The 55,394-nt window shown below is 66.2% G+C and carries 52 protein-coding genes and 1 pseudogene (2 of these 53 only partly in view); 27 read left to right on the forward strand and 26 right to left on the reverse strand.

Features of this window, described 5'->3' with window-relative positions; translation table 11 throughout:
• The 6 genes from AC1RP5_RS19075 to AC1RP5_RS19100 all read right to left on the reverse strand — a co-directional run.
• Window positions 1-424, reverse strand: partial view of a sugar phosphate isomerase/epimerase family protein gene (locus AC1RP5_RS19075; RefSeq protein WP_493113128.1) — the 5' portion only. The gene continues 404 nt to the left of window position 1, outside the view; the window shows 424 of its 828 coding nt (coding positions 1-424); its start codon is at window positions 422-424; its stop codon lies off the left edge, out of view.
• A gap of 68 nt (window positions 425-492) precedes the next feature.
• Window positions 493-1,428 carry an HlyD family secretion protein gene (locus AC1RP5_RS19080; protein WP_493113130.1) on the reverse strand — a complete coding sequence of 312 codons (936 nt, stop codon included), beginning with the start codon at window positions 1,426-1,428 and terminating at the stop codon, window positions 493-495.
• On the reverse strand, window positions 1,425-1,655 hold the full coding sequence (locus tag AC1RP5_RS19085) for a DUF3302 domain-containing protein (RefSeq protein ID WP_493113132.1): 231 nt from the start codon (window positions 1,653-1,655) through the stop codon (window positions 1,425-1,427). Before AC1RP5_RS19085 ends, AC1RP5_RS19080 begins: the two co-directional genes overlap by 4 nt.
• A gap of 41 nt (window positions 1,656-1,696) precedes the next feature.
• Window positions 1,697-2,506, reverse strand: a complete 810-nt coding sequence (gene cysE, locus AC1RP5_RS19090) for a serine O-acetyltransferase (RefSeq protein ID WP_493113133.1) — start codon at window positions 2,504-2,506, stop codon at window positions 1,697-1,699.
• 104 nt (window positions 2,507-2,610) lie between these two features.
• A complete protein-coding gene (locus AC1RP5_RS19095) occupies window positions 2,611-3,201 on the reverse strand; it encodes an MlaC/ttg2D family ABC transporter substrate-binding protein (protein WP_493113394.1) in 591 nt (196 codons plus the stop codon).
• A gap of 87 nt (window positions 3,202-3,288) precedes the next feature.
• A complete protein-coding gene (locus AC1RP5_RS19100) occupies window positions 3,289-4,092 on the reverse strand; it encodes an MlaA family lipoprotein (protein ID WP_493113135.1) in 804 nt (267 codons plus the stop codon).
• A 218-nt stretch (window positions 4,093-4,310) separates the two neighbouring features.
• Here AC1RP5_RS19100 and AC1RP5_RS19105 point away from each other — a divergent pair, with 218 nt between their 5' ends.
• From AC1RP5_RS19105 to metH, 3 genes and pseudogenes are all read left to right on the forward strand, one after another.
• Window positions 4,311-5,294 carry an ArsR/SmtB family transcription factor gene (locus AC1RP5_RS19105; protein ID WP_493113136.1) on the forward strand — a complete coding sequence of 328 codons (984 nt, stop codon included), beginning with the start codon at window positions 4,311-4,313 and terminating at the stop codon, window positions 5,292-5,294.
• Between the two features lie 29 nt (window positions 5,295-5,323).
• Window positions 5,324-6,211 (forward strand): methylenetetrahydrofolate reductase [NAD(P)H], encoded by an 888-nt coding sequence (metF, locus tag AC1RP5_RS19110; RefSeq protein WP_493113396.1) that lies wholly within the window; start codon window positions 5,324-5,326, stop codon window positions 6,209-6,211.
• Window positions 6,208-9,918: pseudogene (gene metH, locus AC1RP5_RS19115) on the forward strand (methionine synthase). Before metF ends, metH begins: the two are co-directional and overlap by 4 nt.
• A gap of 66 nt (window positions 9,919-9,984) precedes the next feature.
• Here metH and AC1RP5_RS19120 read toward each other — a convergent pair.
• Window positions 9,985-12,486 carry a glycogen/starch/alpha-glucan phosphorylase gene (locus AC1RP5_RS19120; RefSeq protein ID WP_493113138.1) on the reverse strand — a complete coding sequence of 834 codons (2,502 nt, stop codon included), beginning with the start codon at window positions 12,484-12,486 and terminating at the stop codon, window positions 9,985-9,987.
• Between the two features lie 262 nt (window positions 12,487-12,748).
• On the opposite strand from AC1RP5_RS19120, the gene AC1RP5_RS19125 reads away from it, so the two are divergent.
• From AC1RP5_RS19125 to AC1RP5_RS19140, 4 genes are all read left to right on the forward strand, one after another.
• A complete protein-coding gene (locus AC1RP5_RS19125; RefSeq protein WP_493113398.1) occupies window positions 12,749-13,471 on the forward strand; it encodes a sulfite exporter TauE/SafE family protein in 723 nt (240 codons plus the stop codon).
• A 54-nt stretch (window positions 13,472-13,525) separates the two neighbouring features.
• Entirely contained in the window at window positions 13,526-14,047 is a 522-nt protein-coding gene (locus tag AC1RP5_RS19130) for a hypothetical protein (protein ID WP_493113139.1), read from the forward strand.
• Window positions 14,048-14,157: 110 nt separating this feature from the next.
• A complete protein-coding gene (locus tag AC1RP5_RS19135; RefSeq protein WP_493113141.1) occupies window positions 14,158-15,018 on the forward strand; it encodes a phytanoyl-CoA dioxygenase family protein in 861 nt (286 codons plus the stop codon).
• A gap of 158 nt (window positions 15,019-15,176) precedes the next feature.
• Window positions 15,177-15,695: a DUF992 domain-containing protein gene (locus AC1RP5_RS19140; protein ID WP_493113142.1), complete on the forward strand. Its 519-nt coding sequence runs from the start codon at window positions 15,177-15,179 to the stop codon at window positions 15,693-15,695.
• A 7-nt stretch (window positions 15,696-15,702) separates the two neighbouring features.
• Here the strand turns inward: AC1RP5_RS19140 and AC1RP5_RS19145 are convergent, their stop codons facing one another.
• The 6 genes from AC1RP5_RS19145 to AC1RP5_RS19170 form a co-directional block, all read right to left on the reverse strand.
• Window positions 15,703-16,557 (reverse strand): TauD/TfdA dioxygenase family protein, encoded by an 855-nt coding sequence (locus AC1RP5_RS19145; protein ID WP_493113144.1) that lies wholly within the window; start codon window positions 16,555-16,557, stop codon window positions 15,703-15,705.
• Between the two features lie 23 nt (window positions 16,558-16,580).
• On the reverse strand, window positions 16,581-17,537 hold the full coding sequence (locus tag AC1RP5_RS19150) for an AEC family transporter (protein ID WP_493113146.1): 957 nt from the start codon (window positions 17,535-17,537) through the stop codon (window positions 16,581-16,583).
• 136 nt (window positions 17,538-17,673) lie between these two features.
• Complete coding sequence (locus AC1RP5_RS19155; protein ID WP_493113148.1) at window positions 17,674-18,816, reverse strand: acyl-CoA dehydrogenase family protein; 1,143 nt, start codon at window positions 18,814-18,816, stop codon at window positions 17,674-17,676.
• A gap of 40 nt (window positions 18,817-18,856) precedes the next feature.
• On the reverse strand, window positions 18,857-20,053 hold the full coding sequence (locus AC1RP5_RS19160; protein WP_493113150.1) for an acyl-CoA dehydrogenase family protein: 1,197 nt from the start codon (window positions 20,051-20,053) through the stop codon (window positions 18,857-18,859).
• A 16-nt stretch (window positions 20,054-20,069) separates the two neighbouring features.
• On the reverse strand, window positions 20,070-21,266 hold the full coding sequence (locus AC1RP5_RS19165) for an acyl-CoA dehydrogenase family protein (RefSeq protein WP_493113151.1): 1,197 nt from the start codon (window positions 21,264-21,266) through the stop codon (window positions 20,070-20,072).
• Window positions 21,267-21,400: 134 nt separating this feature from the next.
• On the reverse strand, window positions 21,401-22,615 hold the full coding sequence (locus AC1RP5_RS19170; protein WP_493113152.1) for a CaiB/BaiF CoA transferase family protein: 1,215 nt from the start codon (window positions 22,613-22,615) through the stop codon (window positions 21,401-21,403).
• A 147-nt stretch (window positions 22,616-22,762) separates the two neighbouring features.
• Here AC1RP5_RS19170 and AC1RP5_RS19175 point away from each other — a divergent pair, with 147 nt between their 5' ends.
• Together AC1RP5_RS19175 and AC1RP5_RS19180 are read left to right on the forward strand one after the other, a co-directional pair.
• Window positions 22,763-23,890, forward strand: coding sequence for a CaiB/BaiF CoA transferase family protein (locus AC1RP5_RS19175; protein WP_493113153.1), 1,128 nt, complete (start codon window positions 22,763-22,765; stop codon window positions 23,888-23,890).
• Window positions 23,890-25,083, forward strand: a complete 1,194-nt coding sequence (locus tag AC1RP5_RS19180; protein WP_493113155.1) for an MFS transporter — start codon at window positions 23,890-23,892, stop codon at window positions 25,081-25,083. The genes AC1RP5_RS19175 and AC1RP5_RS19180 overlap by 1 nt, the downstream gene beginning before the upstream one ends.
• 19 nt (window positions 25,084-25,102) lie before the next feature.
• On the opposite strand, the gene AC1RP5_RS19185 is transcribed toward AC1RP5_RS19180, so the two are convergent.
• The 4 genes from AC1RP5_RS19185 to AC1RP5_RS19200 form a co-directional block, all read right to left on the reverse strand.
• Complete coding sequence (locus tag AC1RP5_RS19185) at window positions 25,103-26,251, reverse strand: DSD1 family PLP-dependent enzyme (protein WP_493113157.1); 1,149 nt, start codon at window positions 26,249-26,251, stop codon at window positions 25,103-25,105.
• Window positions 26,248-27,126 carry an SDR family NAD(P)-dependent oxidoreductase gene (locus tag AC1RP5_RS19190; protein WP_493113159.1) on the reverse strand — a complete coding sequence of 293 codons (879 nt, stop codon included), beginning with the start codon at window positions 27,124-27,126 and terminating at the stop codon, window positions 26,248-26,250. Before AC1RP5_RS19190 ends, AC1RP5_RS19185 begins: the two co-directional genes overlap by 4 nt.
• Window positions 27,127-27,189: 63 nt before the next feature.
• Window positions 27,190-29,964 (reverse strand): phosphoenolpyruvate carboxylase, encoded by a 2,775-nt coding sequence (gene ppc / locus AC1RP5_RS19195; RefSeq protein WP_493113161.1) that lies wholly within the window; start codon window positions 29,962-29,964, stop codon window positions 27,190-27,192.
• A gap of 40 nt (window positions 29,965-30,004) precedes the next feature.
• Window positions 30,005-31,855: an AMP-binding protein gene (locus AC1RP5_RS19200; RefSeq protein ID WP_493113162.1), complete on the reverse strand. Its 1,851-nt coding sequence runs from the start codon at window positions 31,853-31,855 to the stop codon at window positions 30,005-30,007.
• Window positions 31,856-31,946: 91 nt separating this feature from the next.
• Between AC1RP5_RS19200 and oxlT the strand changes: the two genes are divergently transcribed.
• A complete protein-coding gene (oxlT, locus tag AC1RP5_RS19205) occupies window positions 31,947-33,215 on the forward strand; it encodes an oxalate/formate MFS antiporter (protein ID WP_493113164.1) in 1,269 nt (422 codons plus the stop codon).
• On the opposite strand, the gene AC1RP5_RS19210 is transcribed toward oxlT, so the two are convergent.
• The gene (locus AC1RP5_RS19210) at window positions 33,212-34,309 is read right to left on the reverse strand and encodes a mandelate racemase/muconate lactonizing enzyme family protein (protein WP_493113166.1); all 1,098 of its coding nucleotides are present in this window, start codon (window positions 34,307-34,309) and stop codon (window positions 33,212-33,214) included. The two genes, oxlT and AC1RP5_RS19210, sit on opposite strands and share 4 nt — an antisense overlap.
• 111 nt (window positions 34,310-34,420) lie before the next feature.
• On the opposite strand from AC1RP5_RS19210, the gene AC1RP5_RS19215 reads away from it, so the two are divergent.
• Both AC1RP5_RS19215 and AC1RP5_RS19220 read left to right on the forward strand, forming a co-directional pair.
• A complete protein-coding gene (locus tag AC1RP5_RS19215) occupies window positions 34,421-35,644 on the forward strand; it encodes an acyl-CoA dehydrogenase family protein (protein ID WP_493113168.1) in 1,224 nt (407 codons plus the stop codon).
• 75 nt (window positions 35,645-35,719) lie between these two features.
• Complete coding sequence (locus tag AC1RP5_RS19220) at window positions 35,720-36,088, forward strand: YidH family protein (RefSeq protein WP_493113169.1); 369 nt, start codon at window positions 35,720-35,722, stop codon at window positions 36,086-36,088.
• 65 nt (window positions 36,089-36,153) lie between these two features.
• Here the strand turns inward: AC1RP5_RS19220 and AC1RP5_RS19225 are convergent, their stop codons facing one another.
• Window positions 36,154-36,762: a VOC family protein gene (locus tag AC1RP5_RS19225; protein WP_493113171.1), complete on the reverse strand. Its 609-nt coding sequence runs from the start codon at window positions 36,760-36,762 to the stop codon at window positions 36,154-36,156.
• A gap of 87 nt (window positions 36,763-36,849) precedes the next feature.
• Here AC1RP5_RS19225 and AC1RP5_RS19230 point away from each other — a divergent pair, with 87 nt between their 5' ends.
• From AC1RP5_RS19230 to AC1RP5_RS19275, 10 genes are all read left to right on the forward strand, one after another.
• Window positions 36,850-37,485, forward strand: coding sequence for a TetR/AcrR family transcriptional regulator (locus AC1RP5_RS19230; RefSeq protein WP_493113173.1), 636 nt, complete (start codon window positions 36,850-36,852; stop codon window positions 37,483-37,485).
• Window positions 37,482-38,483 (forward strand): HlyD family secretion protein, encoded by a 1,002-nt coding sequence (locus AC1RP5_RS19235; RefSeq protein ID WP_493113175.1) that lies wholly within the window; start codon window positions 37,482-37,484, stop codon window positions 38,481-38,483. Before AC1RP5_RS19230 ends, AC1RP5_RS19235 begins: the two co-directional genes overlap by 4 nt.
• Before the next feature lie 10 nt (window positions 38,484-38,493).
• Window positions 38,494-39,420 carry an ABC transporter ATP-binding protein gene (locus AC1RP5_RS19240; RefSeq protein ID WP_493113176.1) on the forward strand — a complete coding sequence of 309 codons (927 nt, stop codon included), beginning with the start codon at window positions 38,494-38,496 and terminating at the stop codon, window positions 39,418-39,420.
• Between the two features lie 2 nt (window positions 39,421-39,422).
• The gene (locus tag AC1RP5_RS19245) at window positions 39,423-40,571 is read left to right on the forward strand and encodes an ABC transporter permease (RefSeq protein WP_493113178.1); all 1,149 of its coding nucleotides are present in this window, start codon (window positions 39,423-39,425) and stop codon (window positions 40,569-40,571) included.
• A 92-nt stretch (window positions 40,572-40,663) separates the two neighbouring features.
• Window positions 40,664-41,590 carry a DMT family transporter gene (locus tag AC1RP5_RS19250; RefSeq protein WP_493113180.1) on the forward strand — a complete coding sequence of 309 codons (927 nt, stop codon included), beginning with the start codon at window positions 40,664-40,666 and terminating at the stop codon, window positions 41,588-41,590.
• The gene (locus AC1RP5_RS19255; protein ID WP_493113182.1) at window positions 41,587-42,357 is read left to right on the forward strand and encodes a glucose 1-dehydrogenase; all 771 of its coding nucleotides are present in this window, start codon (window positions 41,587-41,589) and stop codon (window positions 42,355-42,357) included. Before AC1RP5_RS19250 ends, AC1RP5_RS19255 begins: the two co-directional genes overlap by 4 nt.
• 2 nt (window positions 42,358-42,359) lie before the next feature.
• Window positions 42,360-42,620 carry a hypothetical protein gene (locus tag AC1RP5_RS19260; protein WP_493113183.1) on the forward strand — a complete coding sequence of 87 codons (261 nt, stop codon included), beginning with the start codon at window positions 42,360-42,362 and terminating at the stop codon, window positions 42,618-42,620.
• A 5-nt stretch (window positions 42,621-42,625) separates the two neighbouring features.
• Window positions 42,626-43,420, forward strand: a complete 795-nt coding sequence (locus tag AC1RP5_RS19265; protein ID WP_493113185.1) for an alpha/beta fold hydrolase — start codon at window positions 42,626-42,628, stop codon at window positions 43,418-43,420.
• A 10-nt stretch (window positions 43,421-43,430) separates the two neighbouring features.
• Window positions 43,431-44,597, forward strand: a complete 1,167-nt coding sequence (locus AC1RP5_RS19270; protein ID WP_493113187.1) for an acyl-CoA dehydrogenase family protein — start codon at window positions 43,431-43,433, stop codon at window positions 44,595-44,597.
• Window positions 44,598-44,731: 134 nt separating this feature from the next.
• Entirely contained in the window at window positions 44,732-45,115 is a 384-nt protein-coding gene (locus AC1RP5_RS19275; protein WP_493113189.1) for a hypothetical protein, read from the forward strand.
• A 13-nt stretch (window positions 45,116-45,128) separates the two neighbouring features.
• On the opposite strand, the gene AC1RP5_RS19280 is transcribed toward AC1RP5_RS19275, so the two are convergent.
• From AC1RP5_RS19280 to AC1RP5_RS19290, 3 genes are all read right to left on the reverse strand, one after another.
• Window positions 45,129-45,671 carry an SRPBCC family protein gene (locus tag AC1RP5_RS19280; protein ID WP_493113191.1) on the reverse strand — a complete coding sequence of 181 codons (543 nt, stop codon included), beginning with the start codon at window positions 45,669-45,671 and terminating at the stop codon, window positions 45,129-45,131.
• Window positions 45,668-46,018, reverse strand: a complete 351-nt coding sequence (locus tag AC1RP5_RS19285) for an ArsR/SmtB family transcription factor (RefSeq protein ID WP_493113400.1) — start codon at window positions 46,016-46,018, stop codon at window positions 45,668-45,670. The genes AC1RP5_RS19280 and AC1RP5_RS19285 overlap by 4 nt, the downstream gene beginning before the upstream one ends.
• A gap of 306 nt (window positions 46,019-46,324) precedes the next feature.
• Window positions 46,325-46,747 carry a VOC family protein gene (locus tag AC1RP5_RS19290; protein WP_493113192.1) on the reverse strand — a complete coding sequence of 141 codons (423 nt, stop codon included), beginning with the start codon at window positions 46,745-46,747 and terminating at the stop codon, window positions 46,325-46,327.
• Window positions 46,748-46,839: 92 nt separating this feature from the next.
• Here AC1RP5_RS19290 and AC1RP5_RS19295 point away from each other — a divergent pair, with 92 nt between their 5' ends.
• From AC1RP5_RS19295 to AC1RP5_RS19310, 4 genes are read left to right on the forward strand one after another with little or no spacing between them, the layout of a single operon-like run.
• Window positions 46,840-47,982, forward strand: a complete 1,143-nt coding sequence (locus AC1RP5_RS19295; protein WP_493113194.1) for an alpha/beta fold hydrolase — start codon at window positions 46,840-46,842, stop codon at window positions 47,980-47,982.
• A complete protein-coding gene (locus tag AC1RP5_RS19300) occupies window positions 47,979-48,470 on the forward strand; it encodes a GNAT family N-acetyltransferase (protein WP_493113402.1) in 492 nt (163 codons plus the stop codon). Before AC1RP5_RS19295 ends, AC1RP5_RS19300 begins: the two co-directional genes overlap by 4 nt.
• A 17-nt stretch (window positions 48,471-48,487) precedes the next feature.
• Window positions 48,488-49,534, forward strand: coding sequence for an MBL fold metallo-hydrolase (locus AC1RP5_RS19305; RefSeq protein ID WP_493113196.1), 1,047 nt, complete (start codon window positions 48,488-48,490; stop codon window positions 49,532-49,534).
• The gene (locus tag AC1RP5_RS19310; RefSeq protein ID WP_493113198.1) at window positions 49,531-51,060 is read left to right on the forward strand and encodes an MFS transporter; all 1,530 of its coding nucleotides are present in this window, start codon (window positions 49,531-49,533) and stop codon (window positions 51,058-51,060) included. The genes AC1RP5_RS19305 and AC1RP5_RS19310 overlap by 4 nt, the downstream gene beginning before the upstream one ends.
• On the opposite strand, the gene wrbA is transcribed toward AC1RP5_RS19310, so the two are convergent.
• Complete coding sequence (gene wrbA, locus AC1RP5_RS19315) at window positions 51,061-51,660, reverse strand: NAD(P)H:quinone oxidoreductase (RefSeq protein WP_493113200.1); 600 nt, start codon at window positions 51,658-51,660, stop codon at window positions 51,061-51,063. It abuts the gene before it with no gap.
• A 50-nt stretch (window positions 51,661-51,710) separates the two neighbouring features.
• Window positions 51,711-52,580 carry a pirin family protein gene (locus tag AC1RP5_RS19320; RefSeq protein ID WP_493113202.1) on the reverse strand — a complete coding sequence of 290 codons (870 nt, stop codon included), beginning with the start codon at window positions 52,578-52,580 and terminating at the stop codon, window positions 51,711-51,713.
• Window positions 52,581-52,671: 91 nt separating this feature from the next.
• On the opposite strand from AC1RP5_RS19320, the gene AC1RP5_RS19325 reads away from it, so the two are divergent.
• Window positions 52,672-53,568 (forward strand): LysR family transcriptional regulator, encoded by an 897-nt coding sequence (locus AC1RP5_RS19325; protein ID WP_493113203.1) that lies wholly within the window; start codon window positions 52,672-52,674, stop codon window positions 53,566-53,568.
• Between the two features lie 128 nt (window positions 53,569-53,696).
• Here AC1RP5_RS19325 and AC1RP5_RS19330 read toward each other — a convergent pair whose 3' ends face one another.
• Window positions 53,697-54,962 carry a M28 family peptidase gene (locus AC1RP5_RS19330; RefSeq protein WP_493113205.1) on the reverse strand — a complete coding sequence of 422 codons (1,266 nt, stop codon included), beginning with the start codon at window positions 54,960-54,962 and terminating at the stop codon, window positions 53,697-53,699.
• Window positions 54,963-54,965: 3 nt separating this feature from the next.
• A protein-coding gene (locus AC1RP5_RS19335) for a LysR family transcriptional regulator (RefSeq protein WP_493113207.1) crosses the window boundary here: on the reverse strand, window positions 54,966-55,394 show its 3' portion. It continues 450 nt past the right edge of the window; the window shows 429 of its 879 coding nt (coding positions 451-879); its start codon lies beyond the right edge, outside the window; its stop codon occupies window positions 54,966-54,968.

A 55,394-nucleotide genomic window follows, 5' to 3' on the forward strand; every position in this document is an offset into this window, starting at 1 on the left:
GGTATTCCAGCGCGAGCCTCAGCCCATGACGCGCGACGATCTCGCCGGCATGCCGGATGTTCGCCACACCTTCGTCGAGCGACGCGGCGCCCGGACCGATGCCGCTCATCACCGTCGCGCAATCGAGCGTCACCGCCTTCTCGCAGGCCTCCTCGAGCGAGGCGAACAACCGCTCGCGGTCTTCCTTCGCCGCAAACGTCCAGCCGTACTCGCAGCCGACGGCGCTGACGGGCAATCCATTTGTGCGCACACGGCCCAGCACTTCGGTGGTCGACAGGCCGTGCTCCTCGGCGCGCTTGAAATCGACGCGGCGCAGCTCGACCGCGTCGAAGCCGCCCTCCTTTGCCGCCGCGATTGCTTCTACGAGCGGCGTCGTGTCGACCGTCCAGAGATGCAGCGCGATCCCGCGGAACTTGTGACGCATCGAACTTCCCCCAAATCGTTCATCGCCAGCCACGAGAGGCAGCGCGGCGAACCATCGATCATCCCGCGCTAGAACGGAAGGACGTAGTTCAGGATCGCGATCTGGCGGAGCAATACCTTGCGGATGACGTGGGCGACCTTCACCTCCTCGGTGAAGATCGCAGCGTCGCCGACGCTGCCGGCCGGCAGGGTTGCCGCGACGGCGGCATCGTCGAGGGCGACGCGGACGACGAAGGGCACCGAGGGCGCACCGCCCGGCGTAATGGCGAAGCCCGAGGCCTGCGTCTGGCCCGACGACACGGCCTGCAACACGGCCTCGACCTTGCCGGTGACGATGCGGCCCGGGAAATACTTGAATGCCATCTCGACCGGCTGGCCCGGCGCCACGTAGCGCGCGTCGATCTGCTGGATCTCGATGCCGACGATCGCCTGTGACGTGTCGATGAAGGCCATCACCGGCGTCAGGGTGGAAGCGCGCGCGCCCTTCTGCAGGCCGACGTTCGTGACATAACCGTCGGCCGGCGCACGCACCGTGGTCTTGTCGAGATCCCACTTTGCCCGTTCAAGCTCGGCTCTCAGCCGCTTCACCTCGGCATCGCGCTGCTGGACGTCGAAGGCGCGGCCAGCCTGCGTGCGCTCCAGCTCGGTCATTTGCTCCAGACGCAATTCGGCGAAGGAGAGCTGCGCTTCGAGCGCCTTCACCTGCGCGGCATAGGGGACCGGATCGATCCTGAAGAGAACCGCGCCCGCCTTGAGCGGCGTGTTGGGTGCAACCGGTACGTCGATCACCTCGCCCGCCACGTCGGGCGTGATCGACACGGCGTGCCGGCCGAGCAGCACCGGGCCGGCCGGCGCGCCCCAGCCCATCGGGATGAACAGGCCGACCAGCAGCAGCAACAGCACAAGGAACGGCGAGGCTTTCCAGAACAGGTTGAAGGGAACGATCTTGAACCAGACGAGAAGGAAGAGGATCGCCAGGTAGACGTTGAGAAGAAAGACGATCATCGGCGATCCGACGGTACGTCGAGATAGGCCCAGATGAACGCGACCGGCCACAGCACGAAGCCGAAGAACAGCGTAACCCATCCGGCGACGCCCACCGCCTGCGCATGCGGATGATGCCGCGTGCGCGCGATGTGGCCGGGCAGCCAGCCCATGATGCAGATGACGCCGATCGTGCTGATCGCCAGGACGACGAGGACGAGCCAGGCGAAGAGATCGAGACCCGACATGCTCCTCCGAACGGCCGGTTCACCGGCCGGTTGTCGTCCCGCTAGATGCGGTGATCCATGTCGAGCGCCGGTTCCGGGACGTCGACGCAGCCGATGATGCGCGCGGGCACGCCGGCCGCGGTGCAGCCGGCCGGGACGGGATCGAGCACGACGCTGCCGGCCGCGATCTTGGCGCAGGCGCCGATCTCGATGTTGCCCAGCACCTTGGCGCCGGCGCCCAGCAGCACGCCGCGGCGGACCTTGGGATGGCGGTCGCCACGCTCCTTGCCAGTGCCGCCCAGGGTGACGCCGTGCAGCATGGAGACGCCGTCTTCCACGACGGCGGTTTCGCCGATCACCACGCCGGTGCCGTGGTCGATGAAGATGCTCTTGCCGATCACCGCGCCGGGATGGATGTCGAGGCCGAACAGCGAGCTCGAACGCGACTGCAGGAAGTGCGCGAGCGTCAGCCGCCCTTGCGTCCACAGCCAGTGCGCCGCCCGGTAGGTCTGCAGCGCGTGGTAGCCCTTGAACCAGAGCAGCGGGTCGAGATGGGAGGTGCAGGCCGGGTCACGGTCTACGACCGCCATGATGTCGGCGCGTGCCGCGAGGCCGATGCCGGGATCGGCGGCGAAGGCTTCCTCGAAGGTCTGGCGAATGAGCGCTGCGGGCACCTCGGTGGTGCCGGTGAGCCGGGCCAGGTGATAGCTGAGCGCGCTCTCGAAGCGCGGCTGGCTCAGGATCGTGGCATGGAGTGTTCCGGCCAGCACGGGTTCAGCGGCGGCCGCCGACTGGGCAGCCTCGCGAATCCGGTCCCAGACCGGGTCGACCGAGTGCAACTCGGCCTGAGTCTTGGCAACTGCGCTATCCATGGCGCTCTCCTCCGCTCCGCTCGGTCCTCATGACACCCGCGGATCGATCGACACGCCTCCCTGCGGGGAGATTACGCCGAGCGCCTTACGGGGGCAATCCGGGCCTAGCGTGCCGCCCGGACTTCCAGTTCCTTGATCAGCGGCTCGACCTTGCCGCCATTGTTCTGGATGTAGGAATTGAAATCCGAACGTCTAGTCATGACCATGCTGACGCCCTCGACCTTCACGTCGGTGATACGGTCGTTGCGGACCTCCCACTCGAGCTTGATCGGCTGGCCGCTGGTCTGGTTCAGCCGGCTATCGACGATCGACACGCCGTTGGCGCGCGGCGTCACCTTGCCGACGGTAAGCGTCTGGCCGGCATACTGGCCGAAGCGCTCGCTGTAGGCTTTCGCCTCGGCGGCACCGACAGCCTTCATGAAGCGTGCGCGCTCTTCCTCGGTCGCGGTGTTCCAGTGCGTGCCCAGCGCCGCGCGGGCCATCGCCGGCATGTCGAAGTTGGTGTTGAGGATGGACAGGATCGCGGCCTGGCGGTCGGGACCGGTCTTGGTCTTGATGATGTCGATGACCTGCTGGGCCGTGCCCTGCACGAGTTGCGCGGGATCGGCGGCAAATGCCGGCCCGACGGCCGGGAGGGCGGCGAAGATCGCGGTAGCGGCGGCAAGCTGCAACACGACACGACGAGAGGCGAGCATCGGCACCGTGCACTCCTTTGGGAGAATTCAGGAAAAGGGTTTTAGCCCGGACGCCCGGTCAACGCACCCGTCGTCGGGCGCGTTGCCCTAGCGCACCAGCGCCAGGTTGTCGCGACGCTCCAGCTCGCTGCGGGTGTCCGTCTTCTCGCGCTTCTGGCGGATCAGGTCGGCACGGTTCTGGGTGTAGGCGGAGCGCAGCGCAGCGTAGTAGTCGACGCTGTTCTTCTCGAGATCGTCGAGCGCGAAGATGGTGCGCGAGCGGTAGTCGACGACGTTCGCGCCGTAACGGGCGAACTGATAGACGTCCCAGTTGATCGACAGGTTGAACGTCAGAATGCGGAACGGATCGACCAGATAGTCCATCATCAGGCCGGTGCCGTCGCGGGCATTCGACGGGCCGACGACCGGCAACATCATGTAGAAGCCGCCATTCTCGGGCTCGGCGCCGGCCCACAGGCCGATCGTCTTGCCGAAATCTTCCTTGGTGCGCTCGAGGCCGAAGCTGGTCGCCACGTCGAAGATACCGGCAACGCCGATCGTCGAGTTGACGAGGAAGCGCGCCAGGGTGGTGGCGGCGCGGTGCGCCTCGCCCTGGAAGACCTCGTTGATGGCCGTGACCGGCTCGCCGAGATTGTCGAGCAGGTTGCGCACGCCGGTCTGGGCCCGGTCGGGCACCAGGTCGCGATACATCACCGCCATCGGCCGCAGCGCGATGATGTCGACGGCGCGGTTGATGGAGAAGATGAAGCGGTTGGGGGTCTCCAGCGGATCCCAGACCTCGGCCGCACCGGTATCGCCGGTGGAGCAGCCCCCGACCATGGTCCCGGCGAGGGCGACCGCGATGACGGATCGGCGGATGCTTGCAGAAATGGCTTTCGTGACACCGATCATCAACGCCAACCCCAGAATCCATCCCGCTGGCCCAGGGACGCCGGGCCAAAAAAGCGCGCCGCGACGTTGATCGCCGCAATTGCCTAAAGTGTTGCACACGAAAGCTGCAGTTTGAAGGGGATCGGGGCAAAACACCGGCGGCTTGTGGTTCCCGGGCCACAAGTTTCATCCAGAGGCGCCTCTTGCATACATAAAGATATGCTTATATCATTCTCCGCATGGAACACCTTCTCACCCTGCTGCGGGCTGCCGCCGAGGATACCCGGCTGCGGATCCTGGCCCTGGCCGCCCGCGAGGACCTGACCGTCAGCGACTATGTGAACGTGCTGGGTCAGAGCCAGCCGCGCGTGTCGCGACACCTGAAATTGCTGGTCGAAGCGGGCCTGCTGGAGCGGTTCCGCGAGGCGCAGTTCACCCGTTTCCGGCTCACCAACGGCGGAGAGGATGCCGCCCTCGTGCGCGAATTCGTGCGCCGCCTCGACCCCAAGCATCCCCGGATCGCCACCGATCGCGCCCGGCTCGATGCGGTCCAGCAGCGCCGCCAGACGGCTGCCGCCCGCTTCTTCCGCGACAATGCCCAGCGCTGGGACGAGCTGCGCGCCCTGCACGTGGCCGACCGCGAGATCGAACGGGCGCTGGTCCACCATCTGCCGGCGGGCGCCCGCCGGCTGCTCGACATCGGCACCGGCACCGGCCGGCTGCTCGAAGTGCTGGCGCCCAAGGTCGAGCAGGCGATCGGTGTCGACCAGAGCCGCGAGATGCTGGCGCTGGCCCGCGCCAACCTGTCCCGTGCCGGCATCGAGAACACCGACATCCGCCAGGGCGACATGTATGCCCTGCCCTTCGAGTCCGACAGCTTCGACGTCGTCACCATCCATCACGTGCTGCACTACGCCGACGATCCCGCCGCGGCGCTCGCGGAAGCGGCGCGCGTGGTCCGTCCGGGCGGCTCGGTGCTGGTGGTCGACTTCTCGCCGCACGATCTCGTCGAGCTGAAGCGCGAGCATGCGCATGTGCACCTGGGCTTCGCCGACAACCAGGTGCAGGGCTGGCTGCGCAGCGCCGGCCTCAATCCGCTCGAGCCCATCCACTTTCCCGGCCGCCGCCTGATGACGGGCATCTGGCGCGGCGAGCGTGAGCTTCCGGCTCACGCCACTGCCCGGCCCACTGCCGCCCTTTCCTCCCATGGAGTTTCACGATGAGTCCCGATACCGGTCCGATCGGTTCCCCGATGAGCACGACGACGGCCGAGTTCCCCGCCCACGCGCCGCAACGCCTGGCAGTGTCGTTCGAATTCTCGCCGCCCCGCACCGATGCCGCCGAGCAGACGCTGTGGGAGACGGTCAACCGCCTGACGCCGCTACAGCCGAAGTTCTTCTCGGTGACCTACGGCGCCGGCGGCTCGACGCGCCAGCGCACGCACGACACGGTGGCGCGCCTGAAGAGCGAAACCGGCATCGATGCCGCCGCGCACCTCACCTGCGTCGCCGCGACCCGGGGCGAGATCGACGACATCGCGCGCGCCTACTGGGATGCCGGCATCCGCCACATCGTGGCGCTGCGCGGCGATCCGCCCGCGGGCATGGGCGCGCAGTACACGCCGCATCCCGGCGGTTATGCCAATGCCGCCGAGCTGGTCGCCGGCCTGAAGAAGATCGGCAATTTCCAGATCAGCGTCGCAGGCTACCCCGAGAAGCATCCGGCCTCGGCCGACGAGAAGGCCGACCTCGAGAACCTCAAGGCCAAGGTCGATGCCGGCGCCGACCGTTGCATCACGCAGTTCTTCTTCGAGACCGACGACTTCCTGCGCTTCCGCGACCGCGCGGCGGCGGCGGGCGTGCACGTGCCGATCGTGCCGGGCATCATGCCGGTGTCGAACTTCCAGTCGGTCACGCGCATCGCGGGCCTGTGCGGCTCCAAGGTGCCGCCGTGGTTCTCCACCATGTTCAAGGGTCTCGACGACGACATCGAGACGCGCCGCATGATCGCCGCTACCGTGGCCGGCGACATGTGCCGTCACCTGCAGAACGAAGGCGTGGACCAGTTCCATTTCTACACGCTGAACCGCGCCGATCTCACTTTCGCGATCTGCCATCTCCTGGGAGTCCGCCCGCAATGACCCGCGAGGAAAAGGCCGAACAGCTGCGCGCGATCGGCGCCGAGCGCATCCTGATCAAGGACGGGCCCTACGGCTCGATGATCCAGAGCTACAAGCTCGACGAGGAAGGCTTCCGCGGCGGCCGCACGTTCAACCACGACCAGAAGGGCAACAACGACCTTCTGAACCTGACGCGTCCCGACGTGGTCGGCGAGATCTGCAACGCCTATCTCGATGCCGGCGCCGACATCGTGGCGACCAACACGTTCAACTCGAACTCGATCAGCCTGTCCGACTACGGCATCACCGGCATGGCGCGCGAGATCAACATCGCCGCGGCGAAGCTGACACGCGCCTGCGCCGACGAGCACACCGCGCGCGATCCGTCCAAGCCGCGCTTCGTCGCCGGCGCCCTGGGGCCGACCAACAAGACGCTCTCGGTGTCGCCCAAGGTCAGCGATCCGGGCTTTCGGGCCGTCACCTTCGACGAGGTGAAGGACATGTATCGCGAGCAGATCGAGGGGCTGCTGGACGGCGGCGTCGACTTCATCCTGGTCGAGACCGTGTTCGACACGCTGAACGCCAAGGCAGCCCTCGTGGCCGCCGACGAGGCGGGCGAGGCGCGCGGCGAAGTTCTCCCGGTCATGGTGTCGATGACGCTGACCGACCTCGCCGGCCGCAATCTCTCGGGCCAGACGGTCGAGGCCTTTTGGCATTCGGTGCGGCACGCCAAGCCGATCACCATGGGCCTGAACTGCAGCTTCGGCGCGACCGAATTGCATCCCTACGTGCAGGCGCTGAACCCGCAGGTCGACAGCATGCTCTGCATCTATCCCAATGCCGGCCTGCCCAACGAACTCGGCGCCTACGACGAGCCGCCGGAAATGACGGCCAAGCTGGTCCAGGGCTGGGCCAAGAACGGCTGGATCAACGTGGTTGGCGGCTGCTGCGGCACGACGCCCGGCCACATCAAGGCGATCGCCGAGGCGGTCAAGGGCATCACCCCGCGGACCTGGCATGTGCTACCACCCGCCCTGCGTCTCAGCGGCATGGAACCGGCGAGCTTCTTTTAAATGTCCCAGGATATCGACAGCGACAACACGCCCGCGCCGCGCGCGATGTTCATCAACATCGGCGAGCGCACCAACGTCACGGGCTCGGCCAAATTCAAGAAGCTGATCATCGAAGGCGACTACACCGCCGCCATCGAGGTCGCGCGCCAACAGGTCGACAGCGGCGCGCAGATCATCGACATCAACATGGACGAGGGCCTGCTCGACGCCGAGCTGGCGATGGACACGTTCCTGAAGCTGATCGCATCCGAGCCCGACATCGCCCGCGTGCCGATCATGATCGACAGCTCGAAGTGGAGCGTGATCGAGGCCGGGCTGAAGTGCGTCGCAGGCAAGCCGATCGTGAATTCGATCTCCATGAAGGAGGGCATCGAGCCCTTCATCGCGCATGCCCGCAAGGTCCGCCGCTACGGCGCCGCGGTCGTGGTCATGGCCTTCGACGAGAAGGGCCAGGCCGACACCAAGGAGCGCAAGGTCGAGATCTGCGCGCGCGCCTACGACATCCTCGTGAACCAGGTCGGTTTCCCGGCCGAGGACATCATCTTCGATCCCAACGTCTTCGCGGTCGCGACCGGCATCGAGGAGCACAACAACTACGGCGTCGACTTCATCGAGGCGACGCGCGAGATCAAGGCGCGCTGCCCCGCCGCCAAGATCTCCGGCGGCGTCTCCAACCTGTCCTTCGCCTTCCGCGGCAACGAGCCGGTGCGCAAGGCGATGCACTCGGTGTTCCTCTACTATGCCATCCAGGCCGGCATGGACATGGGCATCGTCAATGCGGGCCAGCTCGAGGTCTATGACCAGATCCCGCAGGAACTCCGCGACGCCTGCGAGGACGTAATCCTCAACCGCCGTCCCGATGCGACCGACCGGCTGCTGGAGATGGCGCCGAAGTACAAGGGCACCGGCGCGGAAGCCGCCGATCCCAAGGACGCCGAATGGCGGAGTTGGCCGGTCGAGAAGCGGCTGGAGCATGCGCTGGTGAAGGGCATGGACCAGTTCGTCGTTGCCGACACTGAGGAAGCGCGTCTGGCGATCGCACGCCCAATCGAGGTGATCGAAGGGCCGCTGATGGCCGGCATGAACGTGGTCGGCGATCTTTTCGGCGCCGGCAAGATGTTCCTGCCGCAGGTCGTGAAGAGCGCCCGTGTCATGAAGAAGGCGGTGGCGCATCTCCTGCCCTACATCGAGGCGCAGAAGACCGAGGGCTCGCGGTCCAAGGGCAAGATCGTCATGGCGACGGTCAAGGGCGACGTCCACGACATCGGCAAGAACATCGTGGGCGTGGTCCTGCAGTGCAACAACTTCGAGGTCATCGACCTCGGCGTCATGGTGCCGTTCCAGGACATCCTGAAGAGCGCCAACGACAACAAGGCCGACATCATCGGCCTCAGCGGACTGATCACGCCGTCGCTCGACGAGATGGTGACGGTCGCCGAGGAGATGAACCGGCAGGGCATGACGATGCCGCTGCTGATCGGCGGCGCCACGACCTCCAAGGTCCACACCGCGCTGCGCATCGCGCCGCGCTACAACGGCCCCACGGTGCACGTGCTCGACGCGTCGCGCGCTGTCGGCGTCTGCTCCTCGCTCGTCTCGGAGTCGGGCTCGCAGGCCGAGGATTTCGCGGCCAAGGTCGCGGCCGAATACGAGGCGATCCGGATCGAACGCGCGGGCGGCTCCAAGGAAAAGGTCGTTCCCCTCGAAGTCGCGCGCGCCAACCACTTCAAGATCGACTGGTCGGCCTATGCACCGCCCAAGCCGGCGCTGACCGGCACGCGCGTGTTCGACGACTATCCGCTGCACGAGCTGGTCGAGCGCATCGACTGGACGCCGTTCTTCCGCGCCTGGGAGCTCGCCGGCAACTATCCCAACATCCTCAAGGATGCCGTGGTTGGAGAGAGCGCCACCAAGCTCTACGCCGACGCGCGCAAGATGCTGGACCGCATCGTGCGCGAGAAGTGGCTGACGGCGAAGGGCGTGGTCTCCTTCTGGCCCTGTCGCCGCGAAGGCGACGACGTGGTGCTCTACAAGGACGAGACGCGCAGCGAGGAAATCTCGCGGCTCTACTTCCTGCGCCAGCAGATCGAAAAGCGGGCGCCGCGTGCCAACATGTGCCTGGCCGACTTCATCTCGCCCGAGGCTGACTGGATCGGCGGCTTCGCCGTGACGGCGGGCCATGGCATCGAGGAGCATCTCGCCCGCTTCAAGGCCGACCACGACGACTATTCGGACATCCTGCTGAAGGCGCTGGCCGATCGTCTCGCCGAGGCCTTCGCCGAGCGCCTGCACGAACGCGTGCGCAAGACGCTGTGGGGCTACGCGCCCGAGGAGTCGCTCTCCAACGAGGAGCTGGTGCGCGAGAAGTATCGCGGCATCCGCCCGGCTCCGGGCTATCCCGCCTGCCCTGATCACAGCCAGAAGCCCGAGCTGTTCCGGCTGCTGAACGCGGGCCAGAATGCGGGCATCCAGCTCACCGAGAGCTTCGCGATGATCCCGACCTCGGCCGTCTCCGGCTACTACTTCGCCCATCCCGAAGCGGAGTATTTCGGCGTCGCCCGCATCGGCAAGGACCAGGTCGAGGACTTCGCCGCGCGCCGCGGTGTTACGATCGAGCAGGCCGAGCGCTGGCTGCGCCCGAACATCGGGTACTAAATCAGACAAAGGTCGCCGTCGGGCGCCCTTCAAGATGAACTGCTGGCCTTCGTGAGGGACCCGGCATCAGGGAGCGTTGAGCTTGATGTTCCAGATGTCGTCGCAATATTCGCGAATGGTGCGGTCGGAGGAGAACCAGGCCATCCTGGCCGTGTTCAGCACGCTGGCCTGCCACCAGGCACCCCGGTCGCGCCACCGTGCGGCGACCTGGCGCTGTCTCTCGGCATAGGAGTCGAAGTCGGCGCAGACCATGAACGTGTCGTGGTGCGTGAGAACGTCGACCAGTTCGCGGTAGCGGTCTCGCTCGTCGGGCGAGAAAAGTCCGGAGCCGATGGCCTCGACGGCGTCGAGGAGGTCGGGCGACGACTCGATGGATTTCTTCGAATCGTTGCCTGCTGCCCGTCGCGCATTCACCTCCTCGGCCGTCATGCCGAAGATGAAGATATTGTCCCAACCAACATGTTCGCCGATCTCTATGTTGGCGCCATCCAGCGTGCCGATGGTAAGCGCCCCGTTGAGCGCCAGCTTCATGTTGCCGGTGCCTGAAGCTTCCAGTCCCGCCGTCGAGATCTGTTCGGAAAGATCCGCGGCCGGAATGATCCGCTCCGCGCGGCTGACATTGTAGTCGGGCACGAAGACGACCTTCAGCATGCCCCGGATCGTCTGGTCGTTGTTCACGCGCGCGGCGACGTCGTGGATCAGTTTGATGATCAGCTTGGCGCGGTGGTAGCTGCTCGCGGCCTTGCCGGCGAAGATCTTGACCCTCGGCGTCCATTCGCGTGTCGGATACATCCGCATCGACTGATAGAGCGCCACGGTTTCGAGGATGTTGAGGAGCTGGCGCTTGTATTCGTGGATGCGCTTGATCTGGACATCGAACATCGCATCGGGGTCGATATGGATCTGCAGCGTATCGGCGATGCGATTGGACAACGTCACCTTGTTCTCGCGTCGGACGGCGATCAACCGGTCGTGCAGTGCGGTGTCGCCAGCGTGTCCAGCCAGTGTTTCGAGTAGATGCGGATCGTCCATCACCTTCTCGCCGGCAACGTCGACGAGCAGCCTGGTCAATCCCGGGTTGGCCTCGAAGAGCCACCGGCGAAAGGTGATGCCGTTGGTCTTGTTGACGATGCGGTTGGGGTAGAGGTCGTTGAGGTCGCGGAAGACGGTCTGCCGCATCAGCCCGGTATGCAGGGCCGAGACGCCATTGATCTTGTGCGATCCGATGAAGGCCAACGAGCCCATGCGGACCCGACGCCCGTTATGCTCGTCGATCAGCGACAGCGCCGCCACCAGCGCAGGGTCCCGCTGCTTGTCGGCCGGCATGTGGGCCAGATGGCGCGAGTTGATGAGATAGATGATCTGCATGTGGCGCGGCAGCAGGCGTTCCATGAGCTGGACGGGCCAGGTCTCAAGCGCTTCCGGCAACAGCGTATGGTTGGTGTACGAGAACACCGCCTGAGTGATCTGCCAGGCCTCCGACCAGGGCAAGGCATGCTCGTCCACCAGCAGGCGCATCAGCTCGGCGACCGCGATGGCGGGATGGGTGTCGTTCAACTGGACGGAGGCATATTCGCCGAGGCTGCGAACGTCGCCGAACTGCTCGATGTGCCGGCCAACGAGGTCGGCGAGAGAGGCGGCCGAGAAGAAATACTCCTGGCGCAGGCGAAGTTCCTGGCCGGCGGGCGTGTGCTCGCTGGGATACAGGACTTGCGAGATCGCGTTGGCGCGTGCCCGGGCCGAGCTCGCCCCGACATGATCACCCTGGTTGAAGGCGTCGAGCCGCAAAGGATCCGGCGCGCGGGCCGACCACAAGCGCAGCGTGTTCACATGCTTTCCCCGCCAGCCCGGCACCGGCGTGTCGTAGGCGATCGCATCGATCGTCTCGGCGGGGTGCCAGACGTAGCGCATGCTCGTCTCGTCGGCCTGACTGCCCCCGAGCGCTTCCACGGTCCCGCCGAAATGGACGACGTGCCGGACCTCGGGACGCTCGAATTCCCAAGGGTTGCCGAGGGAGAGCCACGATTCGGGGTATTCCTGCTGCCAGCCATTCTGGATGACCTGGCGGAAAAGACCGTGATTGTAACGGATTCCATAGCCGTAGGCGGCCACGGACAGCGTGGCCATGCTTTCCATGAAGCAGGCCGCCAGCCGGCCGAGGCCACCGTTGCCCAGCGCCGCATCGGGCTCGATGTCCCGCAGCGTGTCGAGGTCCACGCCAAGCTCGGCCAGGGCGGTCCGCATGGGTTCGAGCAGATTGAGGTTGTTCAGATTGTCGATCAGCAGGCGGCCGATCAGGAATTCCAGCGACAGGTAATAGACTTGCTTGCGCTTTTCCGCCTGCGTCTCGCGGGTCGACTGCATCCAGCGATCGACGATGCGGTCGCGGACCGCGAGCGCCGTGGCGATGAACCAGTCGCGGGTGGTCGCGACCACCGGATCCTTGCCGACGGAATAGGTCAACTTCCGGACGATGCCCCTGCGCAGGGCCGCGACATCCTCATCCCGGGCCGGCAGGGCCAGTCGGGCAGCGATGGTCTTGCTGACGGCCGGTGGTGTCTCGCTCATCAGGATCGCTCCTCGTATGGGCACCTGCGATCGGTGCATTGCTTTAGGGTGATCGCCCGCAAAGTGCCGCCGGATTACGCAGCCCTCTCCGTCAGCCGGGCGCCGCGCCCGCAGTCGTGGTGATGATCGTGGCAATGCTGGTGGTCGTTTGTCGTTGCATCCCCTGACCATTTACGCGGGATCGGCAGACATCCGCTGAAGGTTAGGATATTCGCTTACGGCTAGCCAGACGCCGCCGCAGGGGGATCGGGGAGATACGATGCTGAGTTATGCCCTGGTCCTGTTCGTCGGACTTATTGCAGGGACAGTGAGCGGCATCGTCGGCACCGGCGCCACCGTCATCCTGCTGCCGGTGCTGGTCATCGTCTTCGGGCCGCGCGAGGCGGTGCCGATCATGGCCGTCGTGGCGCTCATGTCGAACTTCGCCAAGATCACCGCCTGGTGGCGCTACATCGACTGGCGCGCCGCCGGCGCCTATGCGCTGGGCGGCATTCCGGCCGCCGCCCTGGGCGCGCGCACCTTGCTGGCCCTGCCCGAGAACACGGTCGAGACGGCGCTGGGCGTGTTCTTCCTGGTGATGATCCCCGGCCGCCGCTGGCTCGCCGCGCGCAACATCAAGCTGGGCTATGGCGGCCTGTTCGTGGCCGGCATCGTGATCGGTTTCCTCACCGGCATCGTGGTCTCGACCGGACCGCTCAGCGTGCCCGCCTTCGCCGCACACGGACTCGTCAAGGGTGCGTTCATCGTCACCGAGGCCACCGGTTCGATCGCGCTCTACATCAGCAAGGCCCTCACCTTCCACGCGTTCGGCGCACTGCCGACCGACATCATGGTGAAGGGATTGATCACCGGTTCGTCGGTGATGGCCGGCACCTATCTCGCGCGCCTGATCGTCGAGCGGTTGAGCGTCGCTGCGTTCCAGTACCTGCTCGACATCGTCATGGCCGTGTCGGGCCTCTCGCTGCTTTATGCGGCGCTGAGGTAGACGACCACAAAATCCTTCGGCAAGGATGCTCGCCTCTTCGAGGAGATGAAGAAGATGGCGATCACGAAGCAGGAACTACGGGCGCTCAGCGCCGACGAACGCGAGATGGTGGACATGTCGGGCGCGCGCGCCGCGAAGGCGTTGACCGACACCCAGCTGTCGAGCCTGGTGAAACGGCTGCGCACGAAGCGCGATCGCGCACGCACCGTCGCCGATCGCCAGCGTCGCGAGTTGCGCGGCAAGGCGCGCGCGCGTGGCGCGGCGCCGGTGAAGGCCGATGACGGCTCGCAGGTGAAGCTCGCCGTCCTGACAGCGGCGCTCGCTCGCCTCGACACCGAGACCGCCCGCCGCAGCACGGTGAAGGCCAAGGCGTCGATGGTCGCGAGCGCCAAGAAGGCGCTGGCGCTGAAGCAGAAGGCGAAGCCCGCCAAGGGCAAGCCCAAGGCCACGCCGAAGGCGGCCAAGACGGTGCGCGGCAAGGCGCGCGTCGAGGTCGAAAACCATGTGCCGGCGTCGGCGCGCGGCCGGGTCCGCAGCCAGGTGGCGAAGGCCCAGGCCAAGCGCGACGCGCGCTAGAATCACTGGCAAAACCGCGTCGGGGGCCACGGGCCGCGATGCGATAGGGCGACGCCGACACGGGCGTCGCATCGCGCTAAACTGCCAGCAAGCTTCCAAGGGAGGAACGCATGCTGGCTAACACCACGCGCACGCTCACCGAGGCGCAGCGCGAGCAATGGGCCGTCGACGGCTACCTGCAGATCGAGGGCGCGTTGTCGCCCGCCGAAGCCGAATTCTTTTCCAAGCTTCTCGACGACAAGGTTCGCACCGAGCAGGGCTACGAGCCCGCGCCGGGCACGCTGCCGCGCGGTCACTATGCGTGGAAGCTGCCCGACCAGAACAAGGACGCGTTCATGGATCGGCGCGACCTGCTTCCCTACCACCAGGCCTTCATCGACCTGATCGATCGGCCGGCGATCTTCGACCTGATCCTCGATCTGATGGGCCCTTACATCCAGTTCTCGATGAGCCAGGCGATCATCCGCGCCTCGACCGACATGTTCCCGGGCTACACCCATACCGACGGCGGACAGGCGCAGAAAGCGATCCGCGTCAGCGAGACCAGCCGGCCGCTCGCGGTAAAGGTCATGTACCTGCTGACCGACGTGACCGCGGAGAACAGCGGCAACTTCACCGTGTTCCCCGGCAGCCATCTCCGGCCCTTCCCTGACCGGCCCGAGCGCGTGCCTGGTCCGGGCACGCCGGGCGCGGTGCCGCTGCTGGGCAAGGCGGGCGACGCCTATGTCTTCCCGCATGCGCTGTGGCACGGTCCTTCGCCCAACCATTCGGGTAAGGCGCGCAAGACGCTGCTCTACAACTACTGCCAGATGTTCATGCGGGCTTACGATTTCAGCGGGCCCTATTCGGCGATGTTCGATCGCTGCACGCCGCGCCAGCGCCGCCTGCTGGGCGACCTCGGCCATGACTTCCGCCCGGGCGACTTCTTCTACGCCCCCGAAGACCAGGAAGCGGTGATGATGGGGGCATAGGCCCCCACCGTTCCCCATCGTCTTGGTGGGACCTATTTGCATTACCCTTTGGCGACAGGGTGAATGAAGCGGTCGTCCCTTTTCAGCGACCGCGCGACGTCGTAATGGCTCTTCCGACTGGCGCTCCTTCGGGCGGCCATTCGCTTACAGGAGCATCAATGAAGAACGTCGTCATGGCGGCCGCGGTGGCCGTCCTTGCCCTCTCGACCGGCGCCTGCACCACCGGCATGCAGCAGTCGAGCGCTCAGCAGCTCAACACCACCAACGCCAATTCCCGCATCTACATCGGCTCGCTGACCTGCAACGTCGGCGGCAGCACCGGCTACGTGCTGGGCTCGGCCAAGCCGCTCGACTGCGTGTTCCTCGGCAAGGACGGCGTCTCGACGGCGCAGTACACCGGCACGATCGACAAGGTCGGTATCGACATCGGCTACACCAAGGCCGTGCACACGATCTGGCGCGTCTACTCGCTGGGCTCGGACCGTGGCGCGACGCAGATCGCGGGCACCTATGTCGGCGAGCAGGGCACGGTCGCGGCCGGCAGCCAGGCCGGCGGCAACTGGATCTATGGCGGTCCGAACGCCGAGATCGGCATGGTCTCGTCGGGCGTCGTGAAGGACGCCGGTTACAACCTCGCGACCGGCGTGGCCGCGATGACGATCCGCCTGAAGCAGTAGCTTCGGCTTAAGACGCCGCTCCCGTCGCCGCCTGCAACGCGCAGCCGGCGACGGTGATGCGGTGCATCAACCGCCGCTCGCCTTGATAGTCGTTCTGCGCGCTGTGCCAGGTGGCGCGGTTGTCCCAGAAGGCGATCGAGCCGTCGCGCCACTGGAAGCGGCTGGTAAACTCGTCCCGCGTGACGTGCGCGTAGAGATATTCCAGCAACGGGTTGCTGTCCTCGACGCTCCAGCCCTCGAAGTGCAGGGTGAAGTCGGCATTGACGTAGAGCGCCTCGCGGCCGCTCAGCGGATGGCGGATCACCACCGGATGCAGCACATCGCCGACCTGGTCGCCATTGTGGAAGACGAGGTCGCTGCCGCTGGCCTTGCGCGCGGCGGTGCCGAAACGATGCGCCGACGAATGCACCGCGTTCAGCCCGCGCAGCGTCTGCTTCAGCCCTTCCGACAGTGCCTCGAAGGCGCTGTAGACGTTCGCGAACAGCGTGTCGCCACCCTTGGACGGCAGCTCGCGCGCCACCAGGATCGAGCCCATGGCCGGGATCTGGTCGTAGGTGTGATCGGTGTGCCAGCGCTCGCCGATGTTCTTCTGCTGCTGCGGCTCCTTGCGGACCTCGGCGATCTGAGGATAGCCGGCAACCGGCGTGAAGTAGCGATTGATGTCGATCTTGCCCCAACGCTGGGCGAATTCGATGTGCTGCTCGGGCGTCAGCTTCTGGTCGCGGAAGAAGATCACGCCATGCTCGACGAAGGCGCGCTGCACCTCGTCCCACTGGCGGTTGCTCATCGATTTGAGATCGAGCCCCAGCACCTCGGCGCCGCAGCCCTCGAGTTCGCGAACCTGAACCGTTTCGTACGTCATGGGGCTATCCTCCGGTCCCGAGCTTACCGCGCCTGAACGCCGAGCAACAACAATGCCACGGACAGCGTAAAGACGCTGGCGGCGGTCGAGATGACCACGGCGTTGGTCGCACGGCCGACGCCGATTCCGTACATCTGGGCGATCAGGTAGACGTTGGCGCCCGCCGGCAGCGCGGCGTTCAGGGTCGCCACGTTCAGCCACAGCGGGTCGAGCGGGAAGACGTAGCGGCCGATCGTCCAGACCAGCACCGGCAACACCGCGAGCTTGAACGCCGAGGCCAGCGCCGCGGACTTCCAGTGGCCCTTCAATCCGACATGAGCCAGCGAAGCGCCGACCATGATCAGGCCGCAGGGCGGCGCCGCGGCCGCGAAGGCCTGCAGGATGCGATCGATCACCGCCGGCGTCGCGATGCTGGTGTGGGTCGTGATCTCGCCCCAGAGGAGGCCCGCGAAGATCGCCGGGATCACCGGGTGCTTCAGCATCGACAGCGCCGCACCGCCCAGTCGCTTCAGGACCTGGCCGCGCCGCCCGCCTTCGCCGTCCATCTCCATCAGGAAGCAGGTGAAGGTGAGCAGGATCAGCGAGTGTACGCTGATGATCATCAGCAGCGGCACCAGCCCCTGCTCGCCGAAGCCGTAGCTGATGAAGGGGATGCCGATCCCGACGCCGTTGGAGAAGGAGCCGCTCAGCGCAAACATGGCGCGGTCGCCAAGCCGCATGCCCTGCAGCCGGCCCAGCACCATCATGCCGCCGTAGAGCAGCATCACGCCGCTGAAGAAGGCGAGCAGCACCTGCGGCTCGAGCGTCTCCAGCCGCACCTTGGCCATGGAGCGGAAGAGCAGTGCGGGGAACAGGGCGTAGAAGGTGACGGCGGTGAAGCCGCGCAGGCCCTCTGGCGTGAGGAGCTTGCTGCGGCCGATCAACCAGCCAACCAGCACCATGCCGAACACCGGCACGATGATGTCGACGATTGCACTCATGTACGCAGAGCGCGCCACTCCTGTGGCGCGTTCTCATCTTTTCTGCACGGCGCGGGCTCTCGCGCCCCAGCGTTTTCGCCGACTTCGGCGAAAACGCGAGAAGGCGCTGCCGCCCGCCAGCGCATGGGAATGCGCCTTAAGCCGCCATCGCGAGGTTGCTGTAGCGGGTCAGGTGATGCTGCTGGTTGCCGAACATCAGGTCGATCATCGTCAGCCGCTTGAAGTAGTGGCTGACCGACAGCTCGTCGGTGACGCCCATGCCGCCGTGCATCTGCACCGCGCTCTGGCCGCAGAACTTGCCCGACTTGCCGATCTGGACCTTCGCGCCCGAGGCCGCCTTGGCGCGCACCGTCGGATCCTTGTCGTCGATCTTGAGCGACGCCATCAGGGTCATCGAGCGCGCTTCCTGTGCGTTGGTGAAGCAGTCGACCATGCGGTGCTGCAGCACCTGGAACTTGCCGATCGCCACACCGAACTGCTTGCGGGTCTTGATGTAGTCGAGGGTCGCGGCATTGATCGCGTCCATGCAGCCGGTGGCCTCGGCGCAGAGCGCCACGATGGCGCGGTCGACCGCTTCTTCGACGGTCGGGAACGCCTCATCGACCTTGCCCAGTACCGCGTCAGCGCCGACCGAGACCTTGTCGAAGGTGAGTTCGGAGGCGCGCAGCGAGTCCTGCGTCGGGTAATCGCGGCGCGTGATGCCCTTGGCCTTGGCGTCGACGACGAACAGCGTCAGGCCCTTGGGCTCGCGCGCCGATCCGGCGGTACGCGCCAGCACGATGATGTCGTCGGCAGAGGCGGCGTTGTAGACGACGCCCTTGTGGCCCGACAGCGACCAGCCGTTGCCTTCCTTGGTCGCCTTGAGCGACACGTCGGCCAGGTTGTAGCGGCTCTGACGCTCCAGCCAGGCGAAGGCGAACTGCTTCTTGCCCTCGATCATCGGCGCCAGCAGCGCCTCCTTCTGGGCCGCGGAGCCGGCGCGGGCGATCATGCCGCCACCGAGAACGACCGTCGGCAGGAACGGCTCGAGCACCAGGCCCTTACCGAACTGCTCCATGACGATCATGGTCTCGATCGGACCGCCGCCGTAGCCGCCATCCTCTTCCGAGAAGGCCATGCCGAGCCAACCCAGTTCGGCGAACTGCGCCCAGTTTTCCGTCAGCCAGCCGCGCTCGGTCGCCGCGATCTTGCGGCGATTCTCGAATGTGTACTTCTCGCGCGCAAAGCGCTCGGCCGATTCCTGCAGCTGCTTCTGTTCGTCGGAAAGGGACAGATCCATGTTTCTCCTCCGGAATTCTTGATCGCGGTTATAGCCTCCGTCAGAGGCCAAGCACCATCTTCGAGACGATGTTCTTCTGAATCTCGGTGCTGCCGCCGTAGATGCTGGTCTTGCGCATGTTGAAATAGCGCGGCGCGGCTGGCGGGGCGTGGTCGGGCCCGATCGGCGTCTCGTTCGTGTCGTGGAACAGCATGCCGGGCTGGTAGGGCTGGGCGTACTCGCCCACCGCCTCCATGGTCAGCTCGGCGATGCGCTGCTGGATCTCCGAGCCGCGCACCTTCAGGGTCGAGACCTCGGGGCCGGGCGCGCCGCCCTGGGCCATGGCCGAGAGCACGCGCAGCTCGCTCATCTCCAGCGCCTGGACCTGCAGGTCGATGTCGGCGATCTGCGCGGTGAAGGCGGGATCGTCGGCCAGGGTGCCGCCGTCCTGCGGCTCGACGCGGGCGATCTGGCGCAGCACCGAGACGCCGCGCTTGGACGACGGGACCTCGGCGATGCCCAGCCGCTCGTTGGCCAGCAGGAACTTGGCGCAGGTCCAGCCTTCGTTCTCCTTGCCGATCAGGTTCTCGACCGGGACCTTCACGTTGTCGAGGAACACGTCGTTCACGTGATGGGCGCCGTCGGTCATGATGATCGGCCGTACGGTGACGCCCGGCGTCTTCATGTCGATCAGCAGGAAGGAGATGCCTTCCTGCGCCTTCACTTCCGTGTTGGTCCGCACGAGGCAGAAGATCCAGTCGCCCCAGTGCGCGAACGAGGTCCAGGTCTTCTGGCCGTTCACGATGTAATGGTCACCCTCGCGGACCGCGCGCGTGCGCAGGTTGGCGAGGTCGGAGCCGGCGCCCGGCTCGGAATAGCCCTGGCACCACGACACATCGGAGCTGCGGATGCCCGGCAGGAAGCGCTCCTTCTGCGCCTCGGTGCCGAACGTGTAGATCACCGGGCCGACCATCTTCGGGCCGAACGGCAGGATGCGCGGCGCGCCCTCCTCCGCCAGCACGTTCTCGAACAGGAAGCGCTGCGTCACATCCCAGCCCGGACCGCCGTACTTCTTCGGCCAGGTGTAGGCGAGCCAGCCCTTCTTCCCGAGCGCCTGCTGCCACACGATGTGGTCGTCGCGGTCGTAGTGCTTGCCGGAGAAGGTCTTCTCGCGGGTCGCGGGCGACAGGTTCTCGCGCACGAAGGCGCGCACTTCGTCGGCGAAGGCCTTGTGCTCGGGCTTGAGGGCGAGATCCATCTGTTACTCCGTACTCTTAGAGACCGAGGACCATCTTGCTGATGATCCCCTTCTGGATCTCGTTGCTGCCGCCGTAGATCGTGGTCTTGCGCGTGTTGAAGTAGCGCGGCGCGGCGAGGTGGGCGTAGTCGGGACCGACCGGCTCCTCGTTCGTGCCCTGCCACAGCAGGCCCGGCAAATACGGCGCGGCATACTCACCAACCGCTTCCATCGTGAGCTCGGTGATGCGCTGCTGGATCTCGGAGCCGCGGATTTTCAGTCCCGACACTTCCGGTCCCGGCTGGCCGCCATGCGCCATCGACGAGAGCACGCGCAGCTCGGTGAACTCGAGCGCCGTCACCTGGATCTCGAGATCGGCGATCTTCTCGGCGAAGCTCTGGTTCTCGATCAGCGGCTTGCCGTTGTCCTGCTCGGCGCGCGCAATGTCCTTCAGCGCCTCGACGCCGCGCTTGGACTGCGGCACGGCCGCGATGCCCAGCCGCTCGTTGGCCAGCAGGAACTTGGCGCAGGTCCAGCCCTCGTTCTCCTTGCCGACGAGGTTCTCGACCGGGACCTTCACATTGTCGAAGAAGACCTCGTTCACCTCGTGGCCGCCGTCGGCCATAATGATCGGCTTCACGGTGATGCCCGGCGTCTTCATGTCGATCAGCAGGAAGGAGATACCTTCCTGCGGCTTCGACTTGGAATCGGTGCGCACGAGGCAGAATATCCAGTCGGCCCAGTGACCCATCGTGTTCCAGGTCTTGGACCCGTTCACGATGTAATGGTCGCCGTCCTTCTCGGCCTTGGTGCGCAGGCTCGCGAGATCGGAGCCCGAGCCCGGCTCGGAATAGCCCTGGCACCACCAGACGGTGCTCTCGCGGATCGCCGGGAGATACTTCTCCTTCTGCGCCTCGGTGCCGAACGTGTAGATCACCGGCCCGACCATCTTGCTGCCGAACGGGATGATGCCCGGCGCATATTCCTCGGCGCAGATGTTCTCGAAGATGTAGCGCTGCGCCGGCGTGAAGCCCGGGCCGCCGTGCTTCTTCGGCCAAGTGTAGACCAGCCAGCCCTTCTTCCCGAGCGCCTGCTGCCAGCGCATGTAGTCGTCGCGGATCAGGTGCTTGCCGTTCTTCACCTTGTCGCGCGTGTCGGGCGACAGGTTGGCACGCACGAAGGCCCGCACTTCGTCGGCGAATTTCTGTTCTTCAGGCGTGAAAGCGAGATCCATGGTCCCCTCCCGAGGAGGCGTTTTCGATTTGGCCGGAGTTTAGCCACGAGGCCCGGCCGGACAAGCTCAGAGAAACCGCGTAGCGGCTGAATGCGCCGCGACGCGAAATGGGTTTACGTAGAAAACGAGTTACGTCAGGCCCTCATGGTCGGGACGATCAGCACCCTGTCCGCCTTCAGCTTCTCAATCATCTCATCGCTGACGCCGGCCTCGCGCAACACCTCGACGCCGTCGCCACCGATGCGCGGGGCGTGGCGGCGGAACTCGACCTTGGTCTTTTCGAAATCGAGCGGGCTCGCCACCGTGGTGATCGGCCCCTCGGTGGGATGCTCGCGCTCGGTGAAGAAGCCGGTGGCCTTGAGGTGCGGGTCGTCCATCAGCTCTTCCAGTGTGCGCACCGGCATGGCGGGGATGTCGGCCGTGTCGAACATCTCCAGCCATTCCTCGGTCGGGCGATGCTTCAGCAGCTCGCCCAGCACCTGGTAGAGCTCGCTGAAATGCTTGGCGCGCTCGACGCGGTCGACGAACTTCTTTTCCTTCGCGAGGTCGGGCCGCTCCGCGAGTTCGAAGAACCTGACCCAGTGAGCGTCGGTGTAGGGCAGCGCGCAGATGTAGCCGTCCTTCGTCGGAAATGGATGGCGGAACTTGTTGATGATGCGGTCGTAGCCCATCGGCGCGCGCTCGGGCGTCCAGGTGGCGCCGAACAGATGCTCGGTCAACCAGAACGAGGCCAGCGTCTCCAGCATCGGCACTTCGATCATCTGCCCCTCGCCGGTGCACTTGCGATGGTAGAGCGCGCCCAGCACGGCGATGCAGAGATGCAGCCCGGTCGTCTTGTCGGCGATCAGGCTCGGCATGAAGCGCGGCGGCAGCCCGTCGACCCGGCTCTGCAGCGAGGCGGCGCCCGAGACGCCCTGCACCAGGTCGTCGAAGGCGGGCTTGTGGCCGTAAGGACCCTTGCGCGCATAGCCCAGCGAATAGGCATAGATGATCGACGGATTGATCTTCTTCAGATCCTCGTAGCCCAGGCCCAGCCGCTCGATGGCCTGCGGGCGGCTGTTATGGATGAAGAGGTCGGCGTCCTTGATCAGGTCCTTCAGGACGGCGCAGGCGGCAGGCTTCTTGAGGTCGAGGCAGATCGAACGCTTGTTGCGGTTGGCCGCCATGTAGATCGGGCCCATGTCCTTGTCGCGACCATAGCTGCCACCCGAGGCGCGCAGCAGGTCGCCCTCCGGCGGCTCGACCTTGATCACGTCGGCGCCCATGTCGGCGAGATGCTGCGTGGCGAACGGCCCCAGCAAAACCGCCGTCAGATCGATCACGCGCACGCCCTGCAATGGTCCCGGCATTTCCTCGTCCCCGATATGACGTTTTGGTCTTGCCCGGACCGTGCCATCGCCCTTTGCGAAATGGTAGTCCTACAGTAACACCACGGGCCGAGGGGCATCGCGGTGCGATGCGTCTTGCACGGGTTTAACGGGAAGTTGGGGTCTTCGATGGCTGGAGCGCTGGACGGTCTGCTGGTGGTGAGTGTCGAGCAGGCGGTGGCCGCTCCCTATTGCGCCGCCCGGCTGGCGGATGCCGGCGCCCGCGTCATCAAGATCGAGCGGCCCGAGGGCGACTTCGCCCGCGGCTACGACGGCTACGTACACGGTCAGTCGAGCTACTTCGTCTGGCTCAATCGCGGCAAGCAGTCCCTCACGCTCGACTTCAAGGCCAAGGAAGACCTCGCCCTGCTGCACCGGCTGATCGGCAAGGCCGACGTGCTGATCCAGAACCTGGCGCCGGGCGCCGCCGAGCGCGCGGGCTTCGGCTCGGCCGCGATGCGCGCCGAACACAAGAAGCTGATCACCGTCGACATCTCGGGCTACGGCGACCACGGCCCCTACAAGAACCGCCGCGCCTACGACCTGCTGGTCCAGGCCGAGAGCGGCCTCGCCTCGATCACCGGCACCGAGCATGCGCCGGGCCGCGTCGGCATCTCGGCGACCGATATCGGCACCGGCATGTATGCCCATGCCGCCGTGCTCGAGGCGCTGATCGCGCGCGGCCGGACCGGCGAGGGCCGCGCCATCTCTGTCTCGCTCTTCTCCTCGATGGCCGAATGGATGACCGTGCCGATGCTCGGCATGGAATATTCCAACTACGAATGGCCGCGGCTCGGCCTCACCCATCCGTTCATCGCGCCCTACGGCGTCTATCCAACCGCCGACAAGGTGCCGGTGCTGATCTCGATTCAGAACGATCGCGAGTTCGAGCGGCTGTGCCACAACGTGATCGACAGGCCAGGTCTCGAGAAGGATCCGGACTATGCCACCGGCAAGGCGCGCAATGCGCGACGCGACGACACCAACGCGATCGTGGCGAAAAGCTTCGCGTCGCAGAGCTTCGCCGATCTCTCGGCCCGCCTCGACGCGGCGCAGATCGCCTGGGCCCGCGTCAGCGGCGTGAAGGACTTGACCACGCATCCGCAGCTCCGCCGCACCGGGTTCAATTCGATCGACGGCAAGGACGTCTCGATCCCGGCACTGGCCGCCTCCTACACCGGCGAGCCCGATCGACTGGGCGACGTGCCGGCGCTCGGCCAGCACAGCGAGGCGATCCGCAAGGAGTTCGCCGCCTGATGTCCAAATGGCTGACGGGCCTGCGGCTCGCGGCCTATGGCGGCGCCTACTTCTTCGCCGCCGGCGCCTTCATGAGCTACTGGCCGGTGTGGCTGCGCGACCGCGGCGTCAGCGACACCGAGATCGGCACGCTGTTCATGTCGCGCCAGATCGTGACGGTGATCGCGACGCTCTCCGTCGGCTGGATCGCCCATCGCCTGGGCGGCCCGCGCGGCGTCATCGTGGCGCTTGGGATCGGCGCCGTCGTGATGATGGGCGCCTACCAGTTCTCCTATTCGTTCCTGGCGATCTTCGTCGTCACCATGATCTGGGGTTTCCTGTGGTCGCCGCCGATGCCGCTCTACGACGGTGTGCTGGTGACCGAGACCAAGAAGCACGGGCTCGACTATGCGCGGGTGCGCATGTGGAGCTCGGTCGCCTTCATCTTCGGGACCTTCCTCGCCGGTATCGCGGTCGATCGCTACGGCCCACCCTGGGTCCTCTATGTCGGCACGGCGAGCATCGTGCTGCTGGCGCCACTTGCACTGCTGCTGCCCGCCGCCGCGCCGCGCGCCAAGGCCACCGAGCATGGTCATGCGCCGTTCCGCGTGAGTGAACTTTTGCGCCAGCCGGCCTTCATCCTGTTCCTGCTGGCCTGCGGCCTCTGCCAGGCCAGCCACTCGGTGCTCTACAGCTTCGGCACCTTGACCTGGCGCGGCGCCGGCATCGACGACGTGACGATCAGTGCCCTGTGGGCCGAGAGCGTCGCCATCGAGATCGTACTGATGCTGTTCGGCGGCTGGCTACTGGGAAGGCTGGGCGTCTGCGGCCTGATCGCGCTCGGCCTCACCGCCGGCCTGGTGCGCTGGACGGCCATGGCCTTCACCACCGAGCTGTGGGCGCTGGTCCTGCTGCAGGCGCTGCACTCCTGCACCTTCGCCGCCTGCCATCTCGGCGCCATGGCTTTCCTGCAGCGCGCGCTGCCCGCGCACGGCGCGGCGATCGGCCAGAGCCTCTATTACGCGCTGGGCACCGGCGCCACGCAGGCGGTCGTCTACCAGTTCTCCGGCCTGCTCTATTCCCACTACGGCCAGCGCGCGTTTTTGGGCATGACCGTCGTCAGCACGATCGGCCTCGTCGCCGTGATCGCTCTCGCCCGCACCTGGAAGGGCGGGTTGCTGGTGGGGCAAACCCAAGCTCCCCTCCCCCGCTAGAGGGAGAGGAGGAAGAGACTCAGCGCGACCGGCCGCGCGCCGTGACCGGCCAGATCTCGACCAGCGTATCGCCCTTCACCACGTTGTAGCTCTCGTAGAGGTTCACGGTCGGGTCGCAATGCGGCGGCGTCAGGATGAACTGCTCGCCGAGCTTGGGCGCCTGCTGGCCCTCGGGGGCGATCACCGCGAGATGCTCGTCGCCCATGAAGCGCGTCGTGGCGCCTTCGACGGCACCCTTCAGGATCATCGGCGGACCCTTCTCCGTGGCCATCGCCTTCAAGCCGGCATCGACCGTCACCATGCCCGGCGTGTTGGCGCTGACGACGCGCGCGTCGATCTGAAGCGCCTGCTCGAAGGTCGGCCGGTCGAGACCGCGCAGGTCGCAGACATTGTAGTCGTGGTCCATGAACACGTAGGAGCCGACCTGCAGCTCGGTGAAGACGCCGAGCTTGGCGTCGATGTAGTGCGTACCCGTCCCCGAGCCGGTGACGATGCCGGGCTTGAGTCCCGCCGCTTCCAGCTTCGCCAGGATGCCCTTCAGGTATTCCGTGCGCTCCTCGATCTCGGCGGTGCGCTGCTTGAAGTCGACGATGTGCTGGTGGCGACCGCAATAGAACTGCACGCCGGCATATTTCAGCGACTTGAGCTTGGCGATCTTCTGCACCAGCTCCACCGTCGCTTCGGGCGAGGCGGTGCCGGTGCGATGGATGCCGGGATCGATGTCGACGATCACCGTGAGCGGCTTGCCGGCCTTTGCGGCGGCCGCGGCCAGCGCCTTGGCATTGTCGGGATGATCGACCACCAGCATCAGGTCGGAGACCTTGCCGTTCAGCTCGACGAGACGCTCGATCGCTTGCGGCGTCACCACCGGCGAGGTGATGTGCAGGCTCTGGATGCCGGCCTCGCCCAGCGCCTCGGCCTCGCCCAGCTTGGCGCAGCAGACGCCGAGCGCGCCGGCGTTCATCTGGCGACGCGCGATGTCGGCCGACTTGTGCGTCTTGGAATGCGGCCGGAGCTTCACATTGTGCGCCTTGGCGAAGTTCGCCATCTCCGCGATGTTGCGGTCGAGCATGTCGAGATCGAGCACGAGCGACGGCGAGTTCAGGGAGAGCCGCGAACCCTGCTGTCCGATGAGGTGTCCGTGCAGGCGCTCAGCTTCGCTGGTCATTTCTTCTGTCCTTCGGTTTGCAAGTTGCGGACGACCATGGCTTCGCCGGTCGTGCCGCGATTGACGCCAGCGCTCTTCATGAAGATGCTTTCGCGGCCGGTGCCCCAGAGCGCGACGCCCTGGGCCAGCAGGCCGCCATCCACCTTCACCGTCTCGCCGGTAATGAAACGCGCCTCGTCGGAGACGAGGAAAGTTGCCACGTCGGCGATATGCTCGGGCTCGCCGTGGTCGGGCCAGGGATGCTGGCTGAACTGCTTCTCGAACTTGTCGGGCCGGCCGCGATGGACCAGCGGCGTCGAGATCACGCCGGGCGCTATGCCGACGACGCGGATGCGATCGGGCGCCAGTTCTGTCGCGACATTGCCGATCAGGCTGATCACGGCCGCTTTCGCCGCCGAGTAGGCGTGGCTGCCGCCGCCGCCGACCATCCCCGCGATCGACGCGGTGACGAGGATCACGCCGCCACCGTCGTGCCCCTTCATCGCCAGCGACGCGTGCTTCATGCCGAGGAACACCGAACGCGTCAGCACCGCGAAGGTATAATCCCAGTCCTCGACGCTGGTCTCGGCGATCGGCCCGAAGGCGCCGCCGACACCGGCATTGAGATAGGCGATGTCGAGCCGGCCGAATTTCTTGCCTGCCTCGGCGACCATCGCGGCGACGTCGCTTTCCTTCGCGACATCGCAGCGCACGAAACCGATCGCGTCACCATGGCCCTGCGCCTTGGCGACCGCCAGCGTCTCCGCACCGTTCGCCTCGTTGAGATCGGCCACCAGCACCTTCGCGCCTTCGGCAAGGAAGCGCATGACGGTCGCGCGGCCCATGCCGCTCGCGCCACCCGTGACGATGGCCACCTTGCCCACCAGTCGATTCATGCCGAATTTGCCCTCCGATGCCATGGTGGTGTCGCGGGCATCGCGAGGCAAGTCTGATGTTCGCTAGCCACTGTTGCGCAGGCCGGCTGCGATGCCGTTGATGCTGAGATGGATGCCTTGCACGACCGCGGGATCGGCATCGCCCGCACGATGGCGCTTTAGCAGTTCGATCTGCACATGGTTCAGCGGATCGATGTAGGGGAAGCGGTTGCGGATTGAGCGCGCCAGCAAAGGATTGCGTTCCAGCAGCGTCTTCTGCCGCGTGATGGCACAGACCGCGTCGATCGACGCCTGCCACTCTTGCTTCACGCGGCCGAAGACCTGCGTGCGCAGCGTCGTGTCGCTCACCAGCTCGGAATAACGCGAGGCGATGGCGATGTCGCTCTTGGCCAGCACCATGTCCATGTTCGACAGGATCGTGCGGAAGAACGGCCAGTTGTCATGCATCTCCTGCAGCATCGCCATGCCGTCGCCGGGCCGCGTGCTGCTCCACGCCTTGATCGCCGCCCCGAATCCGTACCAGCCCGGCAGCATCAGGCGGCATTGCGCCCAGCTGAACACCCAGGGAATGGCGCGCAGGTCCTCGATGCCCTGCTTCTTCGAACGCGAGGCCGGGCGGCTGCCGATGTTGAGCGAGGCGATCTCCTCCAGCACGGTGGATTCGCGGAAATAGCGGTCGAAGCCCTCGGTTTCGTAGACGAGATTGCGATAGGCGCGGAAGGCGTGCGCGGAGAGATCCTCCATGACGGCGAGATAATCGGCGGGCGGCGGCGGCCGGTCCGCGTCGAGCAGAGAGGCTTCCAGGGTGGCGGCCGCCAGGGTTTCGAGATTGCGCCGCCCGACCTCGGCGTTCGAATACTTGCCCGCGATCACCTCGCCCTGCTCGGTGATGCGGATGGCGCCCTGCACGGCGCCCGGCGGCTGCGCCAGGATCGCCTCGTAGCTCGGCCCTCCCCCGCGTCCCACCGAACCGCCGCGGCCATGGAACAGGCGCAGCCCGATCTTGTGGCGCCGGAAGGTCTCGATCAGCACCAGCTCCGCCTTGTAGAGCTCCCAGGTCGAAGTGAGATAGCCGCCGTCCTTGTTGCTGTCGGAATAACCCAGCATCACTTCCTGCGTGCCGCCCCGCGACTCGAGCAGCCGGCGATAGGCCGGCAAGCCGAGCAGCTCGTCCATGATCCGGCCGCAGCGCTGCAGATCGCCGATGGTCTCGAACAACGGCACTATGTCGACGTCGAGCCGGCCCTCGCGCGGATCGAGCAATCCGCCTTCCTTGAGGAGCACGGCCACTTCCAGGATGTCCGAGACGCTGTCGGCCTTGGAGATCACATAGTGCGGCATGGCGGACCGGCCGTAGCGTCGATGCGCGTCGGCGGTCACTCGCACCAGGTCCAGCTCGCCGGCCGTTTCGTCGCCGTAGGAAAGATAGGGCGACGCCAGCGGCCGCATATTGCCGAGTTCACCGGTCAGGAGGGCGACACGCGCGGCCTCGTCGAGCGCCGTATAGTCGGTGCCGGTCCCGGCCGCTGCCACGAGTTCGGCCATGACGCGCGCATGCACGTCGGAGTTCTGCCGCAGGTCGAGCGACGCCAGGTGGAAGCCGAAGACATCGACGGCGCGCTGCAGCGAGCGCAGGCGGCCGCGCGCCAGATCCTCGGAGCCGTTTTCCGCGAGCGAGCGATAGATCGTGTCGAGGTCGGCCCTCAATTCCGCCGCCGTCGCATAGACCGGCGCGGGCCCGACCGGCGGATGCGGCGCTTCGAGCCTGTCGAGCGCCCAGGCGGTCGCAGCCAGCCTCGCATAGATGCCGACGATGGCGCGCCGGTAGGGCTCGTCCTTGCGCTCCGGCGCGCGATCGGCCGAATTCTCGACCAGCGCCTGGAGCCCTTCCGAAACGTGCACGATGCGACCATCGAGCGACAGCTCGTTGCCCAGCCGGAGCAACTCCTCGAGATGGAAGCGCAGCGCCCGCTGGCTCTGCATGGTGAGCGTCTGGCTCGTGACCTCCGCGGTGACATAGGGATTGCCGTCGCGATCGCCGCCAATCCAGCTTCCCATGCGCAGGAAGGACGGCACCTCGACTCCCCGCCAGGCCGCATCGACGCCCCCGAGCCGGTCTTCGAGGTCGGCATAGAAGACCGGCAGGGCGTGCAAGAACGTATGGTCGTAATAGGCGAGCCCGTTGGCGACCTCGTCGATCACGCGCAGCCGCGTGTCGCGCAGGATGCTGGTCTGCCACAGGGTGAGCACCGCACGTCGCAACGCTCGGCGATTGGCCCGCAGCTCGTCCGGCGTGAACTCGACCCGGTCGCGCTCGTCGAGCAGCCGCGCGATCTCCATTTCTCGGTCGATCGAACTCTTGCGCCGGATCTCGGTCGGATGGGCCGTCAGGACGGCGCTGCAGAGCGCATGGGCGAAGAAGGCCTGCAGCCGCTCGCGGGAAATGCCGGCCTTCGCGGCCCGGTCCAGCGCATAGGGCATCGTGCCCGCCGGCGGCGGCGCCTTGGCGATGTCATAGGCCCGCATGCGCCGGATCTGGTGCTGGTCCTCGGCGATGTTGGCGAGGTGCGAGAAATGACCGAAGGCGCGGATGATGCGGATGGTCTGGTCTGGCGGCAGCCTGCCCATGGTGGCCTGCAGTTCCTGCCGCGCCGCCTCGTCGGCATCGCGATGGAACAGCACGCCGGTGCGACGGATATGCTCGACGAGCTCGAACGTGGCGTCGCCTTCCTGGTCGCGCACCGTTTCGCCGAGGATGCGCCCAAGCAGCCGCGTGTCGTAGCGCAGCGGCACGTCCTTTTTGGCCGCTTCTTTCTTCGACATCTCGTTCGGGCTCATGGGCTGCCTCTCGCTACCTGTCCTGTAACCGATGCACGGACTAGGCCACCTCGATCACGCCCTCGCCACCGGCATAGAGCTTCTCGACCAGCGCCTTGCGGCGTTCCAGGGTGGCGCGCTGGTTGATGTAGCCCTTGTCGGTGATTTCCTGGCCGTCGACCTGCGGCGGCTCGGTCATCAGCAGCACACGCTTCACCCGCATCGACGAGCCGCGGCTGTCGGCGTTCATCTTCGCCAGCCCCTCTTTCAGGGTGCCGACCACGGCGGGATGCGCCAGCAGCTTGTCGAGCGTCAATTGCGCCCCGTTGTCGCCCGCGAGCTGGCGGCAGGCAGCGACGTTGGGGAAACCCAGCAGCCCGACATATTCGCGGTCCTGACCGCAGACCACGGCGTCCTGCAGCACCGGCGTCGCGGCGGCGATGGCGGTCGTACGCAAGGTGCCGACCAGCACGAAGGTGCCGCTGGTCAGCTTGAAATCCTCAACGACGCGGCCATCGAAAATGATGCCCTGGGTCGGGTCCTCGGGATCGACGAAGCGGCCGGCATCGCCGATCTTGTAGAAGCCTTCCTCGTCGAACATCTTCGAGGTGAGGTCGGGCTGCTTGTAGTAGCCCGGGGTCACGATCACGCTTTTAAGCCGCAGCTCGTAGCGCCCCTCCTCGCCCGCCGGCACCATCTTGAGCTGCACGCCAGGATAAGGCAGCCCGATCAGGCCGACCCGCTCGGACGCCCAGTGCACGCTGGTCGCCGTCGGCGCGGTCTCGGTCGAACCCCAGCCGGTGACGAAGGGGATGCGATAGCCGGTGTGCTTCACCGCCAGCGCTTCCATGCGCTCATAGAGATCGTCCGGCAGGGTCGCGCCGCCATAGGACAGCACGTTGATGTTCTTGAAGAAGCGCTTGGCGAGGCTCTCGTCCTTCTCCAGCGCCGTGGCCAGCATGGCGTAGCCCGCCGGCACGTTGGAGAACGAGGTCGGCGAAACCTCGCGCAGGTTGCGCAGCGTCTCCTCGAACAGGCCGGGCAGCGGCTTGCCGTCGTCGATCCAGGTCGTGCCGCCCTCGTTCAGGTTGCCCTGCAAGGTCGCGTTGCCGCCCATCGTGTGGTTCCACGGCAGCCAGTCGAGCATGACGGGCGAGGGAGCATCCGCCTTGCGCACCCGCGACATGCCCATCATGGCGACGTTGGCGCACATCATCTCCTGCGTATTGATGACGGCCTTGGGCATGCCGGTGCTGCCCGAGGTGAACAGGAACTTGCCGACGGTCTTGGGCTCGATGGCCGCGACTGACTTCGCCACCGCGTCGGTCGCCTTGGTGGCTAAAAGCTCGGTCCACGGCAGCGACTGCATCTGGGGCGGCGGCTTGTCGACATGGACCAGCAGCACACCCTCGAGATCGAGCGCCGCCAGGGCGCGCGCATAGATCTCGCCGTTCTGCACGAAGACCAGGCCGGGCTTGATCATGTCGAAGACGTATTTCAGCTTGGCATGGTCCTGGCTCATCACCGAATAGGCCGGCGATACCGGCGCGACCGGCGCGCGTGCCTGCATCGCGGCCATGGTGAGCAGCGCGAACTCGATGGAGTTCGACGACAGGATCATCACCGGCTTGTCGGGGCCGAAGCCGCGATCGAGCAGCGCCTGCGTGACCGAGTCGACTTGGCTTTTAGCCTCGCCATAGGTGACTTTCAGCCAGTCGCGCGCCGGACCGCGGCGCTGCGCCAGCCATAGCCGGTCAGGCGCCTCCGCCGCCCATTTGGCAAGCAGGGCCGGCACGTGCCGGGCATAGGGCTTCAGTTGATGATTTGACTGCAGCACCACCGTGCCGTCGGGGCGGCGATCGATCTTGATGTCCCGGCTCAGGAATTCGGTGGGTTTGAACGGAACCTGCATTACACTGTCCAACGACGTTCTCCCCGGCGCTTGTCCTGTCGACCGCGATTTAGGGACGGGAACCATCGCGGGGCAAGGGAGCGTTTCGAGAGTGTCGCTCAGCAATTCGTCGCTTCCTGAATCGGTGCCAGCATCGCCTGCGAGTCGGTGGCTGCAATTGTGCGCGGGCCTTCTCTGCATGGTGGCTGTGGCCAACCTGCAATATGGCTGGACCCTGTTCGTCCATCCGCTCAACGAGAAGTATGGCTGGAGCCTCGGCAGCATCCAGACCGCCTTCGCGATCTTCGTCATCGCCGAGACCTGGCTGGTGCCCTTCGAGGGCTGGTTCGTCGACCGCTTCGGGCCGAAATACATCGTGTTCGCGGGCGGTATCCTGGTCGGCGCGGCGTGGGCGCTGAACTCCGTCGCCGATTCGCTGTTCCTGCTCTATGTCGGCGCCGCGCTGGGCGGCATGGGCGCCGGCGCGGTCTACGGCACCTGCGTCGGCAATGCCGTGCGCTGGTTTCCCGACCGCCGCGGCCTGGCGGCAGGGCTCACCGTCGCGGGCTTCGGCGCGGGCTCGGCGCTCAGCATCATCCCGATCCAGGACGTGATCGCCCGCCACGGATACGAATCGGCCTTCCTGTGGTTCGGTCTGGTGCAGGGCCTGATCGTGATTGTCGCGGCCTGGCTGCTGCGGGCGCCGCCGCATGGCGCGACGGTGGCCGCGCCCTCGCACCTGCCGCAAGCGGCGCGCGACTTCAGCCCGCTTGAGTTGCTGCGCTCGCCGGTCTTCTGGCTACTCTATCTCCTGTTCATCCTCGTCTACTCGGGCGGGCTGATGGCGACGGCGCAGCTCGCGCCGATCGCGCACAGCTTCAAGGTAGCCGACGTCGAGGTGAGTCTTCTGGGCCTCACTCTGCCCGCGCTCACCTTCGCGCTGACGCTCGACCGCGTGATGAACGGTGTGACGCGACCCTTCTGCGGCTGGGTCTCCGACCATATCGGCCGCGAGAACACGCTGTTCATCGCCTTCCTGCTGGAGGGCATGGGCATCTGGGCGCTGTGGGTCTACGGTCACGACCCATTGCTGTTCGTACTGATCGGCGGCATCGCCTTCTTTGCCTGGGGCGAGACCGCGAGCCTGTTCCCGACCATCTGCACCGACACGTTCGGCACGAAGTACGCCACGACCAACGCGGCGCTGCTCTACACCGCCAAGGGCACCGCTTCGCTGCTGATCCCGCTCGCCAGCTTCTACGTCGCCGAAACGGGAAGCTGGCGCGACGTCTTCCTGGCAGCGGCGGCGTTCAACATCGTCGCCGCCTTCCTTGTCCTGGCTGCGCTGAAGCCGCTGCGGCTTCCGGCGCGGCCTCACTAAGCCCTGAAGCTCGCCAGCGCTTTTTCGTCGAACTTCAGGCCGAGGCCCGGCTTCTGCGGCAGAACCAGTTCGCCGTTCTTGATGGCGGGCGTTTCCTCGTAGAGGGCGACCATCCACGGCATGTATTCGACGGTGAGGCCGTTCGGGCACGCCGCCACCATGTGCAACAGCACCTCGGGCATGACGTGGCTGACGACCGGCAGGTTGAACGCCTCGGCCATGCCGGCGACCTTCATCCATTGCGTGACACCGCCGACGCGGCACAGGTCGACCATGACGATGTCGACCGAACGCGCCTCGATCATGTGGCGGAAGGGCACGATGCCCCAGACATACTCGCCGCCGGCGACCGGCGTCTTGAGCGCCGCGGTGACCCGCGCGAGGCCCGCGAAGTCGTCGGCCGCCGTCACGTCCTCCAGCCAGAACAGGCCGACACCCGCCTCCTCGACCCTGTGGCCGATATCGATCGCCTGCTCGGGTCGCCAGCGCTGGTTGATGTCGCACATCAGCTTCACGTCGGGGCCGATCGCGTCACGCACCACGGTCACACGGCGCACCTCCTCGGCCGGCGTCGGACTGCCGGGCAGCGCCATCTGGGTCTTCATCTCGCGGAAGCCCTTTTGCAGCAGAGTACGCGCCGCCTGCTGCGCCTGCTTGTCGGTGAGGCCGCGCCGCAGCGAGCCCGACGCGTAGGTCGCGATGCGATCGCGATGGCCGCCCAGCAGCTTCCACAGCGGCTGGTCGAGCGCCTTGCCCTTGATGTCCCACAGCGCCGTGTCGATCGCCGACAGCGCCAAGGTGAAGATGCCGGCCGGCCCGCTGTCGCCCGCTGCCTTGCGCAGCTTCGCGACGATATGCTCGATCCGCATCGGATCCTCGCCCACCGTCAGCGCCGACAGTTCGTCGACGGCGGCGTGCAGGCTGCGGCTCATCTTGCCGCCATAGAGCGTGACGCCGATGCCCTCGATGCCGTTGTCGGTGCGCAGCCGCAGCGCCACCGCGGGCCGGGTACGACCGGCTTCCTCCGGCATGTTGGCCAGCGGATCGTCTTCCGGAACCTTCAGGGCGATGGCCTCGAAACCGGTGATTTTCATTGCGTTTCCCTCTCCCGCGACCGCGATCCGAAACCGGAATGCGACCTGAATGCCCGTTCACATTGCACCCATTTTCGGCCAGAGTCCGCCGCAGCACAAAGGGAGAGAGCGATGGATTTCGAATACTCGGATCGCAGCAAGGCGCTGCTCGAGAAGCTCAACAAATTCATGGACGAGGTCATCTATCCGGCCGAGCCCGTCTACGAAGAGCAGATGGAGAAGGCCAAGGATCGCTGGCAGCTCCCGCCGGTCATCGAAGAATGCAAGGCCGAGGCGAAGAAGCGCGGCCTGTGGAACATGTTCCTGCCGGCCGATCGCGAGAGCGGCGACACGCACGGCACGATGGGTCTCTCCAACCTCGACTACGCGCCGATCTGCGAAGTGCTCGGCCGCTCGTCGATCGCCTCGGAGTCGGTCAACTGCTCGGCGCCGGACACCGGCAACATGGAAGTGTTCGCCCGCTACGGCACCGCGGAGCACAAGGAGAAGTGGCTGAAGCCGCTGCTGAACGGCGAGATCCGCTCCTGCTTCGCCATGACCGAGCCGGCGGTCGCCTCGTCCGACGCGCGCAACGTCGAGTGCCGCATCGAGAGCGACGGCAACGACTATGTCATCAACGGCCGCAAGTGGTGGTCGTCGGGCATGGGCGACCCGCGCTGCAAGGTCATCATCCTGATGGGCAAGAGCGATCCCAGCGCGCCGGCCTACCGCCAGCAGTCGATGATCGTCGTGCCGCGCGACGCCAAGGGCATCAAGATCGTGAAGATGCTGCACGTGTTCGGCTACGACGACGCGCCGCACGGCCATGCCGAAGTGGTCTACGACAACGTGCGCGTGCCGAAGTCGGCCATTCTCCTCGGTGAGGGCCGTGGCTTCGAGATCGCCCAGGGCCGTCTCGGACCGGGCCGCATCCATCACTGCATGCGCGCCATCGGCGTCGCCGAGCGGGCGCTCGAAATGGCGATCAAGCGCGCCAAGAGCCGCACGGCGTTCGGCCAGAAGATCTCCGAGATGGGCGTCACCAAGGCCCATGTCGCCGACATGCGCATGGAAATCGACATGGCCCGCCTGCTGGTCCTCAAGGCCGCCTGGGCGATGGACAAGTACGGCAACAAGGAAGCCCGCCAGCAGATCGCGATGATCAAGGTGGCGGTGCCGAACATCACCTCGAAGGTGGTCGACCGCTGCCTGCAACTGCACGGCGCCGGCGGCGTCAGCCAGGTGTTCAAGCTCGCGAGCATGTACGCCCACCAGCGCACCCTGCGCCTGGCCGACGGTCCGGACGAAGTCCATCGCGACCAGGTTGGCCGTCTCGAGATCGCCAAGTACAACTAAGGTCCCTTACCGGGACGGAAGCAGGCGCGATCCCCCGGGATCGCGCCTTTTTCTTTGGCGCACAGGAGTTACGCCGTGGACAGTCCGAAGAAGAGCCCGCACGTCACCGATCATCTGGCCAACGAGCGCACGTTCCTCGCCTGGATCCGGACGGCGATCGCGGTGATGACGCTCGGCGTCGCGATCAACCGCTTCGCCCTCTTCCTGATGGAAATCCATCAGGTCGTGCCGGAAGTCCGCGACCTCGCGAACCGGCACGTCGAGAAGCTCGGCATCGGACTGGTGGTGCTGGGTATCGTCATGCTGATCGGGGCGACCTGGCACTATCTCCATGTCGGCAAGACCATCGACGACGAGACCTACCGCCCGTCCCGCGCCGTCATGGTCGGCACGGCCATCGTGATCGGCCTGACCGGTGGGTCGGCCTTGATTTGGCTTTTCTAGGACCGCGGGTCTCCGGACCCGCATCATGATCATGAGCGGGCCAGAAGGCCCGCGGTCCGAATGAGTCAGCTCTTGCTCGGCGCCGACTGCGGCGGAGCCGGCGGACCGTCGGGCATGTCGAGCAGCTCGCTCTCCGGGGCGCCGGCTTCGTAGGCTTTCACCAGCGCCTCGGGATCGAAGACGATCCCGATCGGGTTCTTCCTGAACGCCTCGGTCTGGAAGTAGGCCGCCGTCGCCTCCTTCGTCGCGTAACGGTCGACCTGCAGCTCGACGCCGTTGCCGTCGGGATCGCGATAGTAGATCGACACGGTCGGGCCGTGATGGATGCAGCGCGACGGCTCGATGCCCAGCGCCTTCACGCGGCGATAGGTCGAGAGCAGCGCACCGATGTCGGCAAAGGTATAGGCGACGTGCGCCAGGCCCGAGGTCTTTGCATCCGGCGCCTTCAGGCCCGCCAGGTTCACGATGCCGAGACGATGATGCTCGTCGTCGTAGGTCAGGAAGCAGATGTACTCGGTGCGCTGGACGATGTGCATGTTCAGCACCGCCGAGTACCAGTCGATCATCGGCTGCACGTTCGAGGAGCGCAGCACGAAGTGCGCGAACAGGATGGGCGTTGCGGGCTTGTCCGCCAGGGCCCGGCGGCGCGGCGCGGTCTCGATCACTGTGTCCATGGCGACCTCCGGAACCCAGTCTAGGCCTTCTCATTAACTACCGGCAGCCACCTTGCAGAATAACTAACTGACTGGTAAGTTAGTTCTATGAAAGCGCCTAAACAGCGCCGCGCGCCCGCCGCCCGGCCGCAGGAGATCATCGACGCAGCCCTCGCCCAGTTCGTCGAGACGGGCTTCGCCGGCACGCGCCTCGACGACGTAGCCAAGCGGGCCGGGCTCTCCAAGGCCGCGATCTACCTCTACTTCGAGGACAAGACCGCGCTCTTCAAAGGCGTGGTCCAGCATGCCGTGGGCAATAATCTCGGGATGGTGGAAGCGATGCTGGCCGGCCATCACGGACCGGTCGCGCCTTTGCTCCCACGCATCCTCGAATTCATGGCCAACCGCGTCGAGAATTCGCCGATGGCGGCGGTCGCCAAGCTGGTGATCTCGGAGTCCCGTGCCTTTCCCGAGATCGGCCAGTTCTACCTGAAGGACGTAATCGGCCGCGGTTTGCCGCTGATGGAAGGGCTGATCCGGCGCGGCATCGAGCAAGGGGAGTTCCGCAAGGTCGACACCTTCATGACCGTGCGTTCGATGATCGGCCCGATGCTGCTCGCCATCATCTGGCGCACCGTGTTCGAGCCGATCGGCGCGGACCGGCTCGATATCCAGGCGCTCGCGCGACACCATGCCGACCTGATGCTGCACGCGCTGCGCCCCGTCGCGGGAGAAGCCGCATGAAACGCACGCCCCTCCTCGTCGTCGTGGCCCTCGTCGCCGCACTGCTCGTCTCGTACGTCATCTGGGGCGACCGTCTCCTCGCGCTGGTCGGCATCGGTCCCGACGATGGCCGCTATCTCGGTTATGTCGAGGGCGAGACCAGCCTGATCGCACCACCGATCGCCGGGCGGTTGATCGAGCGGCCGGTGGATCGCGGCGGCAGGGTGAAGAAGGGTGACCGGCTGTTCGTCATCGACCCCGTCGCCGCCAAGGCCGAGGTCGCGCGCGCCGAGGCGATGCTCGCGGAGGCCAAGGCGCGGCACGACAACCTGCTGACCGGCAAGCGCCAGGAAGAGCAGGACGTGATCCGCGCCCAGCGCCGAGAGGTCGAGGCCGCCCTGGTGCAGGCCGAGACCGAACTGAAGCGACAGACCGAGCTGGTGTCGCGCAACATCTCCACGCACCAGGCCTACGAGCAGGCCGATTCGCAGGTGCGTCAGCTCAAGTCACGCGCGGCCTCGCTGGCGGCGCAGGAACGTGTGGGTGATCTCGCCGCGCGGCAGAGTGAGATCGCGGCCGCCGCCGCGCTGATCGAGCAGAACGAGGCCAACCTCGCGCAGGCGAAGAAGCGGCTGGAGGACCTGATGCCGGTCGCGCCCGAGGATGCGCTGGTCGAGAACACCTTCTTCAATGTCGGCGAATGGGTGCCGGCGGGCTCGCCGGTCGTGTCGCTGCTGCCTGACTTCCGCGTGAAGTTGCGCTTCTTCGTGCCGGAAGAAGACGTGGCGCGCGCCCGTACCGGCCGCGAGGTCTCCTTCACCTGCGACTCCTGCCCTGCCGGCCTCAAGGCCACGATCATCTACGTCTCGCCGCGCGCCGAATACACGCCGCCGGTGATCTACTCGCAGACCGCGCGGACCAAGCTCGTCTTTTTGGTCGAGGCGCGGCCGACCGCCACCGGCACGCCCTTGCCGCCGGGATTGCCGGTCTCGGTCGAGCCGTTCGGTTCGGCGCCATGACGGTGTTGCCATGACCCTGGCGATCGACGTCCACGACCTGGTGAAGCGCTACGGCACGCGCACGGTCGTCGACAAGTTCAGCCTCGCCGTCGAGCAGGGCCGCATCTGCGGCTTCCTCGGGCCCAACGGCTCCGGCAAGACCACGACCCTCCGCATGATCTGCGGTCTGCTTACTCCCGACGGCGGCGGCGGCACCTGCCTCGGCCACGATCTCGTGCGCGAGCGCGAGGCGATCAAGCGGCAGACCGGCTACATGACGCAGCGCTTCGGCCTCTACGAGGACCTGACGATCCGCGAGAACCTCGAATTCGTCGGCCGCGTCTACGGGCTCGACCGCCTCAAAGAGAGGGTCGACCAGTCGCTGGAGCGGCTCGGCCTCACGACCCGCCAGGGTCAGCTCGCGGGCTCGCTGTCGGGCGGCTGGAAGCAGCGGCTGGCGCTGGCCGCCTGCGTGCTGCACGAGCCCAAGCTGCTGCTGCTCGACGAACCGACCGCCGGCGTCGATCCCAAGGCCCGCCGCGCCTTCTGGGATGAGATCCATGCCTATGCCGCCGACGGCATCACCGTGCTGGTCTCGACCCATTACATGGACGAGGCCGAACGCTGTCACGAGATCGCCTACATCGCCTACGGCGAATTGATGGCGCGCGGCACAGCGGCCGACATCGTGCGCCAGTCCGGCCTCTTCGCCTACATCGCCAGCGGCCCCGGTGCCGACCGGCTGGCTTCGAAGCTGCGCGACGCGCCCGGCGTCAGTGCCGCCGCCGCCTTCGGCACGACGCTCCACGTTTGCGGCCCCGACCGCGCCGCGCTCGAAGCGGCCATCGCGCCCTATCGCGGCGATCCCGACATCGTCTGGGAAGAGGCCGAGCCAACGCTGGAAGACATCTTCATCCACCTCATGGGGCGGGCGCACGACAACGCGCCCGGCGCTTGACCATGCGCTGGTTCACCGCGCGGCGCGGGTTCCTGAAGCGGCTCGGCGCCATGGTGATGAAGGAGGTGTTGCAGCTCCGGCGCGACCGGCTGACCTTCGCCATGATGTTCGGCATGCCGATCGCGCAGCTCCTGCTGTTCGGCTATGCGATCGACGCTGATCCGCATCACCTGCCGACCGCCGTCATCTCCGCCGACCAGAGCCAGATCACGCGCACCGTGCTCTCGGCGCTGAACAACACCGGCTACATGCGCTTTACGCACCACCTGACGAGCCAGGACGAAGCCAATGCGCTCTTGCAGCAAGGCGAGGTGCAGTTCGTCGTGACCATCCCCTCGGACTTCACGCGCCGGCTGATCCGTGGCGAGCGCGCGCAGATCCTGATCGACGCCGACGCCACCGATCCCATGGCCGCCGCCAACCCCCTGGCCGCCGCCGGTCCTTCCATTGCCCAGGCGTTGGCCCGCGACTTCGTGGGACCGCTCGCCGGTCTTCGCGACAAGCCCGATTCCGTCGAAGTCGTCGTGCAGCGTCGCTACAACCCCGAGGGCAAGTCGCGGCTCAACATCGTGCCCGGCCTGCTGGCAGTAATCCTCACCATGACCATGGTGATGATGACGGCGCTGGCCGTCACCCGCGAGCGCGAGCGCGGCACCATGGAGAACCTTTTGGCCATGCCGGTGCGGCCGGTCGAAGTCATGATCGGCAAGATACTGCCCTACATCGTCATCGGCGCCGTGCAGGTCACCGTCATCTTGACCGTGGCGCGTGTGCTGTTCGACGTCGCCATCCAGGGCAACGTGCTCCTGCTGGCAACGGGCACGGCCCTGTTCATCACCGTGAACCTCGCCATCGGCTTCACCATCTCGACGCTGACCCAGAACCAGCTCCAGGCGATGCAGGCCTCGTTCTTCATGATGCTGCCCTCGATCCTGCTGTCGGGCTTCATGTTCCCCTTCCGCGGCATGCCGGTCTGGGCGCAATGGATCGGCGAGGCCCTGCCCGCGACGCATTTCATGCGGGTGGTGCGCGGCGTCATGCTGAAGGGCGCGGGCTTCGACGACATCTCGACCGAGCTGGCGGCCCTGCTCGCCATGCTCCTGATCGTCTCGGTGCTGGCCGTCAGCCGCTACAAGGTGACGTTGGATTAGCCGCCGCCCTCACCCGGATTAGTTCCTTGAGGGGCTGACCTGCGAAAGCAGTGCCTTGACCGGAGTCGCATCTCGGCCTCCTCTGGCTGCGCATGTCTGCTCCCGCCATCGACACGACCGATACGCTGTCGCGCCTGATCCCCTCGCGCACCGCGCGGGGCTTCTTCCTCGCCGTCGTCTCGGGAATCTTCTTCAATTTCCTCAACGCCTCGGTGAAGGAGCTGGCGAGCGAGATGCCGCCGCTCTACGTCGCCTGGGGCCGCTGGGCCGCCGGCGTCGCGCTGATCGCGCCCTATCTCCTGTGGCGCGCCGGCCTCGCCGGGATGAAGACGCAGGACCTGAAGCTCCATTGCTTCCGCGGCCTCTTCCACACCTCGGGCTATGCGCTGTGGTACGAGGCCGTGGTCTGGCTGCCGCTCGCCACCATGGCGGCACTGAGCTTCACCGGGCCGATCTTCGTCACCGTCGGCGCGGTGATCTTCCTGCGCGAGACGGTGCACTGGCGGCGCTGGCTGGCGGTCGGCATCGGTTTCGTCGGCATGCTGATCATCGTGCGGCCGGGCCTCCTCGCCATGAATCCCGGCATCCTGTACATGCTCTGCGCCGTGCCGCTGATCGCGGGCTCGAACCTCGTGGCCAAGGTCGTGTCGGGCCGCGACAAGCCCGCCGTCGTCGTGCTGTGGCAGAGCATCATCGGCGCGATCTGCTTCACGCCGCTCGGCCTCTGGTTCTGGCAGACGCCGACCGGCGACCAGCTCCTGTTGTTCCTGTCGGCCGGTTTCTTCGGGACGATGGGCTACTTCTTCATAACCTGGGCCTATCGCCTGCTCGACATTTCCGCCCTGCAACCCATCACCTTCCTCGGCATCGTCTGGGCCGCCTTGATGGACGTGGCGGTCTGGGGCAAGACCTCGGATATCTGGACGTTCGTGGGTGCCGCCGTCATCGTGGCTTCCACGACCTACATCGCCCACCGCGAGGCAAAAGCGGGGGCCGCCGCGGGAGGAAAGAAGACATGACGGATCGTCTGGCGGGCAAGGTTGCGCTCATCACCGGTGGCGCCTCGGGCCTCGGCGCCAATGCCGCCGAACTGATGGCCAAGGAAGGCGCCAAGGTCGTCGTGACCGACGTCGCGGTCGATCGCGGCAAGGCCGTCGCCGACCGGCTGGGCACTTCGGGCCACTTCGTGAAACTCGATGTGACGAGCGAGGACAACTGGAAGGCCGCGATCCAGGAGGCCGTCGACAAATTCGGCGCCCTGCACGTGCTGCTGAACTCGGCCGGCATCGGCCTCAGCAAGACGGTCGAGGAGATCGAGCTCGCCGAATGGCGCAAGGTCCACGCGATCGACCTCGACGGCGTGTTCCTGGGCTGCAAGCACGGCGTCGCCGAGATCAAGAAGCACACCGGCCGCCTGGGCGGCTCGGTGATCAACATCTCGTCGATCTCGGGCATCATCGCCGGCGCCAACATGGCAGCCTACAATTCGGCCAAGGCCGGCGTTCGCCTGCTCAGCAAGTCGGTGGCGCTGCATTGTGCCAAGTCGGGCTACAACATCCGCTGCAACTCGGTGCACCCGACCTTCATCGACACGCCGATCCTCGACAAGTATCGCGACCGCTTCGGCCAGGACCTGATGCAGCAGAAGCTGGGCAAGCAGGTCCCGATCGGCCGCCTCGGGCGCCCTGAGGAAGTGGGCTGGGCCCTCGTCTTCCTCGCCTCCGACGAATCGAGCTTCATGACCGGCTCGGAAGTGATCATCGACGGCGGCATCTCGGCGATGTGACGATGAAGCCGGGCGAGCCGATCTCCCTGAAGGCCGTGCTCGATCCGAAGCCACTGGTGACGGAGATGGTCGCGCCTCCATCGACACCACACGAACAAGGCGCGACGATCGATGGCTTCAGCTTCGCCACGCACACGACAGGTGGCCATCGCCGCAAGCTGCCCTTCTGGTTCAAGATCGTCGCGTTGATATTCCTCGGCTGGACCGCGTTGGGCCTTCTCGCTCAAGCTGCGGATATTGTTTACTCGCTCATTCGGACCTGAGGCCCATGATTCTCAATCTCGACGGACGCAAGATCTACTTCGACCTGGCCGGGCCGCAGAATGCGCCGGCAGTCTGTTTTACCCATTCTCTTGCGGCCGATGGCGGCATGTGGACGGAGCAGCTCGTGCCGTTGCTGGCCGCGGGCTATCGGGTGCTGCGCCTCGACATGCGCGGGCATGGCGGCAGCCAGCCGGTCGAGGGCGACTACACGATGGACCAGCTCGCGGGTGACGTGAAAGGCGCGCTCGATGTGCTGGGCATCTGGAAGGTCCATTATATCGGCCTGTCGATCGGCGGCATGATCGGCCAGGGCTTTGCGCTCGCATACCCTGAGCGCCTGCAGTCGCTTACCTTGTGCGACACCCACCCCTCTTCACCCGACGATTCAGGCGGCCAATGGGACCAGCGCAAGGCGGCGGTCCGCAAGGGCGGCGTCAAGGCTCTGGCCGACGGCAACATGGAGCGGTGGTTCACCTCGGAGTTCAAGGAAGCCAACCCGGCGCGCTGGAAGGAGATCCACTCCACGATCTGCGGCACGTCCGACGCGGGCTTCCTCGGATGCGCCGGCGCCATCCAGAACTTCGACTATCTCGACCGGCTGCCGACCATCAAGATCCCGACCCTGGTGATCTGCGGCGATGACGATCCGGCCACCCCGCCCGACCGTAACAAGCTGATCGCTTCGAAGATTCCCGGCGCGCGCTACGAGGACATCGCCAAGGCGCGCCATCTGCCCAACGTCGAGCGCCCCGAGCCGTTCAACCGGCTCATGATGAGCTTCCTCGGCCTCAACCGTTAGGACACGACCCATGGATTTCGCGTTCACCGAAGACCAGCTCGCCATCAAGGACAGCGTCGCCAAGCTCTGCGCCGGGTTCGACGACAAGTACTGGCTGAAGAAGGACAAGGACGGCGGCTTCCCCGAGGACTTTTATCGCGCGATGGCCGATGCCGGCTGGCTCGGCATCGCCATGCCGGAAGAGTATGGCGGCTCGGGCCTCGGCATCACCGAAGCGGCGATCATGATGCAGGCGGTGGCCGAGTCCGGCGCCGCACTTCAGGGCGCCTCGGCGGTCCATCTCAACGTGTTCGGCCCCAACCCAATCGTGGTGTTCGGCACCGAGGAACAGAAGAAGCGCATCCTGCCCGACATCATCAAGGGCAAGGTGAAGGGCTGCTTCGCCGTCACCGAGCCGGATGCCGGCCTCAACACCACCGCGCTCGACACCAAGGCCGAGCGCGACGGCAACGGCTACGTCGTGCACGGCAAGAAGACCTTCACGACGACCGCCTCGGTCGCCGACAAGATGCTGCTGATTGCGCGCACCACGCCCAAAGAAAAGTGCAAGAAGCCGACCGACGGCCTGTCGCTCTTCTACACCGACGTCGATCGCTCCAAGATCGAGATCACCGAGATCGACAAGATGGGCCGCAAGGCCATCGACACCAACCAGGTGTTCATCGACGGGCTGAAGGTGCCGCTCGAGGATCGTATCGGCGAGGAAGGCAAGGGCTTCCACTACCTGCTGCACGGCCTGAACCCCGAGCGCATCCTGATCGCCGCCGAAGCGATCGGCATCGGCAAGGCGGCACTGGCCAAGGCCACGCAATACGCCAAGGAGCGGGTCGTGTTCGGCCGCCCGATCGGCAAGAACCAGGCGATCCAACACCCGCTGGCCGAGAGCTGGATGCAGCTCGAGGCGGCCAACCTGCTGACCTTCAAGGCGGCCTGGCTGTACGACAACGGCAAGGACTGCGGCGCCGAGGCCAATTCGGCCAAGTATCTCGGCGCCCGCTCCGCCTACGACGCCTGCGAGCGCGCCATCCTGACCCATGGCGGCTACGGCTACGCCAAGGAGTTCCACGTCGAACGCTTCCTGCGCGAGGTCATGATCGCCCGCATCGCGCCGGTCAGCGAGCAGCTCATCCTCTGCTACGTGGCCGAACGGGTACTGGGACTGCCCAAGAGCTACTGACGGGCCTCCACGGCAGGTGAATTGGGGCGAAAAAGGGGCAACCGCAGACGATTGTATCGTTTGTATCGGCAACCCCTTGGGGATTCAGGACGTTCTTCCAGTACCTGATCGCAACCAATTCACTGGAGCAGTCCATGACTCGCAACCAGCTTCACGCCGGCTTCGCGCTGGGAAGTGCCTTCCTCGTTGCCGGCATCGTGGCATTTGCGCCGCCTGTCCCGCCCGCTTCGGCCCAAAGCCAGGCCGAGCGGATTTGCCGTGAGCAGGGCATCAAGCCGACGTCGAGCGGCTACGAATATTGCCTCTCGCAGGCGACGCGCGCCCTCGAATGGGGCGAGCCCGAAATCGCCTACACGATGGCCCGCGTAACCGCGGATGCGCGGGACGCGTGCCTTGAGTACGGCCTTGCGCCGGCCACCTCGGGCTACAAAGCCTGTCTCGAGAAAGAGACCCACGCCCGCCGTCTGCTCGTCTTCACCGACGAGCCGCAGTACGGCAAGCAGATCGCTGAGCAGTAACTACGCGCCGTAGCTACTCGGGCGGATAGAGCTTGTCGTAATCCTCTTCGATATCCCCGAACACCGCCCAGAAGGCCGGCGGTGTTCTTCCATGCGCGCGCTCGACCAGTATCTCGAGATGCGTGTGCCAGCCACCGCTGACCATCACCATCTCCTCGCGGCTGCCCAGCTTGCGATGCGTCACGGTCAGGAGAACCTTCGAACCTTGCGGCTTCAGTTCGAAGGTGACTTCTGAGCCGGGCGGCCAGGTGAAGGCCAGGAGATGCGGCGGGTCGATCCTAGTGATCGTGTGCTCGCTGGTCGGAGCCTCCACATCGAGGTTTTTGTACTTCGCGGGCGCTGGCACCTTGTGAGGCGACAGTTCGGCATGACGAAAGGTGAGCTTCGCCTTGCCACCGACCTTAAGTTCCATAGGACCCGAGCCCAGCCATTCGCCGCGCTTCTCCGAGTCCGTCAGGAACTGCCAGACGGTCTCGATCGGGCCGGGCAGCAGTCGTTCGAAACGGACCTCCGCCGGGGCGATGATCCGGCCGTGCTTGTTCGTCGGGGCGGTCATTTGCGGCTCCTCTTCTTGCGGGCATGACGCAGCAGCGCCGTTTCAAGAGCATCGAGACGATGGGTCCAGAAGCGCTGGCAATGGGCGATCCACCGGTCGGCTTCAGCGAGCGGGCCGGCCTCGATGCGACAACGATGGGTGCGTCCTTCGATCGTGCGCCTGAGAAGGCCCGCCCCCTCCAGCACCTTCACGTGCTTGGCGGCGGCAGCGAAGGACATGTCGAAGGGTTCGGCCAGCTCGCCGACACTGTGTTCGCCTCCCGCGAGGCGCTGCAGCATCGCGCGGCGCGTCGGATCGGCGAGCGCGTGGAAAACGCGATCCAGTTGGTCTGCTCTTGGTTCAACCATATGGTTGAATATGGCAGGCCGCCCGACAACATTCAACCATTCAGTTGAACTATCTTCGCCATGCTTTTGCGGCAACTGCCTCGCGACGGCGGGCGTTTTTCAGACAGCAACGGAGAATGCCATGAATCGTCTGAACACGATCTTCATCGCCGTCGGCGCGGCGGCCGCTGCGGCCACCTTCGCGCCGCCGGTCCAGGCTCAGTCGGGCCACGCCCTCGTGCTCGCCGAAAAGGCCTGTCTAGACCAGGGCATCAAGCCCAACACGCCGGCCTTCAACAAGTGCGTGGATCGTCTGGTCGGGACGGATCACGTGCCAAAAGTGACATGGCCTTCGGCGTCGATCGGCCAGGCGGGATTCCAGGCGATCTCCCAGGCGTGGCCGTCGGGATCGGCGATATAGCCGCGAAAGCCGCCATGGGGCGGCGCATCCGCAGGCCTGAGGATCGTGCCACCGGCCGAAGCCAGTTTGTCCATCAGCGGCTGCACGGCTTCCTTGCTCGTGACGTTGTGCGCGACACTGAATGCGCCGGGCGTTTTGGCCGTTCGCTTCGAATCGGCGTCAAGCGCCGACGCCAGCCATGTGCCCAGCATCAGCCCGTTCATCTGGTAGAACACGATCTCCTCGTTCTCGAAGACCGGTTTCCAGTCGAATCCCTCGACATAGAAACGCCTGGAGCGCGCGATGTCCTTGACGCCCAGCGTGATGACCGAGATTTGTTGCTGCGGCATGACATTCTCCTTGTGATCGCAGAGCGGACCCGTTGCATGGCCCACCGAGAGACAGGCTGACTTTTAAACAACAGTCGGCGTAGGCTCGTTGCATGCAACCCCTTCCCGCCTCCGTCCTCCCCGCTGGCGTCCGCGCCCGCATCCTTCCTGGCATCAACGGCCTCGACATCCATATCCTCGAAGCGGGCTTCGATAAAAAAGCACCCGCCGTGATGCTGTTCCATGGCTTTCCCGAGATCGCCTATAGCTGGCGGAAAGTGATGCCCGCGCTGGCCGACGCCGGCTATCACGTCATCGCGCCGGACCTGCGCGGATATGGCCGTACGACCGGCTGGAGCGCCGACTTCGACGCCGACCAGATCGGCTTCCGTTTCACCAATCTGCTGCGCGACGCGATCGGCGTGCTGTACGCGCTCGGCCATCGCACCGCCGAGGCGGCGGTCGGCCACGATTTCGGCTCCTCGGTCGCGTCCTACGCCTCGTTGGCGCGGCCCGACATCTTCAAGCGCATGGCGCTGATGAGCGCGCCGTTCGCAGGTCCGTCGGCCGTGCCGTTCGACACCGACGGCAAGCCGGCAGCGAAGCCGGCGCCCGACGTCCACGCCGCGATGGCCGCACTGCCGCGGCCGCGCAAGCATTACCAATGGTATCAGTCGACGCGCGAGGCCAACGAGGAGCAGTGGCACGCCAAGCAGGGCCTGCACAATTTCCTGCGGGCCTACTATCACTACAAGAGTGCCGACTGGAAGGAGAACAAGCCCTATGAGCTGAAGGGCTGGATCGCCGAGGAACTGGCGAAGATGCCGACCTACTACATCATGGACCTGGCCGAGGGCATGGCCGAGACGGTGGCCAAGCATATGCCGACGGCGGCCGAGATCGCCGCCGCCAAGTGGCTCACCGACGACGAACTCGCGGTCTATGTCGGCGAATACGAACGCAACGGCTTCCAGGGCGGTCTCAACTGGTATCGCGCGCGCACCAGCGGCCGCGTCACGCCGGAACTGGAAATCTTCACCGGCCGCACCATCGACCAGCCCTCGACCTTCATCTCGGGCAAGAGCGACTGGGGCAACTACCAGTCACCCGGCGCGCTGGAGAAGATGCAGAAGAGCGCCTGCACCAACATGAAGGAGATCCACATGGTCGAAGGCGCCGGCCACTGGGTGCAGCAGGAGCAGGCCGCCGAAGTGAGCCGCCTGCTGATCAGGTTCCTCAAGGAAACGCGCGCCTGACCGCGCCGCAACCCGTCTCGGCGGACGACGAAGCCGCCGTTCTCGCGCTCAACAATGCCCACGCCGTCGAGCTGTCCTGGCTCGACGCCGGGAAGCTGCGGCATCTCCTCAGCCAGGCCTTCTACGCCGGGCGCGTCGGCGATGGTGCGGCTTTCCTCATGGCCTTCGACCAGGACGCCGACTACGACAGCCCGAACTATCTGTGGTTCCGTGAGCGCTATCCGCGCTTCGTCTACATCGACCGCATCGTGGTCGATCCGGCGATGCGCAAGCGTGGCCTGGCCAACCTCCTCTACAAAGATCTCTTCCTCCGGGTCGTCGAAGCCGGCCATACTCTCGTCGTGTGCGAAGTGAATTCCGATCCGCCCAATCCGGCCTCGGACGCGTTTCACGAGGCACTCGGATTTGCCGAAGTCGGCCATGCCGCCATCCACGGTGGCGCCAAGACCGTTCGCTATCTCGCCCGATCCTTCACGCCAGTGACCTGACAGGAGAGACGATCGTCATGACCACTCTCGCCACCGTCGATTCACTCACCGTGGATGTCGTCACCGACAATATGAGCGACACCTATGCGAGCAAGCCCGCGTTCGCCGTGTCGGAGATGGCCAATATCCTGAAGGCGGGCGCCAAGGAGATCTCCGGCGAGACGCTGCTGGTCGCCAATCTCGGTTACGGGCTGCGCCTCAGGACGAAGATCGGAACCCGGCAGCACACCCTGCTGTTCGATACCGGCACCGAGGGCGCCGCTTTCATCCGCAATTGCCGCAACATGGCGATCGATCTCGGCGAGGTCGAGGAGATCGCCGTGACGCACGGCCATTGGGATCACATGGGCGCGCTTCCCGCAGCGCTCGACGCCATTGCCAAACGCCGCGGGCGGGACAGCGTGGCGGTCAACGTCAATCCCGGCATGTTCAACGAACGCGGCGTGCTGCTGAAGGACGGCACCATCTTCCCGGCCGCCCGCGTGCCCACGCCGGCGCAGATGGAGGCGCAGGGCGCCCGCGTCGTCAACGACGGCAACGCCCGCACGCTCCTCGACGATCATTTCTATTACAGCGGCGAGATTCCCCGGGTCAGCGCCTTCGAGAAGGGCCGCGAGGATCATCTCTGCCGCAAGGACAATTCGGAGGAGTGGCGGCCCGATCCGTTCCTGATGGACGAGCGCATGCTGATCGTGAACGTGCGCGATCTCGGCCTCGTCGTGTTCAGCGCCTGCTCGCATGCCGGCATCGTCAATGTCTGCACAGAGACGAAACGCCTGTTCCCCGAAGTGCCGATCCACGCGGTGATGGGCGGCCTGCATCTGGGCGGCGTCATGGAGCATCTCATTCCGCAGACGGTCGAGGCGCTAAAACCTTTCGACATCGGCTACATCATCACCGGCCACTGCACCGGCTGGCGCGCCCTGCATGCGCTGGCCAATGCTTACGGCGACAAGGTCAGCCAGTCAGCCGTCGGCACCACCTACACGTTCGACGCCAGCGTCCCCGCGCCGGAGCGCGAGACCAGGGCGCCGACGACATTTGAGACGAAGCCGACCTGGTGACTGACCTCACTCCCGGCCCTTTCTCCCTCGGCGCGCTGTACGCCGCCGCCTTCAAAGGGCGGGAGCCGCCGCCGCTCCAGGCGGTCGCGCGCCTGCGCTCGTACCGCTGGTTCGTCGTCGGCACGGTCTGCATTGGCGCCGTCATGGGCCAGGTCGATGCCAGCATGACCCAGGTGCTGCTGCCGCGCCTCGAAGTCGAGTTCGGCGCGCGTCTCAGCAGCGTGAGCTGGATCGCCGTCGCGTATCTGCTCGCGATGGCGTCGTTCATGCCGATCTTCGGACGGCTGGCCGACCTGTTCGGCCGCAAGCTCCTCTACATCACGGGCTTCCTGCTGTTCATCGCGGGCTCGGCGCTGTGCGGCTTCGCGACGACCCTGCCGTGGCTGATCTTCTTCCGCGTCCTGCAGGCGATCGGCGGCGCGCTGATCACCTCGAACAGCGTCGCCATCGTGGTCATGATCATGGGCCCCGAGGAACGCGGCCGCGGCCTCGGCGTGCAGTCGGCGGCACAGGCGATCGGCCTCGGCGCGGGCCCGGCGATCGGCGGCCTCGTCCTCGATACGCTGGGCTGGCACTGGGCCTTCTGGATCAACGTGCCGATCGGCATTGCCGGCGCGATCCTCGGCTGGTTCGTCCTTCCCAGCAGCGACAGGCTTCCCAAGGGCGAGCACTTCGATTGGCGCGGCGCTCTGCTGATCGCGCCGGCGCTTACCGGGTTCGTGGCGGTGCTGAACGAGCTGCATACGCTCGGACCGAGATCGCCGATCCTGATCGCCTGCCTCCTCGTCGGCATTGCGAGCGCGATCCTCTTCGTCTTTGCCGAGCGACGCTCGCCATCGCCGCTGCTCGACCTCCACCTGCTCACCAAGCCGGCCTTTCTGCTGGGCAACCTGGCGAACTTCGCGTCCTACGCCGCCCTATTCGGCGTGTTCTTCCTCGTCCCCTTCGCGCTGGTGCGTCTCTACGATGCCTCCGCGCTCGGTGCGGGCCTCCGGCTGTCGATCCTTCCGGCATTGCTAGGGCTGGTCGCACCCCTGGGCGGGATCCTCTACGACCGGCTGGGCCCGCGCGTGCCGACCTGCATCGGCATGCTGACCTGCATCGCGGGCCTCGTGCTCCTCTACGTCTTCCTCGACGGCAGCCCGGCCCATCTCTGGCTGGTCACCCTGTCGCTGGCCGTGATCGGCGTCGGACAGGGTCTGTTCATCTCGCCCAACAGCAGCGCCATCATGTCCGCCGCGCCGGACAACGAGACCGGTCAGGCCGGCAGCGTATTGAACGTTGTGCGCTTCCTCGGCATCAGCTCCGGCATCGCCGGCGCCTCGACCCTGCTCGCGCTTTCCGTGGGCGGCAGCAACGGCAGCACCTTGGGCCTGCCTGTGGCGACACTGGTCGCCGCAGGCCGCGACGTGATCGTCATGATCGTGTGCTTCGCCGCCGTGGCCGGCCTGATCTCGCTGATACGGCCACGCGGCGTCGCGGGACGCGACGCCGGTGCCGGTGTTCGAGGTCCGATCGTGGAATAATCAGGCGGCGAGCTTCTTTGCCGTCTCCGCGATCTTGCGGCCCTGGTAGCGGGCGCCCACCAGTTCGTTCTCCGAGGGCTGACGCTGGCCGGCGCCGCCGGCAATCGTCGTGGCGCCGTAGGGGCTGCCGCCGGTGATCTCGTCGATCGTCATCTGACCGGCGTGACCGTAATCGAGACCGACCACCACCATGCCGAAGTGCAGCAGGTTGGTGATGATGGAGAACAGCGTCGTCTCCTGGCCGCCATGCTGGGTCGCCGTCGAGGTGAAGGCGCCGCCGACCTTGCCGTTCAGCGCGCCCTTCGCCCAAAGGCCGCCGGCCTGGTCGAGGAAGCTCGCCATCTGCGAGGACATGCGGCCAAAGCGCGTGCCGGTACCGACGATCACCGCGTCGTAGTCGGCGAGGTCCTCGACCTTGGCGATCGGCGCCTTCTGGTCGAGTTTGAAGTGCGCAGCCTTAGCGGCCGCTTCCGGCACAGTCTCGGGGACGCGCTTGATGTCGACCTGTGCGCCGGCCTCGCGGGCACCAGCGGCAACGGCTTCCGCCATCGTCTCGATGTGGCCGTAAGCGGAATGATAAAGAACGAGAACCTTGGTCATTTCAGTCTCCAGTTGTCGATTGAGGTTGAGGGGTTGAGGAAAGAGAGATTTCAGGCGGCGACCTGGCCCATGCGGCCGGCGTGATAGTCGCGGACCGCCCGTTCCAGCTCGTCGATCGAATTCATCACGAAGGGACCGTGGCGCAGGATCGGCGCATCGAGCGGATCGCCGCCGACCAGCAGGATCTCGCTGTCCGCCGTCGCCTCGATCTCGAGCACGTCGCCCGCCGTCAGCCGCGCGAGCTGGCCTGCCTCGATCCGCCGCTCGTCACTGCCTACGCGTACCGCGCCGACCATGACGTAGACGCCGAGTTCGGCCGGGCTGGCCGCCGGAAGCTCGGCGCGCGCGCCGTCCTTCAGCGAGGCATGCACCACGAACGGCGCTCCCGACGTCGCGATCGGTCCCTTGAGATCGCCCAGGCTGCCGGCCACGAGCCGCGCCACGACGCGTCCCTCGTCCGCCGTGACGGTCGGGATCTCCGACGCCTTCACGTGGCGATAGGCCGGTGCCGCATGCTTCCCGCCCTTGGGCATGTTGATCCAGAGCTGGACGCCATGGACATGACCGCCCTCGCGGCGAAGCTGTTCGTCCGGGCTCTCGTCGTGGACCACGCCGCGACCGGCGCGCATCCACTGGACCTCGCCCGGCCGCATGCTGCTGACATTGCCGAGACTGTCCTTGTGGGTCTGGCTGCCTTCCAGCAGCAGGGTCAGGGTCTCGATACCCGCATGCGGATGCGCCGACGCGCCCTTGGCCTCGCCCGGCCGGACATCGATCGGACCGAACTGGTCGAGGAAGATGAACGGGCCGATCGCCTCATAGGCGTTGGACGGAATGGCCCGGCGGACTTCGAACCCGTCGCCTTCGAGGGTCCGGAACGCGTCATGGATGGAAATGAGCTGGCGCTTGTTGCTGTTCATGGCCGCCTCCTTGGCTGTGACGGCTATGTAAGCGCTGCCTCTTTTCCTGAAAATCCGTATAATACTGAACTATCTTTTCAGTATTTTAGAAATGACGACAACGCCCGGTACGCCCTCCTTCGCCCAGCTTCAGGTCCTCCTCGCCGTGGCCGAGGCCGGCAGCTTTGCCGCCGCCGCCCGCCGCCTGAACCGCGCCACCTCGGCGATCACCTACGCGATCGACAATCTGGAGGCCCAGCTCGGCCTGCCGCTGTTCGACCGGATCGCCACCCGCAAACCCGAGCTCACGCAGGCCGGCCGCGCGGTGCTGGCCGAGGCCCGCGCGGTGACGCACGGCGTCGACATGCTGCGCGCCAAGGTGAAGGGCCTGCTCGAAGGGCTTGAGGCCGAGGTCTCGCTCGCCGTCGACGTCATGCTGCCGACAGCGCGGCTCGTCGATGCGCTGCAGGCCTTCCAGACAACCTTCCCGACCGTGCAGCTCCGGCTCCATGTCGAAACGCTGGGCGCCGTCACGCAGCTCGTGCTCGACGGTACGGCAACCATCGGCGTCAGCGGCCCGCTGAACGTCGCGAGCGACGGCACCGAGAGCATCGCCATCGGCGGCGTCCAGCTCGTGCCGGTGGCCGCGCCCTTCCACCCGCTCGCCCGCCTTGGCGGTCAGGCGCGAGGTGCCGCGCGCGAGCACATCCAGCTCGTCCTTACCGATCGCTCGAAGCTGACCGAAGGCCAGGATTTCGGCGTGGTCGGCACCAAGACCTGGCGGCTCGCCGATCTCGGCGCCAAGCACGCGCTTCTGCTGGCCGGCGTCGGCTGGGGCAGCATGCCGGCGCCGATGGTGACGGGCGACATCGAGGCCGGCCGCCTCGTCGAACTCGCCCTCTCCGACTGGTGGGCCGCGACCTATCCTCTACGCGTCCTGCACCGCATCGACAGCCCGCCCGGCCCCGCGGCGCAGTGGCTGATCGAGCGGTTCAAGAGCCAAGTTTAGAAAACTCCGTCGTCTCGACCGAAGCGCCGAAGGCGCGAAGTGGAGAGACCTTCGCTCCACCAATAGCCGTCAAATCGCAGAGAGAAGATCTCTCCACTCCTCCGGTCGAGATGACGGGGTGTTGGTTACTAGCCCCGCCACTTCGTTGCTTCGGCCGGATCGGCATTGCACGCCGCGGCGACCAACGCGGCCGTCAGCAAGGTCGCCTGGCGCAGTTCGCTTTGCGCCACCTTGTCCCGCGTGTCGGCGGGCGTCAGCACGACGCGGAGGTGGGCGTTGGGATCGTCGAAGCCTGCCACGAGGCGGATCGCCGGAATGCCGCCGACCGCGAAGTTGGCGTGGTCGGAATTGGTCATCAGCGGGCGCACGGTGCGCAGGCTCTGGCCATTGGCTTCGGCTACCCCCAGCAGGAACGGTTCTACGCCGCCATAGCCGCTGCTGAGCGCGGCGAGGTTGGGGCTACCGGCCACCGAGTCGAGATTGACGTTGAGCGCGATCTTTGCGCGCTCGGAATCGCTCAGCGCCTTCACATACTGCGCCGAGCCGGTCAGCGCCCATTCCTCTACGCTGAAGAACATGACCCTGAGGCCGCGCCGCCACTTCGCGACCTCGGGCGACAGCGCCCGCGCCGCCGCCAGTACGGCGGCAAGGCCGGTGCCATTGTCCATCGCACTCTCGGCGAGGTCGTGGCCATCGACATGCGCCGACAGCACGACCCATTCATCGGTCTGGCCGGGATAGTCGTAGACCAGCGTTTCGGTCTCGGCCGGGCCTTCGGCGGTCTCGATGGCGATGGTCACGGTGGGATAGCCTGTCGAACGACGCGCCAACTTTGCAGCGGTCTCGGGAGAGATACCGAGTGCTGGAATGCCGTCACCCGTATCGCGGCCCGACGAGCCCGCCACCACATGGCCGGCCAGGGGGCCGCCGATCAGGAAGCCGACCGCGCCATTCGCGCGCGCCATGTCGTACTTGCGGCGGCGATGGATCGTGCCGGCCGCGAACATCAGCTCGTGCCGCACCAGCACGATGCGGCCGGCGATCTCCGCCTTATGCGCCTCGAACTCGTCGGGCGTACCGCGGCCGAGGTCGATCACCTCCGCCGTCAGGCCGGGCGTGGCGATGGTGCGCACCAGCGGATGGCAGGGTGCGAAGGTGCCGCCCGGCAGCTTGAGCGTCGCCGACTTCGCCTGCCAGCCATTGTAGGGCACCGGAATCGAGCGGCCCGAATTGGCCGGCGATGCCGCGCGCACCCGCTCGCGCAACAGGGCGAACGCCTTCTTTTCACTCTCCGTGCCCGACAGACGACCACCGCAATCGCAAATGTCGTTGAAGTCGCGCCACAGCGCCTCGTCGGCCGCGAGACGGCCCATCAGATCGGCGTCGAGACGCATGATTTACCCTTTCAACTTGTCGTCGAGCATGTCGAGGAAAGCGGTTGCGAGCACCGAGGGCTCGCGGTCGCGGCGATGGAAGGCGCCGATCTCGTAGGTGATCGCGGGCTCGAACGGCCGGGTCACGAAGCCGAGATGCTCGAAGCTGCGCGCCGACAGCGGATCGACGATCGACCAGCCCGTCCCGGCGGCCACGAGGCCGCAGAGGCTCGCGAAGAACTCGGCCTCGACCACCGCGTTGATCGGCACACCCGCCGACGAGAAGACGCTGCGGATGCGGTTGGGCACCTGGTGCGAGCGCGCCGGCATCACCATCGGAAAGGGACTGAGCAACTGCGGCGTCAGCAGCTTGCGCGACGCGAGCGCATGGCGCGGCGGCAGGATGGCGACACAGCGCATGCCGTAACGCCGGACCTCGACCTGGCTCTCGTC

It is taken from the genome of Reyranella sp. GW821-FHT12G01 (assembly GCF_058806575.1).

Bases quoted from the DNA above. Each gene is read 5' to 3' on its own strand.
- AC1RP5_RS19080 (WP_493113130.1), bottom strand. From the start codon at position 1,428: ATGATCGTCTTTCTTCTCAACGTCTACCTGGCGATCCTCTTCCTTCTC.
- AC1RP5_RS19085 (WP_493113132.1), bottom strand. From the start codon at position 1,655: ATGTCGGGTCTCGATCTCTTCGCCTGGCTCGTCCTCGTCGTCCTGGCG.
- cysE (WP_493113133.1), bottom strand. From the start codon at position 2,506: ATGGATAGCGCAGTTGCCAAGACTCAGGCCGAGTTGCACTCGGTCGAC.
- AC1RP5_RS19095 (WP_493113394.1), bottom strand. From the start codon at position 3,201: ATGCTCGCCTCTCGTCGTGTCGTGTTGCAGCTTGCCGCCGCTACCGCG.
- AC1RP5_RS19100 (WP_493113135.1), bottom strand. From the start codon at position 4,092: ATGATCGGTGTCACGAAAGCCATTTCTGCAAGCATCCGCCGATCCGTC.
- AC1RP5_RS19105 (WP_493113136.1), top strand. From the start codon at position 4,311: ATGGAACACCTTCTCACCCTGCTGCGGGCTGCCGCCGAGGATACCCGG.
- metF (WP_493113396.1), top strand. From the start codon at position 5,324: ATGAGCACGACGACGGCCGAGTTCCCCGCCCACGCGCCGCAACGCCTG.
- AC1RP5_RS19120 (WP_493113138.1), bottom strand. From the start codon at position 12,486: ATGAGCGAGACACCACCGGCCGTCAGCAAGACCATCGCTGCCCGACTG.
- AC1RP5_RS19130 (WP_493113139.1), top strand. From the start codon at position 13,526: ATGGCGATCACGAAGCAGGAACTACGGGCGCTCAGCGCCGACGAACGC.
- AC1RP5_RS19135 (WP_493113141.1), top strand. From the start codon at position 14,158: ATGCTGGCTAACACCACGCGCACGCTCACCGAGGCGCAGCGCGAGCAA.
- AC1RP5_RS19140 (WP_493113142.1), top strand. From the start codon at position 15,177: ATGAAGAACGTCGTCATGGCGGCCGCGGTGGCCGTCCTTGCCCTCTCG.
- AC1RP5_RS19145 (WP_493113144.1), bottom strand. From the start codon at position 16,557: ATGACGTACGAAACGGTTCAGGTTCGCGAACTCGAGGGCTGCGGCGCC.
- AC1RP5_RS19150 (WP_493113146.1), bottom strand. From the start codon at position 17,537: ATGAGTGCAATCGTCGACATCATCGTGCCGGTGTTCGGCATGGTGCTG.
- AC1RP5_RS19155 (WP_493113148.1), bottom strand. From the start codon at position 18,816: ATGGATCTGTCCCTTTCCGACGAACAGAAGCAGCTGCAGGAATCGGCC.
- AC1RP5_RS19160 (WP_493113150.1), bottom strand. From the start codon at position 20,053: ATGGATCTCGCCCTCAAGCCCGAGCACAAGGCCTTCGCCGACGAAGTG.
- AC1RP5_RS19165 (WP_493113151.1), bottom strand. From the start codon at position 21,266: ATGGATCTCGCTTTCACGCCTGAAGAACAGAAATTCGCCGACGAAGTG.
- AC1RP5_RS19170 (WP_493113152.1), bottom strand. From the start codon at position 22,615: ATGCCGGGACCATTGCAGGGCGTGCGCGTGATCGATCTGACGGCGGTT.
- AC1RP5_RS19175 (WP_493113153.1), top strand. From the start codon at position 22,763: ATGGCTGGAGCGCTGGACGGTCTGCTGGTGGTGAGTGTCGAGCAGGCG.
- AC1RP5_RS19180 (WP_493113155.1), top strand. From the start codon at position 23,890: ATGTCCAAATGGCTGACGGGCCTGCGGCTCGCGGCCTATGGCGGCGCC.
- AC1RP5_RS19185 (WP_493113157.1), bottom strand. From the start codon at position 26,251: ATGACCAGCGAAGCTGAGCGCCTGCACGGACACCTCATCGGACAGCAG.
- AC1RP5_RS19190 (WP_493113159.1), bottom strand. From the start codon at position 27,126: ATGAATCGACTGGTGGGCAAGGTGGCCATCGTCACGGGTGGCGCGAGC.
- ppc (WP_493113161.1), bottom strand. From the start codon at position 29,964: ATGAGCCCGAACGAGATGTCGAAGAAAGAAGCGGCCAAAAAGGACGTG.
- AC1RP5_RS19200 (WP_493113162.1), bottom strand. From the start codon at position 31,855: ATGCAGGTTCCGTTCAAACCCACCGAATTCCTGAGCCGGGACATCAAG.
- AC1RP5_RS19210 (WP_493113166.1), bottom strand. From the start codon at position 34,309: ATGAAAATCACCGGTTTCGAGGCCATCGCCCTGAAGGTTCCGGAAGAC.
- AC1RP5_RS19215 (WP_493113168.1), top strand. From the start codon at position 34,421: ATGGATTTCGAATACTCGGATCGCAGCAAGGCGCTGCTCGAGAAGCTC.
- AC1RP5_RS19225 (WP_493113171.1), bottom strand. From the start codon at position 36,762: ATGGACACAGTGATCGAGACCGCGCCGCGCCGCCGGGCCCTGGCGGAC.
- AC1RP5_RS19230 (WP_493113173.1), top strand. From the start codon at position 36,850: ATGAAAGCGCCTAAACAGCGCCGCGCGCCCGCCGCCCGGCCGCAGGAG.
- AC1RP5_RS19235 (WP_493113175.1), top strand. From the start codon at position 37,482: ATGAAACGCACGCCCCTCCTCGTCGTCGTGGCCCTCGTCGCCGCACTG.
- AC1RP5_RS19240 (WP_493113176.1), top strand. From the start codon at position 38,494: ATGACCCTGGCGATCGACGTCCACGACCTGGTGAAGCGCTACGGCACG.
- AC1RP5_RS19245 (WP_493113178.1), top strand. From the start codon at position 39,423: ATGCGCTGGTTCACCGCGCGGCGCGGGTTCCTGAAGCGGCTCGGCGCC.
- AC1RP5_RS19250 (WP_493113180.1), top strand. From the start codon at position 40,664: ATGTCTGCTCCCGCCATCGACACGACCGATACGCTGTCGCGCCTGATC.
- AC1RP5_RS19255 (WP_493113182.1), top strand. From the start codon at position 41,587: ATGACGGATCGTCTGGCGGGCAAGGTTGCGCTCATCACCGGTGGCGCC.
- AC1RP5_RS19260 (WP_493113183.1), top strand. From the start codon at position 42,360: ATGAAGCCGGGCGAGCCGATCTCCCTGAAGGCCGTGCTCGATCCGAAG.
- AC1RP5_RS19265 (WP_493113185.1), top strand. From the start codon at position 42,626: ATGATTCTCAATCTCGACGGACGCAAGATCTACTTCGACCTGGCCGGG.
- AC1RP5_RS19270 (WP_493113187.1), top strand. From the start codon at position 43,431: ATGGATTTCGCGTTCACCGAAGACCAGCTCGCCATCAAGGACAGCGTC.
- AC1RP5_RS19275 (WP_493113189.1), top strand. From the start codon at position 44,732: ATGACTCGCAACCAGCTTCACGCCGGCTTCGCGCTGGGAAGTGCCTTC.
- AC1RP5_RS19280 (WP_493113191.1), bottom strand. From the start codon at position 45,671: ATGACCGCCCCGACGAACAAGCACGGCCGGATCATCGCCCCGGCGGAG.
- AC1RP5_RS19285 (WP_493113400.1), bottom strand. From the start codon at position 46,018: ATGGTTGAACCAAGAGCAGACCAACTGGATCGCGTTTTCCACGCGCTC.
- AC1RP5_RS19290 (WP_493113192.1), bottom strand. From the start codon at position 46,747: ATGCCGCAGCAACAAATCTCGGTCATCACGCTGGGCGTCAAGGACATC.
- AC1RP5_RS19295 (WP_493113194.1), top strand. From the start codon at position 46,840: ATGCAACCCCTTCCCGCCTCCGTCCTCCCCGCTGGCGTCCGCGCCCGC.
- AC1RP5_RS19305 (WP_493113196.1), top strand. From the start codon at position 48,488: ATGACCACTCTCGCCACCGTCGATTCACTCACCGTGGATGTCGTCACC.
- wrbA (WP_493113200.1), bottom strand. From the start codon at position 51,660: ATGACCAAGGTTCTCGTTCTTTATCATTCCGCTTACGGCCACATCGAG.
- AC1RP5_RS19320 (WP_493113202.1), bottom strand. From the start codon at position 52,580: ATGAACAGCAACAAGCGCCAGCTCATTTCCATCCATGACGCGTTCCGG.
- AC1RP5_RS19325 (WP_493113203.1), top strand. From the start codon at position 52,672: ATGACGACAACGCCCGGTACGCCCTCCTTCGCCCAGCTTCAGGTCCTC.
- AC1RP5_RS19330 (WP_493113205.1), bottom strand. From the start codon at position 54,962: ATGCGTCTCGACGCCGATCTGATGGGCCGTCTCGCGGCCGACGAGGCG.